Here is a 57546-nt window from a genome sequence, read left to right as displayed (position 1 = left end):
TCCAATTTCGATAAAACTTGGCTAACGGCACTTTTGGATACATTAAAGGTAGTCGCAATGTGATTTGCTGTCGTGTTTTCATTTAAATTAATATGAAATAGCATGCTCTCTTGCTGTCCTGTAAGACCGAACTCATCTTTTAACTCCTGAAATAGTAAAATGTAGAATTCATTATAAGCTCGGTTCATTTCATTAATTACTTCTTTATAAGTTCTAGTCATAGCGTTATTCCTCCATGCTTTCATTTCGTTTCGCTTAATAGTTAAGTTTACTTAACTATAGTATACCGTTATCTTCGTGTAAAGGGAAATATAACTCTACACTTTACTCACAATGATACAAAAAAGAAGACACTCTTCTAAAACAAGTTTAGTCGCTTCTGTCTCACTGCTTTCCTCATCCAAATACTTGGTAAGTCATTCTGAATAATCAAAAAGAAAATCAATAAAATTCCATATAGACCCATTACTGGTTAAAATGTTATAATAGAATTACCCTACATAGTTACTCATAGCCAGACTGAGGAACTAGCGTCTTATTAAGTAATGCGCATAACTAAAATAAAAAAGACACTTTACGGTGTCTTTTTTATTTATATTCATTGCAATTATCTCTTTTATAAACAGACTCTATCAAACAGTAAAGGAAACTAACAGATGGAACATCCTGTTGCAAGAGAACTACGTTTCATACGTGTATACCTCATCATTTTGATTATTGTCATCGCGTTTTGGGATCGTGAGAAAACTGTGGAAATTACTGATCACGGTAGCGATCCTATCTTAAATACCAGCAATATGACCCAAGTTGGTGAGTATACATTTGCATACAAAGACGAATCTAATCAAATTAAAATATTTAAGTTTAATCCAGATACGAATGAAATAAAACTAATAAAAGAGTTTTATGCTAACGAATATGAACTACATACAATAAATAATTCAAATCGATAAAAGGCACTTTAGGGTGTCTTTTCTTTATGGAGTAGGATTATGAAAAGACAGATTTACAATTCTAAGCGACTCGTTGGTACTACCCCATCATCATCAAGCTAATATTTTCATATCCCCCTAAATTAAAATTTTCTTTCTCTACAGATAGTTATTCTGAGAAGCTGCTCATTTTTTCGTTTTGGGGGCATTTCTTTTTCTTAAGTTGATGGGCGTATATGGTGACCCCTATTAGACGATAGTAAATTAACAATTTCGGGGTTCAGTTCAACTTTATTCAAAATAAGATTTTTTTTGCAGTAAAATCAATGTTAGTGGAAATTTTTTAAAAATTAACATAAATACTTGCAATATTTAAATTAGTACTATATAGTTCTAGTTATGACAAAGGTAAAATTAATGAATCAAAAACGCGTGATTGAAGTAGCTGCAACATTATTTTTAGAAAAAGGGTTTGCTTATACAAGTATGGATGAATTAGTACGTGTAAGCAAAGTTTCAAAGTCTAATGTGTATTATCACTTTTCTAATAAGGAACAATTATTAGAAGGGGTCGTTGATTATTGGATTGAAATGTATCAATCTGCAATTGATAACGTACTTTCTCAGAACCAATTTTTAGTTGAAGATCGTATCCAACTGTTTTTAAAGCAATTATCACAAGGAGTTCAGTCGAGAGAGTATAAGGGGAGCTGTCCATTTATTACTCTTTATATTCAAAGTCCTACACAGGCCACGCAAATAAAAGAAAAAATAGGTCTTTTTTTTACAGGATTACAAGAGAAAGTTTCTCTATTACTTAAACAAGGGGTAGAGAATGGAGAATTCAGAAATACGATTCATATTGATGAGGTTGCATCACTTTTTATTACAAATCTTGAGGGAGCGTTATTTATTTCAGAAACATTGAAAGATGCAACTGTAATCACGAAAACAGCAGATCATTTTTTTAAATTGCTTCGATAAAAGAAGCTTTTTTTTTACATCAAATTAGTACTAATTAGTACTACAAAGGGGATTTTATATGAGAACAGTATTTTTAACTGGTGGAACAGGCTTTATTGGAAAGCAATTAGTGAAAGAATTAGCCAAAGAGGATGTTAAAATTCTTCTTTTAGTAAGGTCGAAAAGTAAAGCAATACGCCTTTTTCAAGAAAGAGGCAGCTTAAAAAAGAAAGTTATGCACTTTATTGAAGGTGATTTGACGAAAATAGATTTAGGTCTAAGTGCTGAAGATAAGGAGAGGGTATTGAAAACGGATGTGATTATTCACGCAGGAGGCCCCATGGATATTCAAGCGACAAGTAAAGAGGCAGCTTCCGTATTTTTAAATGGCGCCAAACATATTAGTGAATTAGCTAAAAGTATTCATCAATTGAAGGGCTTGCAACAATTTATTCATGTTGTAGGTTATATGAGTCCCTTTGATGATAAAAATAGCAAGATTGCAATTGATGTGTTTACAGAAGGAAACAATTATTTAAAAATAAAAAATCCATATGAGAGAACAAAATTTTTAGCAGATCTCTATATCCGTCAGCAGGCATCCGCAGTAGGTTATCCGCTTTCTGTAATTAATCCGCCAACTGTAGTCGGTAGTAGTAAAACAGGGAGTACAGAGCAGATAGCAGGATTAGGTTTGCTTGTGATGAGTATGCGAAGAGGGCTCATGCCAATGATTCCTGGAGGTAAGGGATATAGGTTACCACTTATTTCAAACGATGAGCTTGCGAAGTTTATTATGCAGGTTTTCAGATTGGAGCAACCGACTATTCAAACATATACACTTGTTGAAGACAAACAGTACGATCAGAACATTGCTGAATTATTAAATATTATGTCGGAAAGTATGAATATGAGGGCACCAAAAATCTCTGTTCCAATGCCACTTATGAAAGCAATTATGAATAGTGGAGTAAGTAAAATAACAAAAATTCCTTCTGATGGATTGAATTTTATTACAAAACAAAATTTCCCAAATGTTTCAGCGAAAAAAATTATGGGAGGAGATTGGTTTAAGAAGACGAGTGTAATAAAATTTTTGCCTGCCGTAGTAGCTGATCTGGATTATCGAATGATGTATCAAAATGGCCAGCATAATCATTTATTTAAACGAACATTATGCGATAACACTACCCTTTACCAATTACAAGGAGAGGGTAAACCGTTTATTTTATTACATGGTTTATTGAGTGATGGAGAAGATTTATTTCCTTTAGCACAAGAGCTTCATGAAAAAACTGGTCAACCTATATGGATCTTGGATCTTCCAGGTTTGGGACGTTCTCCTTTTAAACGAGAGAAAAATCTTCTAGATATCTATTTGAATGTAGTGAAAAAGTTATTGAAGAAAGCTACGAATGGTGCACATCTAATTGGCCATTCATTCGGTGCGTTTATTCTTCTGGAAGCATTGGTACAAGAGTACATAGATAAGAAGTATGCAATCACTTTACTTCAGCCACCTGTTGCTAAAAAAAATGCTAAATCACTAAATGTTCCTCAATTTATGAACAAATGGACATTAAAATTAGCAACTACTAATTTGATAGAGCGTTATTTATTAAGTAATGGTTTGTTTGAAAGTATGGAGAGCATCCCTGAACATTATATTGAAAAGATAAGTAACAGTTTTACTTCTCCTAGAATTTTAAATACTACGGTTCAGCTTAACAGTTTACTACTGAAAAACGATCAAGGTGATTTCAATGAAGTAACAAAGTATAATCTTCACATTATTTGGGGGGATTATGACAGAGCCTATTCTGCTCCATCGCATCTTGGTAAGGTTGATTTTGTTCCATATGGCCATCATTTTCCTCTTAGCCATCCGAGTGAAACGGCAACATTAGTAATAAAAAATAGTAATACTAGCAGATGAGAGTGTGGGATAAATAAAAAGTGTGTAGTAAAATCGTTGTGTCTTTGAAATAAAATCGTACTGTTTTGGGTCCCACCCTATGCCCATCAACTTCAAGATTTTATAACACCCCAAAACGAAAAAATGAGATTTTTATTGCAAGTAAGCACAATTTTTCGTTCTGAGGGGTAAAATAATATTCGGATGGGAGTCCAATACATATTATTAAAATTAAGATGGTTCAAGTCGGAGGAAGGCGCATTAAGGTGTCTTTTCTCTTTAAATTAAAAAGTTTGAGACATGGAGTCTTTAGTCATAATTACGACTAAAGGCTTTTTTCTATAAAAAAATTAAAACATAGTAAAAACGACATACTTACTTAAATTGTTTTTCGCTTTATAAACTAAATCCAAAAAGTTGGATAGCTTCTTTTACTACTCATATTATTAATGAATAAAGCAATAACTACAATAACAACGGAGCCAATTAAAACTGGTGTTACTAAATAACTCCAACTATTCGCCCCTAAAATAACGATAATCGGATCGGCCCCTGCCGGAGGGTGCGTCGTTCTCGTTAACATCATAACGGCTATTGCCATCCCCACTGCTAAAGCAATTGTCCAATATTCATTCCCAAACAAATGATATATTGATAGACCAATGAAAGTTGAAATCAAATGTCCTCCAATAATATTACGCGGCTGAGATAATGGCGCATTCCAAACTCCAAACGCTAATACACAACTCGCCCCAAATGGAGCCATTAATAATTCTGTAGAGGTTATGCTCGTTAAATATGTTAAGGTAATAATTGTTAAAAATCCCCCTAGTAGTCCTGTTAAAGAGTCCTTTATATTTACTTGTAATGGACTTCTTCCTTTCCCTTTCATTTTTGTAAAATATCGTACACTTATTGGTTGAGGATCTTCCTGCTTAGTTGCTGTTATATTATCCATCATTCTCCTCCTTTATTTACCAACAATTATAACTCGACATAACTAACCTGTAAATATTAATTTTATAGGTTAGTTAAAGAAGAAAAAAAAAAGAATCAACTGTTATAAGTTGATTCTCTAGACTTCTTCAAATTTTCGATCCTGAAATTTTGCTACCTTTTTCCGGTTCCCACATATTTTCATAGAACACCATTTTCGTTTCCCACTCTTATCTATAAATAATAAAACACAGTCAGGATTTGAACACCTTTTAAGGAAAATAAGCTTATTTTCTGCTATTAACGTTAAAGCATCAAATGCAATTAACGATGCGAGTACATCCTCGATTTCTCCAACCGGGATAGATACTAGCTGCTGTTCAATGATTTTATATGTAAATGGTGCTTTCTCAATTTGTGTTTCTAAATACGTAACAAAATCATTGGAAATTTCGTGCTGATCAGCAATTACCTCAAACTGTTTTCTCAGTACCTCTCTTACTTCCAATATAATAGATGTCACTTGATTCGTGCGCTCTTGAATCCTTATAAATGTTTTTTCATTCCAAAAAGGAAGACTAACCTTTATTACATGTAGCCATTCTAATACATCTTCATTTGTTATTAATAAATCATAACGTTGTCCACGCCTAACTAGCTCTGTATTTACTAAATCTAATGAGAGATTTCCAGATATAAGCGGGAATTGTTTTTTGTCCTGCATGTACTCATCACCTTCTCTTTAAATAATCATATTCCAAATTAATACAGAAGTGCAACTTTTTTATAAACTACAAAGTATGAAGATCCAAGCCTTTAGCCATAATTACGACTAAAGGCTTTTTGTAGATAAGTAAATGAAAAGGAGCTAATTTTATGGAACATAATAAAAATGGAGTGCTTGCTTTAATCGTTTTGTTTGTAGGACTAGCATTTTTTGTTATCGGTATGGTTTATCATTTATGGGGAACGGTTTAAAAATAAATAATAATTCATTTAAGAAAAAGTACTCGTATGAGTACTTTTTTTAATGTCATATAAAAACATTCTAAACTTACTTACATGCATACAATCATCAATTATAGTTATATAATTGGGAAGGTTGTAAATTATCAATCTATATCTATATTGATTAGGAAAGGAGCTAAAAATGTTAGAAATCATTTTTGTTGCTGTATTACTTTTATCTAGTATCATTCCCATCTTTATCAAACGGGGTTTGACGAAAAAAAATGGAGTCCTTTTACTAATAAATTATGCATTATTATTTGTCACCATCATTGTAATTGGTGCAAACTGGCGTATGATTCCCGCCTATTTCTTATTGTTCGTTTTAACATTACAAGTTTTTTTGAAACCAAAAACTACAGCCGTTTCTAAAAAGTTAGTGATGAAAGTTTTAAAAGGTTTAGGAATTATCGTAACTGCTATCGCAATGTTTACATTACATTACCTTTACTTTTTCCGATCATAACACTCCCAGAGCCTACTGGAAAATATACAGTAGGAACGAAAGCTTTTCATTTAATTGATACAAATCGAAAAGAAACCACTGTACCAAATAATCATGGAAATCGTGAGTTAATGATACAAGTATACTATCCTGCCGCAAAAGGATCAGGGAAGCCTTCTGCCTATTTTGAGAACATAAACGAGCTGGCTGAACAATTGGCAGTAACAAACGGTGCTCCATATATCGTAACGACACATTTAGGGCTGACAAAAACACATTCTTATCAGAATGCTAAGCCACTTCAAGATAAAGAAAAATTCCCCCTCCTTTTATTCGGCCATGGGATGGGATTATATGGTCAACAAAATACATTCCAGTTAGAGGAATTAGCTAGTCAAGGCTATGTAGTAATCGCTCTTAATTTTACAGGATATGCAGCAACAACGATTTTCCCTAATGGAAACCGTGTAGACTCTATACCAATTGAATATACACCTACCGCCTTAAATACCATAGTTCAAAAATGGGAACAGGATACTACTTTTGTTTTAAATGAAGTAATAGAAGGCAATTTCGATAAAAGTTTTAAAACTATTGCAGACTTAATTGACTATGACAAAATTGGAATGTTCGGTCACTCTTTTGGTGGAGCAACTGCCGCACAAATGTTAGTGAAGGATACGCGTATTAAAGCTGCAATTAATATGGATGGTGGATTGTATGGCGATCCAATGCCTAAAGACGGTCCTCAAAAACCATTCATGTTGATGAATGCTGAAGCTACGATTCATTTTATGAAAGAGGCTGAGAATCCAAAGACAACCGGAATCCAAAATGAATTATTGGAAATAGTCTATTTAAGAAATAAAACCATTGAAAAACCGGGCGTGTACACAGTGGTAATTCCAAAAACAAACCATACTAGTTTTACAGATTTAGCAGCATTTTCACCTATTATTAATGAACCTGGCGAAGATGTAGCCACAAACTACAAACTAATTAATAAACTAGTAACTAGCTTTTTCGATCAAACTTTAAAAGGCAAAAGCGAAAATCATTTAGAAGAAATTCAGAAACAACACCCTGAACTTCCTCTCATTAAACACAAATAACTATTTTCCTAGTTATGTAACCCCTCCTTATGCTTGAGGGGTTTCTACTTTAACACAATTATAAAAAGGCCCCATTACTGGGGCTCTTAAAAAATAATAAGAATAAATGAATTAAAACAAATAACAGACAACTAAAATATATATGCTTAACATTATATAATCTATATATTTATGTAAAATTACATATATATATAGATTATTATACGCTATACTAAAATAGGAGTCGATAATCGTTATTTTCTTCTTATTTTTAAAGCAATATGGATATACCTTCTTAACTCATTTGGATTGGATAAGAAAAGAAGACAGCTTAATTGATGTCTTCTTTTTTTATAATTTTATGAATTTTTTTGAGCAGCTGCTCTCCAATCACGAAAAGATGTTGGGCGTCCAGAAAAAGCTCTTTGCTTTGTAACAGATGGTTTTTCTTCAGGAGTCATTGTTTTTTCTTTAAGAGTCGCTGGTTTTTCTTTAAGCGTCACTGATTTTTCTTCAAGAATAGTCACAGCTGTTTGCATTTTCTCTAACTGTTCTTTCAACAATTGTTGTTCAATCTTTAAATCCGTAAGTAAACGTAAAATCATCTCAGAATTAGCCATAAGATCCTCCTTCCCCCAATACACAGAATAAAATACAATATGTAGCAGACGAAATACCGGTGACAAAAATAAGGTCGTCAACTCTTTTTAACTTCCAAAATCCTTTTATTTTTTTAAGGACCTGCTCCATTCATCCTTAAAAACATAAAGTAAATTAAATCCATTAATAAATGGTCTTTATGGAAGGAGGAGTTAATATGGGCTATGGCGGTAGTTGTGGTGGAGGCTGTGGTTTCGGCGGCGGATTTGCCTTACTTGTTGTGCTCTTCATCTTATTAATCATCGTTGGCGCTAGCTGTTGGGGCGGCGGATTCGGCTGCTAAGGAGAGGCACTCTTGAGAGTGTCTTTTTTTAATATGTGGCTCGTATACATATTGCTCAAAATTTCCGTTCTAGAAGTATTATAATATTAGCTTAACATGTCAGTTTCCCCTAATTAATAGCTGGTTCTAGCCTATAGAATTCTTTTAAATATAAAATGAAACTATATTTCTCAATGAATAAAACAATTTAACATGGTAAAATAATATTTGGATGGGAGTCCAATATATTATTAAAATTAAGATGGTTCAAGTCGAAGGAAGGCACCTTAGGGTGTCTTTTCTTTTTTATAAATAATTATAAATTAAAATTATAAAGGATGCTTACTACTTACAAGGAACATTTTCTTCCGTACAACTATTTATTTGAAACTAATTACTATTATAAATATAAAGAAATTATGGATAAAGTAGTGAGGTAAATAAAACAAAATATAGATTTAATTCATGTTTCTCAACGAGGTACTACCAGCATTTTCAAAAAAATACGCTAAGCAAAAAAATAATCAGCTGTCCATATGGACAGCTGATTTACATCATTACATTTCTATTATTTATCTTACCACTTGTACAGATACTGGTTTCCACCCCTGATTTTCTACCCAATCAATATTAACCTTATATTTTTTATTATTTTGCTTATCTCGTACATTACCGTAGGCTTTATTATTACCATTATTCCCAATAAAATCGAAAATCAATTGGCTCTCTGGAACATCAACAGCATAAGAAATTGCTTTTTTCATCTCACTCCAATCTACTGTTCCTTCTTTAAATTTCATTTCAGGTTTTGCTCCTTGCTCGGTACCAATTGGCTTCCAAGAAGGATTAGTTTGAGAACCCTTTTCTTGAGATGTCGTTTTTTCTTCCTCATTATTTTCAGTTCCGTTCGTTTTTACCGATTTTTCTGTTTTTGATTTCTCTTCTAGCTGTGCTGCCTCTTTATCTTCAGTTTTCTTCTCTTCTATCTTTGCTGTTTCTTTATCTTCAGTTTTCTTCTCTTCTATCTTTGCTGTTTCTTTATCTTCAGTTTTCTTCTCTTCTATCTTTACTGTTTCTTTATCTTCAGTTTTCTTCTCTTCTATCTTTGTTACTTTCTTTTCTTGAGCAATTGCTTTCTTTGATGTATTAGAAGCAGTAAATAACTGGTATGTCACTATACCAACTGTCACTAATACCAAAGTAAATGCAATATTAAAAATTGCCTTTTGACGACGATTCTGTTGTTTTTCTTGAAATCTGCTTACTTGTCCCATTCTTCAAACCTCCGTGTTTACTTTCTCCTCTACTCTTTATGTATTATCCCTAAAATTCTTAATATTTTTATTAAACAATAGAAATAAACTACACTTTCCATACAGGATTTCATATCATAATAAAATTTGTGTTTTTTCAAGTATCTGACATATGTTATTCAAAATAGTTTAATACATTAAAAATTGATAAGCTTCTGCACTTAAGAAACCTTCAATTTTATTCAAAGGTGATTCCAATTATGTCCATATTAGATCTCCTGTAGAAAGCTTTTTAACAATTAAACCTCTTCTTCCCTTATTTATAATTTTTAAATTAAATTTCCCTCTATAGTATAATAAAGATGTTTCGTTTTCTAATGGGGTATGTCGTAAAATTAAAAGGGATTTTATCTCTTTTACCTTCTTTTCAGAGTAAATTTCACCACTAGGAAATTCTATTATTCCTAATGTAATCTTTAATTCGCTCTCATCGAAAGGCCACTCCTTATTAAGTTCCCTTATCTTTTGTATAAAGCTTCTTTTGGTTTGTCCTATATATAGCAATGTTACACTCTTAGCACATACTCTAGAAATTGCAAATATCCCCTTCTTAGAAGCTTCTTCCCTATTATAAAAATCATTTATACTATACATTCCATACCATTTAATATGTACTGTTTCTATGAATCTCACCTCATTTTTAGACAATATTATAATTTCTGAATGTTCAAATTATAATGGGCGCATAGTCCTGATTACTTGAATTATAAATTGTGCTTTTCAATAATACATTTTATTATTACTAATTTCAATAATACAAAAAAAAATACAATATTATAGTTTAATTACAAAACTTTATAAAAAAACAAAGTGATGTCGTACCAAATATTATATTTTTTCAATATCAGACTACCATGAACAAAAGTTAGAGAGTTATGGAATAAAATATAATTTGTATGTACATACATTTCTTTAAAAAGAAGTTTTGTAGTTTGCAACTGAATTAAAAAAACATAGATTTTTATGACTCTTTTTGGGATATAGCAAAGTGGGATCTTTTATATGCACGTTACTATACCGAACTTTCGGTATAGTATTTTTTGGCAGCTCCTTGATTTTTCACCAAATACGTATAAAAATTAATAGTATGAAAATAAACTGCTGGCTAAAAGTTTACTTTCGATAAAATAAAAAAGGACCTACTCCATTCATTCTTAAAAACATAAAGTAAAGTGAACCCGTTAAAATACATGAATGGCCCTTAGTTTTAATCCTCTTATCTAAAGGAGGAACTATTATGGGCTATGGTGGTAGTTGCGGAGAAGGCTGTGGTTTTGCTGGAGGATTTGCTTTGCTTGTTGTACTCTTTATACTATTAATCATTATCGGATGCAGTTGCTTCTGCTAAAAAACTATTAGAAAGGACACTCTTATATGGGTGTCTTTTCTTTATGAAAAATATCTATAACCTTTTTCTTATGACTTTTAACATCAACAAAGGGTGATACAAACTATTACATATGTTTGTACCACCCTTTATTGATGCGTTTAAACTTCACAAGTGTTGAAGTTTTAGACTTCTCCCTTAGTGCACCCATATTATTAGAACATCCTGTAATCTGTAGACAAAATGTAGCTAATAAAAACAATATTAATAATTTCTTCAATAAATCCTCCTACATACATAAAACACCATATATCACAAATCAAACATAACATCAACTCTTTATAAAAACAATAAAATCCTCGTTCCTTAAGCTATCTCTTAACATAGGAGTACCGCTACAAATCCATTTTTAAAATATCCTCTACTTAAGGAATTTGTAAGTATCAAGTAAGAAAAACGAGAACTTTGCTTCGTATAATCAAAATATAAAGTGAAGGAAGAAAGATCATTTCTGAAGTTTATATGCATGTGGAAAAGGAGAAATCTACGTTTGTTTAGAGTAATAATATAAATGTGTCCAAGTTTTGGAGATTAATTGTAAATATTTTGAGGTTTTTGTACCAGAATTCTAATTACCGTACTTGTTTTTTACCAGCACATATTGGAGGTTAAAACATGAATAAAAAAAAGAAAATACAAAAATCAGTACTTACTAAAATGTACCCTATAGAATAGACTTTTTTCAAGTGTCTATTCTATAGGGTACATTTTAAAGACTACTCTTGTTTCTTTTCCTTCTCTTCTTTTTCAATTTCAGATACCGACTTTTCAGGGTCTTTTATAAGTTTTCCAAGTTCTCCAGAACGTGTGAAATCATCTTCGAAATTTTCTGTAGTACTAATATAAGCTATAAAATCCAATTCTTCATTATTATTTATATAACCTTTTAATCTGGGAACACCCATTGGACTTACACTGTGTTCTTTAAATGTAATCGATTTTACATCTTGAATATTGTAATGAATATACTTTTCTACTCGTGCCTCTTGTGCCTTCCAAAACTTTTCTTCTTTTTCTTTTTGTTTTAAGTATTCCATAGTAAAATACCCTCCTACTATGAGTATCACAGCAGATACAACCCAAATGATTACTTTCTTCATTAGAAAATCTCCTTATAAAAAACCTACCAATGGATTCTTCTTAAAATGAGACAGAGAAGAAAAGAGTAGTACAAAGACTACTCTTGTTGTTTTTCTTTCTCCTCCTTTTCAATTTCAGATACTGATTTTTTAGGGTTTTTTATTAGTTTTCCAAGTTCTCCAGAACGTGTGAAATCATCTTCGAAATTTTCTGTAGTACTAATATAAGCTATAAAATACAATTCTTCATTATTGTTTATATAACCTTTTAATCTGGGCACACCCATTGGACTTACACTGTGTTCTTTAAATGTAATCGATTTTACATCTTGAATATTGTAATGAATATACTTTTCTACTCGTGCCTCTTGTGCCTTCCAAAACTTTTCTTCTTTTTCTTTTTGTTTTAAGTATTCCATAGTAAAATATCCTCCTGCTATAATACAAATAATGGATAAAATAATTACCAATTTCTTTTTCATTTAAAATCCCCTTGTATTTGAATATAGTTAAAATATACCATGAAATGAGTTGGAACATATGAGTGAGTTTAAAAAGAACACAATTGCGACAGATGAAGATTATTTCAAATTAGCAGATCATGTTTATGATGACGAAGTTTTAAAAAAAGGTACAGAAATAGAAGGTGTTGATGGAAAAACTTGGATAGTTATAGAATCAATAGATGCAGATTATCAAAAAGTAAAAAATGGATTAGAAGCTATCGCAGTAGTACCAGCAGACAAATATGATGAAAATGCAACACATTATGATGAGATAATCCTAGCATTTCGTGGGACAGAGCCTAACCAATTAGCAGATTTCGAAACAGATATCGATCAGATTACGTTTGGAATTAAAACACATTCTAAAGTAATTACTCCAAGTAACAGTCAAACTATAAAACCTGATTCTGAAACATCATTTGATACTGGATTAAAATGGGCAAAAAATGACATCGTAGCAAAATATACCCCTTATTCTCTTCATACTACTGGACATAGTAAAGGTGGTGCAGAAGCGGACCTTATCGCTGCAGAATTAGATTGTTATGCAACTACATGGGCTGCACCAAATCCTTATCGTTTGCTAAGTCCTGAAGCAAAAAAACGAGTAGATAGAGGGGAAATGGAAAACAAAGCTACGGATTATACACATGAGAATGATCCAATTGGTAACCATACTCAATTCGGTGCGCCTCTAATTGGTAAGCAATTTACAGTGAGACAGAACGATACAAAAGAAGATTTTTTTACACGTTTAACTATGGAAGGACACGGCAGAGATACATTTAGAGGAACATTTCATTCAAATGGAAGTCCCCTATTAAAATTAGAGCCTGAAGATATTATAAGACAAGCACAAAAAATTCAATTGCTCAGTAATCGATTATCAGATATCGCAAAAAATATAGAAGAGTTTCAAAGAAGAGAAGCTGAAGCGGTTCAAAAGTTGAAAAGTCAATTAAAATATGAAACAGGACCAGGTGGGAAATATCATCTATTAGAAGCATACGAAATAGATGAAGCCATCTCACGAATTGCCAAAACGAAAGAAGGTGGAAATGACTATTTTCACGATGTACACATAGCAGAAGAATTAATTCATCTTTTAAGAAAAGAACAAAAAAGTTTAAGTAGATTTGGGGATGAAATTAGTGATGCAGCAAATTCACTTAGGGATAAAGATAATCAATTAGCGGGGAATTTTCAGTTTAGATAAGGAGATAATTATATGATGGATTTTATGGGGGAAATTAAAAAGATAGAAAAGCAAATCGAAAGTGTTACAGGAGATTTAGCGAATCAGGTTGTTGAGGAGTTACAAGCTGCTAAAAAACAGATTGAAAGAGAAATGCAGCGTATGATGTTAAAAACAGAAGTAGGGTTTAAATCAATAGATATTATAAAAGAAGATACATATGCTCTTCAAAAAAACATAGGGGCATTTCATGAATTACAAACAAGTCTAAGAGATATAGCAGCAGAATTAGAGAAAAGTTTTGAAAGTAAAACTGGCAGTAAAATCAATGAAGAATTAAAGAAATATGAAAAACAAATTAACAACAACATTTTTAATGAGCATGTTCACTTGGCAAACAGTTGCGGAAAAAAATAAGGGAAATAGAAAAAAAGTCCTCTTAATATAGGACTCTTTTTTTGTTATTCCTGAAAGTAAACTTTTAAATATTAGTTTACTTTCAAATTACCTTAAACATTGAGTTCACACCAAATCTTCTGATACTCTCAAAATATAAAATAAAAGTATACATTCGAAGTATTATAAACAAAGAAGTTGAATCCCTCATAAGAAAAGATGAGTATCTCCTCACTATCGAGATACTCATCCAAAGAAAACATAAATTAACTATTAGTATTTAGCTCTTTACTGTATTTCTTTATAAAAAACGCCATTATTAACGTAATAATTCCTATACCTAAACCAAGTAATTGATCTAACGAAATTACATCACGAAAAATCCAACGTATAATAAATCCCACACTAAATACTAATACAAGTAAAAAACCAAAATATTTTAGTCCCCCATATACGTCTCCCATACCCAAACCCCTCTTAATTTTATAATTAATTCATCCATAAATATAAAATATTATTATTGATTTTGTTTTTCTCTTTCACCTACAACCCAAGCTACTAATAAAATTGAGCTAGTTGCTAACAATGCTGTAAAAACTCCCATTAAACATTTCTCCTTTTTACAAACATAATTAACCATATTATACCATAGTGATAATACTTACAAAGACTTAGTTACCATAACATCACTTATCGGGATTCAATGTATCTAGAAAAAACCCCTTCAGTTTACTTGCTGAAGGGGTTTCATATTTACATAATTATCGTTATTGGAAGTCGTTTTAAAATTCTACATGTTTACTTTTTTCTTGTTCTTACGAATAAACCACAACACCACAGTTAAAAATAATAAAAAAATCAGTAAAAAGAGCGGTATTTTTTGAATAAAGAAAAATCCTTTCCAAAAATCTAACCTAGTACTATCAGGAGAATCTGTTGCCATCCCACCTATAAAATAAGATAACGGAATGGTAAGTATATTTATCCCTAAACCGATCATTACGAATGATAGATTTTTACTCCAGATTTTTGGTAATGCAGCCATAATAAATAAAACTAATGCAGTACCAATTATAAGAAACAGTACTCCAAAATAAAATGCAAAATATAAAATAATCCCCATAATATCCCTCCAAGGCTTTAATTGTACCATCAATAAGGGTAATTTTGGTTGAATATGATATTTATAGAAAGTTAACATAACTTCTCATTATCGGTAGCGAAGAAAAAAGTGCCCCCTTAATCTCAGAAGGGATTCGCCTTTTTCTTTTTCTATGACTCTATGCATCTTTTTATACATCCCTATGGTTCCCGGTGTCCCCCTATTTTTTGCATAAAACTTTGTATACTCTTAGCGTGTTCTTTTCAAAAATGCTGGCCGTACCCCTCTTCAGGTGAAGCGCCTTAAATCATCTTTCCCTTATTTTCAAAAGGACCTGCTCATTTAATCCTTAAAAACATAAAGTAATTTGAATCCATTAAAATACATGAGTGACTCCTTATTTTTCTCCTACTCTTTAAAGGAGGAATTATTATGGGCTTTGGTGGTAGCTGCGGTGGCGGTTGTGGCTTTGCAGGAGGATTTGCTTTATTAGTTGTATTGTTTATTTTATTGATTATTGTTGGAGCTTCTTGCTTCTGCTAAAAACTATGGGAAAAGACACTCTTATTTGGGTGTATTTTCTTTTGTACATTAAAAAACTCACCATCCTACAGAAATGGCGAGATCCTTATATATTATTTAATATCTTGTTTTCTTTAATACTTTTCTTCTTGATTGAACATCTATAGATTCATAAAAAAATAACCAAAAATTATCACAGAAATTACAAGTCCCATAGCAGCACCTAATAATATTTGCCCATCAGTATCAGTCCAAAATTCTTTTAAATCTGCTTTTGCCTTTTTCCTATTTTCGCCTGTTGAAAATAGATATCGAATAGAATATATAACTAGTAAAAAGAATGACGTGATTATATCTATCATGACTTATGTACCTCCTAATATATATGTACCTTTAATTATCCAGTAATTTTCTTGCACTTTGTATCAGCCTGAGTAACTGAAATGCTTAGTTCAATAAAAGCCAAATGACAAAAATTACTCCTGTAACTGCTGCAGATCCAAAAAAACCTACCAACATTTTCCCCTCAGGACCATTAATAAGCTCTTTTAAAACTTCTTTTGCTATTCGCTGACCTTTACCACTTAAAGATATCGAAAGAATAAAGAATATTACCACTAATACATATGAAGAAATTATTAGCTCCATGACTTGTGTACCTCCCTAATATATGTTCGCTATTAATTAACCAATAATTTCCTTAGACATTATATCGGCTAGAGTGCATGGAAGTATAACAAATTATTTTTATATTTAAATGTATTAATCATTACCATATTAATACATGGTAGTTCAAGTCGGAGGAAGGCGCCTTATGGCGTCTTTTTTCTATTTTCAAAAGGACCTGCTCAATTAATTCTTAAAAACATAAGGTAAAGTGAACCCATTAAAATCCATGGAATGAACCCTAGTTTTACCCTCTAATCTAAAGGAGGCACTATTGTTATGGGATATAGTGGTAGTTGTGGCGAAGGCTGCGGTTTCGCTGGAGGATTCGCTTTATTAGTTGTATTGTTTATTTTATTAATCATTATCGGATGCAGTTGCTTCTGCTAAAAAACTATTGGAAAAGGCACCCTTATATGGGCGCCTTTTTGTATATTAAAAACCTCCCTATTTCCGTAGGCAGGCTAAATGTGATTTTGCACAATTGAGTTATAGCAAAATCATTTATATTGAAAGTAATGAAAATTAACTTAGTAATCCTAATACCTTAATAATCTCAATTGTTTTATTATCTTTTATTTTAAAATAAAGCCTTTTCCCTATACGTTCACTAATTACAATATTTCCAAAGGCTAATTTACGCAAATGTTGTACAATCAAATCCTCTGTAATTCTTGTTTGCTTACTTAAATCAGAAACTGACAACGATCCATATGTAATCAATTTACAAACAATTGATAAGCGAGTAGAATTCCCTAATAACCCTAAAACTTTTATACTTTCGGTATAGAAACTAAAATCCATATGAAAAGCATGTAACAGATTTTCCAACCTCCTAAAATAAGATGAATATCAACCAAAATATCTTAACATAAAAATAGTAAAAAACACCCTAAAATATACCAAATAATCATTGAGAAAAATGTTACTTGAATGGGAGTCCAATACATATTATTAAAATTAATGTGTATTGGACTTTCCATCCTCAATGAATGGAAAGTAGAGATGCTTCAATTATGTACCGATCTGGAGCGTCTCCTATATAGTCAAAAGGATAACAAGTTGTTAATGTTAATGTTGGCTCACTTTTTTCTACAATAACTGTTCGATCTTCTGAATCTGTTATCCAATGCTTGTTAATTTCATATGTATATGTTTTATTTTCATATTCCACGATAAGTTGGTCATTTTCCTTTAATTGACCAAGCTCGGTAAAAACAGTATCTCTATGTCCACTTAAAACTGTATGACCATTTCCAGATGGTGTAGTGGTTAAGTCACTAACAAACATACCTACACCCTTTTTTAGTACTTTATCATCAGCTCCCCAATATATAGAGTATTTCTTTTGTATTTTAGGGATAATTAAATATGCTACTTTATCTCCTAACTGATGGTTTACCTTTGAAGCAGGAATTTGTACAGGTTTTTCTTGTAAGGAAGTGTCAGTCTTTATCTCTGTCTCTGTTTGATTGATGTTTTGCGTTTCATTTTCTTTAGAAGGGGTGGAGGTCTCATATTGTTTAGCCTCGTTAGTTGTTAACGACTCTGCTGATTGTCTAGCACTATACCATTCTAGAAAATAATAGGAAAAGATAGTAAGTCCAATAACAGTTAAACATAAGCCTATCCATTGTTTTTTATTCACTTTTATCACTCCATTTGAAAACGACAGGATTTCTCCTGCCGTTTTAAGGAACTATTTTATGCGTTTGTCTTTTTACGACGGAACATTAATACAGAACCAGCTAATGCTAATCCTAAGCTTGCTAACATCATTGTAACACCGTTTGATGCTGTATTAGGTAATTTTTCACCTTGTTTTTTCGTTTCTTTTTTCACAACTGTATTAGTATTTTTCTTTGTTTCTTTTGCAGTTGTTTGAGGCTTAGTTTGTTCTTGTTTATGATTTGTTGTTTGGTTATTTTGTTTTGAATTCTCTTGCTTAGTGTTTTCTTGTTTAACAGGTTCTTGTTTAGTGTTTTCCTGTTTAGTATTTTCTTGTTTAGGTTGTTCTTGAGGTTTAGTAGTTTCTTTATTTTCTGTTGTAGTATTTGTGCTCTTTGGATATTTATAATCTTCACATGGAATGCCGTCTTTATCATTATCTAAACGGTGTGGATCATTTCCAACACCATATCCATTTTGATCCCAGAATGCTTGAGCATCTTGTTGACTTTTAAAATGGCCACAGTTTTTTGTATCATTAGGACTCTTAGCTGCAAATGCAGAAGAACTGTACCCCACTGTTAATAGTGTTACCGCTGTTGCTGAAGCTAATAATTTTTTCATAAATTTCTTTATCCCCCTAAATGGTATGTATTTACATTGAAATATTTTACATTTAAAAATCTAAAAATACAATAATAATTTGTAGATAAATGTAAGATTTCTAGATAATAATACCAAACTGTTAATTCATATATTGTCATATTATGTCGAAAGAAAATAAAAAAAGAGCCAAAGCTCTCTTTAATAACTAATACTAACCATAGTCACTATTCTCACAGTAATATGAATTTGATTTATCACAACAAATATATGTTGTTTGTTGGATAAATAATGGAATCAGTAAAGCGTTAGCTGTAGTAGCATTTGAGACAGTAATACTTGAACATCCTCAAATAAGAAAGCTCTTGTATCTCCCGGTGTTAATGTAATTATTACAATTCTACATGCCTAATAAAGAAAAGGTATACCGTATACTTTATACAGTTGGCTATTGTCAGGAATCATTTTGCACGAAAGAAAAGACACTCTATATGAGTGTCTTTTCCAATAGTTTTTAGCAGAAGCAAGAAGCTCCAACGATGATTAATAAAATGAATAACACAACTAATAAAGCAAAGCCTCCAGAAAAGCCACAACCGCCACAACTACCACCGTAACCCATAATAGTTCCTCCTTTAGATAAGAGGGGAAAACTAAGGTTCACTCATGTATTTTAATGGATTCGTTTCATCTTATGTTTTTCCGTATTGATTGAGCAGGTCCTTTCGAAAACTATTTACATATTAACTATATTTTTAAAAATGAATAATTTAACTATAACAATAAATAGATAAATTAATATAATGTATTAATTCTAAAAGAAGGGAGGAATAGCCATGCAATTAGTTTGTTTTAAAATAGTAAGTGGTCAATATTTCTTATTTGTAGAAGGTATTCAAATTCCTGTACCAATTCCAGCAGTTGCTGCAGCTTTATTAATTGGTTTAGGAGTAATTCCACTTTGTTCTTAATGTAAGGAATTCGGATCATTCCTATCTTTCCATTGGAAAAGCCTCAAGTATATGAATACTTGAGGCTTTCTTTATATCAGAGAAAAAACACCTTACAGCGCTTGAAGATCTCCTGATTTAATTAATGCGGCCGTTACATCATCACCGAAAGTATTGAGACAAAATACTTGCTCGTCTACCTTATCCATCACTGTAGCTTCACCTATCACGCCACCTTGAAGTTTAATAAAATAGTTATGTTCTTCTACAATTTTACTAAAATCTCTATTTGCCCATCTTTCAGTAATTGCTAATAGCTCTTCTTTGTTCTTGAAATTGTTTCCGTTTAGAATATTTCTTACTTTCTCTGCATTCTTTTTGGACATAGGGGTTGCTCCCTTTCCTTCACACGCTTTTACTTTTTGATGAGTCATGCTATGCATAGCTGAAATAACTTCTTCTTCAGTAGAAGTTACTGTAATGTGAAGTTGTGCATTTGAACCTTTCACTTCTGCTTCATTCGATAGTATGTCTTCTTTATTAACCTCTGCAAAAACATGGTCCTCACTCTTAAGCGGGACTTCAGCAAACTGTAATATTCCATAAGTCATACCAGTTGCAAGTACTACTCCCCCTATAATAGATGCTAGCCAATACTTTAGCTTCTTATCCATCTTCACTTCCCCCGTCTTCGTTTACATACATTAACTAAAGAATACCATATTTAATTCCTTTTTATTGAAGAGTCTCTAATTTCTACTATTTAAAAATATTCTCATCGTCTAATGTAATACGATATAATCATTTTATAATACAAAAAAAACCATATTCTCATTCCCTATTTTTTTGGAGGTGATTGTCTTGAATAAAAACATCAATCTACTTCTTCAAATAATAATTGGAATTATAATTATGATCGCACCTATTCTCATAACAGGATCTATATACGATGTCACTAAATCATTTGGTGAACTATTAGTGGCAGAACTTATTATAAGAACACTTTCTCTCATTATTGGACTTTTAGTTATTAGTACGGCTTTGCATCGTTATTCTCAATAATTATTCATGTTCAAAAAATACAAATATTTTACATACCAATTCTTATGTATTAAGACATCAAAAACAAGTGTTACGAAAAAAATATAAAAAAGACATCTTTTTTAGGGAAAGATGTCTTCTTTATATAAACCTTAATGTTCGTTCTGTAAAACCCTCGCTGCCTTTACTCCCTTTTTCTCTTCTTTTAAAAATAACGATATGATAAACGCAACAATTATAAAGACTAGCCCAAGTGTAAATGCACCTTGGAATCCTGACGTTAAACCGTTTAACTTCTCTACTGGATCCAGTGGATTTGCGGAGCTTTCCATATAGCTAGTTGTTCCTGAAGACATTTTCGATATGAATATAGCTGTACCAATTGCGCCAGCTACTTGTTGCAGTGTACTAAACAATGCTGTTCCGTGCGGATATAAATCTGGTGTTAATTGATTTAAACCGTATGTTTGTGCTGTCATGACAAACATAAGTCCAACCATTAATACGCTATGCATAATAATAATTTGTAACATTGATGTATCAGGAGTAATGCCTTTAAATAAGAACATTGCAATCCCTACTAACACAATGCCGGGAACGATAATAACTTTCGGACTAAATTTATCAAATAGTTTACCTGCAATCGGTCCCATTATAGCGCTAATAATACTTCCCGGAAGCATGATAATTCCTGATTTAAAAGCTGTAACGAGTAAAACAGTTTGCAGAAACATCGGTAATAAAGTCATCGTTGAAAATAATGACATCATCACAATGACGATTAATCCAACTGATAATGTAAACATCGGGACTTTAAATGCGCGTAATTCTAAAATTGGATTCTCAATTTTTAATTGTCGGACGACAAAAATACATAATGAGATAAATCCAACAAGTAAAGCGCCATACACTTTCGTATCAGACCATCCTAAATCACCTGATGCACTAAAGCTATACACAAGTCCGCCAAATCCGAGTGTCGATAAAAGGATTGATAGGTAATCTACTTTTGGTCTTGTTAACTCTGAAACATTTTGAATGTACTTCATCCCAATCATAATGGAAATGATCACGATCGGAATAACAATGTAGAATAACCAGCGCCAATTTAGTGAGTCTACGATTACTCCGGATAATGTAGGACCAATTGCTGGAGCTGCCATCATTACAAGTGCGATTAATCCCATTGTTGCACCACGTTTTTCAGGCGGACAAATAATTAAAATCGTATTCATTAATAACGGTGTAATTAATCCCGTCGCTACAGCTTGGACGATACGGCCGACTAATAAAACGGAAAATGTCGGCGCAAATCCCGCAATTAATGTACCAGCTAAAAACGTTACCATAGCGATTAAAAACATTTGCCTCGTTGTGAGCCATTGTTGAAGTAACGCTGTAATTGGGACTAAAACACCAACTACTAACATGTAAGCTGTAGAAAGCCATTGAATCGTTGAAGCTGTTACGTCAAATTCTTTCATTAATACCGTTAACGCATTACCAAGTAATGTTTCATTTAATAATGCAACCATTGCCCCTAAAAGTAACGCAATTAAAATGGGGGTATGTTTCAAATTAGAAGTATCAACTTTGCCACTTGCAGGGCTCTTAGTTGTCATATTCATTTACAGATTCTCCTCCTGTTTCTTACTTAAAAAACTTTAAATATACCTAAACACATGTAATATAATATACATATGTAGATTAAAAAGGGAGAATCAATTTTCAGCCACTGTATATTTAATCTACAAAAAAGGAGAAGTGTAGATGAACGATAATGAAAAACAAATTGATTTACGTATTAGACGTACACATAAATTACTATGGGATTCCTTATTTGAATTAATGACGCAATCAAAACAGAAATATAGTACGATCACGATTAACCAAATATGTGACCGCGCAATGGTACACCGAACAACCTTTTATAAACACTTCGAAGATAAAGATGCTTTATTAGCATTTGGATTTAAACGATACAGCAAGATGATTGTTGAAATACCAGTTTCAGATCGATTAAGTAAACCATTTCAAGTAATGGAACAATTCCTACACCATGAAGAAATCGGTAAAATATTAGAAACGCAAATGTCTGATGAACAATTCATTAACCGGACACAGTATTTAAGTCACGAAACGAGAAAACAAGAAATAGAAGCGTTACATCAACTGCGCAAAAATCATACGATGCCAAATGATTTAATCATTGAATTTTATTCAGGGGCAATCACCTCATTAAGCGCATGGTGGTTTAAAAATGAAAGAAAAGTTTCTGCTGCTGAAATGGATAGGTATCTTCACCAACTCATTAACCGGGATATTTTTCAGTTTGAAGAGGAATAAAACTACACCTTTTCAATCATGCAATCAAATTGACCACAAAATAGGAATATGATATATTTTCCGTAGAATACTATATAAGTGTGACAGCGAATAAATTGGCATATAATAAAAAGAAGAGATGCGCTAACATCTCTTCCTTAACTGCTACCGTATAGGGTGGTGGTTATTATACGTTACTATTTTTTACGAAACCCACCCTTTTGCTTCCTACGGCGCGGAGTGGGTTTTTTGTTGTCCTTCCCCAGAAGTTGCTTCCGCAAAAAATACGCTGAAACTTCACGTACGGTCGCTTTTACAAATTCTTTTACAAGGTCAAACAAAAACTCCATATTATCACCCCCTTTCCTTCCAAATGGAAAGAAGGGATAACCACCCACCCTCACAATATGCAGTTGACTTTATTTTATCAAATGATTGTAAAGATATTATGTAAACAAAACAAATGAAATGAAATTTTATATAGAAAATATGAGTTTATATTATTTTCATTCTCTTCACTTAAATTTTCTTTTTTAATGAGAATTTTTCAGATGCTATCTTTGAATAAATAGCATCTAAAAAATGTTAAAAGGAATTTCCCCTATTGTCTTCTTATATTTTATGTAATCTACATATTTGACCTTTTCTACATCCTTTGATTACTTACTGAATATAGTCATACAGATTTTTCGCTAACAATAAACAAGTTACTGTAATGAAAAGAGCACGAACATACCCACTTCCTTTTTTTATAGCGAATTTGGAGCCGACAATTCCTCCAGCAATTTGAGCAATCCCCATTATGAAGCCATACACATAGTTTACTTGCCCTACATACATAAACATCAACAATGCACCAACATTACTTCCTAAATTAAGAAATTTCGCCGTACCTGCTGCTTTTAAAAAATCATACCCAATAAATAAAAGAGCGAACATTAAAAACGAACCTGTGCCAGGCCCTAGAAATCCATCATAAAAACCAATAGCAAAAATAAAAAAGGTAAAAATAATGACGTGTCGACCAGACAATTTTTTATGAGTGGAAATACTTCCCCAATCCTTCTTGAATATCGTATAAATAGCGACCACACCAAGCATGATCAGCATTAATGGCTTCAGTACTTCTGGGTTCATTAAATGAACGGTCCATGCCCCTATTATGGAACCTATGAAAGTGATTGGAAATAATTTAAACGCCGATTTCAAATCAAGATTACCAGAACGATAAAACACAATATTACTAGTTGCACTCCCCATTGTTGATGCTAATTTATTCGTGGCTACTGCACTTGCTGGATTCAGTCCTGTAAATAATAAAGCTGGTAAGGCAATCAATCCACCACCACCTACAACTGAATCAATAAATGCAGCTACAAATCCAAAAACAATCAAAATCATTAATACAGATGGGTCTAAATAAAAATCCATACTAGTAGCCTCCCCTTTAGTCACTATTGTAATAGTAACTATCAATTTGCTAAATGTAAAGAGTTATTGTAACGTTGAAATATAAAGTGAAACTTTAATCAGTGGGGGATTTTGTTCATCCTCCACTGATTATCAGCCCTCACCCATCGGGCTGCCCGTTAAAGCGGGATAAAAGCAAACATCGGAGGACGAAAAAGTGGACTACATAGTGCAACAGCTTAAAAAAATTGGTTTCAATGAATATGAAGCTAAATCTTATGTATCTCTTGTTAAACAGGGACCTGCTACAGCCTACCAAGTAAGTAAGGATTCAGGGGTCCCAAGAGCGCGAATTTATGAGATTTTGGGTAACCTTGTAGAAAAAGGAATTGTCATGAAGGAAGAAATAAATGACACCACTCGCTATTCACCTCTACCTGTTGAAATCTTTTTACAGAAAGCTCAATCAGAATGGCATTCTACTTATGAAGGAATCAGTGATTCATTAAAAAAACTCGAAACTTCCGAGGAAAAAACGGATAATCGAGTGATTACTTTAAAAGACAACAAAACAATCATTAGCTATTGTCAGGCATTAATAAAAAAAGCAGAACAACGTATTGTCATTTCAATGTGGGATGAGATGTATGAAGCGTTAAAAGAGGAACTATGTGAGGTAGCTGATAAAGTTTCAGTACAAGGTATTACCTTACATGTTGAAAATCCAATTAAAAATCTAGAAGCTCATCGTATCACACCTTATACAGAAACCCTCTCTACAGAACATTGGTTTATTGTATCGATAGATTCTAAAGAGATGATTTATGGACCATCAATTGAAGAGCGTAATATTGCTTTTTATACAGATGACCCCGTTCATATATACTTACTTGAGGATTATGTATGGCATGACGTTTTAGTAAATCGAATTGTCCGACGTAGCCAAGACGACTTGGAGCAATGGATTACTGCAGAGAGAAAATCCTTCTTTATGGGGAAATAAGGAGGATATTCAAGAGCAAATCAAAAAATTTGCGTATTAAACCTAACAACTTCTCCTTATAAAAATAGCCGACTATTATATAGTAAATAGTCGGCTATTTTTGTATAAATTTATACAGACACTGCCATTTTCCCTTTGCGAAATATTCCCATTAATCCAGCGATTAATGAGATAAACGCTTCTCCCACTCTTTCACCTTTTCAATTGTTACATCTAATTTCTTAGCCACTTCCTCTATACTCATTCCTTTAAAGAGCATTCCAGCTGCCGAAAGTGCTTTATCAATTTCTTCTTGCTTCTCTTGCTCATATAAACGACCTACTTTTGTCATCCGTAACCACTCCTTTACCTTTTTATATGCCTTCTTCTATTTTATCATCCAATCTCCACAAACCGCCCAAACTCCTTCAAAAACCTCAATTTAAAACTCCCCACAGGCCCATTCCGGTGCTTCGCCACATGAATCTCTGTCATCTCTTTCTGCATCGTTTCCTTATCATAATAATCCTCTCGATACATAAGCATAATGACATCCGCATCTTGCTCAATTTGTCCTGTCTCTCTTAAATCAGATAAAAGAGGTCGCTTATCTTGACGTGCTTCTACCGAACGAGACAATTGCGACAACGCCACTACACAAACATTTAATTCACGCGCCAATACCTTAAGCTTACGAGAAATCTCACTAATCTCTTGAAATCGATTACCCTTATGTTTCGGATCGCCCGTAATAAGCTGCAAGTAATCTACAATGACTAAAAGTTTTTTCTCCCCATGCTTCCTCTTTAACTTACGAGTTTGCATCCAAATATCTTGCACCGTAACACCTGCGTTATCGTAAATCTCAAATGGCAGTTCACCAATCTCTGCAAACGCCTTACTCACCTTTTCCCAGTCCTCTATCGCAAAACGATGCTTCGGATTTTTCAGCCTACCTCCTGACACTTCACCTACGCAAGACGCCATCCTTTTTAACAGTTGCTTACTACTCATCTCTAACGAAAACAATCCAACCGCCGCTCCAGACTTCGCCGCATGCAGTCCCACATTAAGCGCAAACGCAGTCTTCCCCATAGAAGGACGCGCACCAAGAACGACAAAATCACCTTCCTGCAATCCGCACGTCATTTTATTTAGCGATGTATAACCAGTCTCAATACCAGTAATCTCTTTCGCATCTTGATGAAGCTCTTCATATAAATCAACTAGCGCATCCTTCAAATCAAACTCACATACACAGTCCTTTTCCTCTAACTCACAAAGTGCCGTAATCGTCTCACCAATAATTTTTTCATTCTTCTCCGCAATAAGGCGCTCTCCCATCTTGTGCCCGAGAACACCTGCCTGATACATTTTCCAGGCACCTCGAACAAGCCCCTCATAATAAGAGAAGTTGGCAGTTGTAGGCACCCCATCCATTAAGCCTATAAAATACTCCATTCCCCCGATCCCCTCTAAAAACTTCGGATCTACCCTAGAAATGAACGTCACAAGATCAATCGGTTGCCCCTCTTCTTCCATTTTTCGCATTAACTGAAATATAGACTTGTGCACCGACAGAGAAAAATACCGCTCCGTCAAACGGCACTCCTTAATAAGCTCTCCATCAAGTAATAGAGAACCTAACACCGTCTTTTCCGCCTCCACATTTTGAATACTCATGGACGCCACCCGCGCTCCGCTAAAAAGCGCTGCAACTCTTCCTCAGACGGCGCATTCTTCTCCCACTCCTCACACCTCGCCAAAAACTCCTCCGTCTCCCCCGTACTAACAGACGACTCCTTCTTCCGGAAACTAACCGTATCCGCCTCAACCTCACATACTTTCGTAAATCCTTTCCCGTGCCAACCACGCAAAATCCCCTTCACATAAGCAACCGTCCGCTTATTATTCTCAAACGCAATTTGAAGAGCCTTCAGCACAAGCTCCTCTGACAGATCTTCCATCCACGCACTCAGTTCCTCCACAGTATGCGGAGACAAACTACCGAAATGTTGCTCATAAAAAGAAAACACGCGACTTCCCGTCTCTTCCTCTATAACCTCTTCTTCCTCTGTCTCCTCACAAACTGGATCTGGATCAACATCATCCACAGCCAATTCACTCGGCATACCGAAATATGCTAAAAGCATCGGAACATTCAGCTCCTCCTCTACGCACTTCTGAAGAAACATATGTACAAACTCCTTATTCTTCACACCCTTCAGCTCACGAAGCACACACTTCTCCACATTCGTATTCGTCACCGGATTATAACGAAGCCAATTCAAAACGAATAACTCACGAGTATCCGCATCATAAAGAATCTTCCCATAATCAATGAAGCGCTGCACAAGCTTATCAACAGTCTCCCGATTATAACCCGTCTCCATCTCAGCTAACCGCTTCGGAAAAGGAAAAATCCCACACTGCGTCGTCTTCGAACAAGTTAACAAATAAACATAAAAATACCGCTCCCCCGGCGTCAAATCCAAAACAAAATCATCCTACCAAAAATTCACCTGCACAGTACGATACACCGCCATCCCAATTCCTCCCGTCCTAATTCAAAAATGAAAATTTCCTCTTTGTACTATATATAGGAAGGAGGGCCGGGTTTTTGGCGTGTTATTTCAAAATTTTTTTCGACTCCTACTACGGTGTTTGTTGGTGTTTTTGTTTTGTTATGTTTTTTCTTAGTGATTTATTACTTGGTAGGGACTTGTAAGGGGCTTAGGAGGGGATCGGATAGTTCTATTTTGGAGGATGCTTCGTTCTTCTTTTTAGTAGCTTAAACTCATTTGCTCTCTTTGTAATACCTATAACATTAAATTTATAAGTTAAGTAATCGTACAAATTACTTATTGAATATTCATTAATAAACCCTAAAACAAGTAGGTGGTTTATATTGAACTTTAAACGCATCGCTTTAGAACATATTAAACTAGAAGAGGAATTCCGAAAGAATTTAGAGGATTTTAGCCTTGCTACAAACATTAAAGAACATGGATTAATAGAACCACTTATTGTAGAAGAAAAAAATTTAAATTGTTTTATATTAGTCGAAGGTTATCGTCGTTTTTGGGCTTTAAAACATTTAAATATTCCAGTCGTAACATGCAAAGTGGAAAAAATCACCTCAAAAGACTCTAGGATTCTAAAACGTCTCCGTGTTGAATTAAAATCCAAGAAAAAAACAGGTTATGAGGTAGAACGAATGATTAGTTTTTTACTTGATAATGGTTATACAGAAGATGATATCGCTAAGCAATGTAACATACAAAAAAAGACCGTAAAAAAATACATTAATGGAAAAGATGTTAACACTCACTGGAAAATTAGGGCGGAACAATCTGGAGCTGGAAGACATGGATTAACTGAGATTCACCATTTAACTAATATACACCCCGACAATAAAGAATACGTAGCTGATATTTATATTAAACGCAAAATAAATGCTAACAATGTAGAAAGTATAAAAACATTTACCAAGTTAGATGAATTTAATAAATCCTCAAAGGATTTTCAAAAAGACTGCATTAACGATATGATCGGCGATGATAGTTTAAATAACGAAAGACTAAAAGATATTGTTTTTACAAGATCATTAAAACAAAAATACACTCTCTCAGTACATCAATATATATTTGATAAAGTTCTCCGTCTATTAGATAAAGTAATAGATAGTTGCTGTCATAACTTTGTTAATCACCTTACTCCCGTACAAAAGAAAGATCTACAAAGAAAAATAAAAATAATTTCTAATAAAATTGGATTCCCTCCTCCTTCACCCATCCCTCCCCAAAAAACATTTTCCACTTCGATTAAAAAGCATCAAGAACATACTATATTAATTAAGATCGATAAAAAATCCTAAAACTCTAATCGATACTGTAATCCATTCTGTTTTTCTGAAGAGTATTGACATGTTATTTAAAGTTTACGAATTAATAGAACAGCAACGCTTATTTAAGCGTTGCTGTTCTTCCTTTAAAATATGTATGCAGACGATATTCGCATATCAAAAATAGAAAGGTCCTTCGTAATATATAGGAAGGAGGAACAAGTTTTCAGCCTATTATTTCAAATCTTTTTGACGAAAACTACAGTAGTTGTTTTTTCTTTTTTCTTAGTGATTTATTACTTGGTAGGAACTAGTTATCGGTTATTTCAATTAGGAAAACTCGATCTGAGAAGCCACCTCTTTCTTCTGCTTTCTTTTTACAGATGTTGTTGATTTCTTTTAGTGTTGTACCTTCGTATTCGGCTAGGGCGTTTATTAATTCTAGGAGGTCGGATAATTCTTCTAGTTTATGTTCTTTTGTGTCTGCTTCTAGGTATTCGGTTAGTTCTTCTTGTGTTTTTTTGCAGATTTCTTTTATGTATTCATCTTCGGGTAGGATTCTTGTTGTGGGTGTTTTTCCGTTGAATTTTATTATTTGTGGGATTTTGTTTCTGATTAGTTTGTTGTAGGTTGGCATGGGATTTCCCTCCATTTGGCTTTTCTTCTATTATAATGGAAAAGCAGTTTAACTAGTTGTTAAACTGCTTCATTGCTTCTTTTATATAGTTTTCTTCTTCGGTGGTGAAGAGGGTTGGGAATTCGGATAGTGGGAGGTTTGATTTTTGGATTATATCCTCTATATCACTTTGAGGTGTATCAAGGGAATTCATTACCTCTTCTATTACATTGAAAAATTCCTTCAAGGTAACTTGAACATCTTGATGACTCGGATCCTTCTCTTCTACCTTATACTTTTTCAACTTCCCTATCACATCCATAAATCGCCGATCAAACTTTTCTTTTAATTCCTTATTATTATAAAACGTTTGAACACTCTCCTTTGAAAAGTGTTCCTCTAGCCATTCTTTATTTTCTTTCTCCCATATAAAAGTTTGTAGAAAAGAAGAAAACAAAGCAACATCCACTCGTTCTTCCTTTTGAAACTTCTTCGTCATCTCATCCATATGCGAAAGCACCTTCGCAATTCTTTCTTGCTCTGCCAAAAGCAATTCCCTTTGAAATTGCATTTGTCTTAAAAATTCTTCCGTCTCTATATCACGCTGCAATATAATATTTTTAATCTCCCCAAGCGAAAAACCGAGATGCTTAAACGATTGAATTTGCTGCAGCACATACAAATCATCTTTCCTATATAACCGATGTCCGCCCTCAGTATAATCGCTCGGCTTTAATAAATTAATCTTGTCATAATAACGAAGCGTCCGCACCGTAACATCCCCAACACTTGCAAACTCACTAATCATCCACGCCATATCATCACCTACTCCGATAACTTCTCTTTCACATACTGAAGCATATGAGAAAAACTCATCTCATTCTGCCTACAATATTGAAATAAACCTACAACAAGCAATACAAAAGGAACATCCCCTCTATAACGATGTTCATACTCACTAATACCGTCATAAAGGTACTCACACTCTCTTTTTCGTAAAACGATATAAATCGCAATAAACAATACTGCAATCATAACGGAAAATCGATTTACCTTTACCTCCACTTCTTGTTTCATCACCTATTCTCCTTCCACTACATACTTATCTTCTTTAAATACAGGAATTCGAATGAAATAACGATATGGCTCATCGCGTGTTACTTTCCACGCAACAATGATCACTTGAATGACCTCAAAGGCAAATACAATCCAAAGCAAAACATCACTAATACGCGAACTAATATTAAATAGAAGAAAAATTAATAAATGAAAATTGAACGCCTTTCGGCAATGGTATTTGTACACTTCATTTTTACGCGCCAGTGTGATGTACATGAGTAGTGGTGAAAAGATTCCTATTACCGCTGAGAGTAGTAGCATGATGATGGTGTTTCTTTTTTCTTTTTTGGTGGTTTTCATGAGTGGTTTGATCCCCCTTTTGATTTGTCTTCTTTAGGTTAGGGGATGACGTTGGGTGAGGTGCAAGGGGAATATATAAAGGTAATTTAGTATGAGTAATATAGATAATTTTTAAATTTATCCTCTCGAACAAGTTAACAAATACATATAAAAATACCGCTCCTCCGGCATCAAATTCAAAACAAAATCATCCTGTCAAAAATTCACCTGAACATTACGATACACCGCCATCCCGATTCCTCCCGTCCTCACTCAAAATGTAAAGCCCCTATCTGTCATATATCTAGGAAGAAGGGGCATGGAAGGTAATTTAAAAGTGACATTTGGACTAACTGATAACCAAAGACATCGAGTGTTAATTCAAAAATATTATATCGTTACCTTTATGATTCTTTTTTTATCCAAAATTCATTAGCATTTGTTGACCTTCCAGTTACAATTGTAGCTGCATGATTTGCACTTCTACATTTTATATTATCTACTAAAATTAAAATCGCCTCATTTTCACTTTTCGCTACCTTTTTATTACCAATAATGTTCTTTCTTGTTTTGCTAGCGCTCTGAGTGATAGAGCCTTTTTCCTCACTTGAAATTTCAGATCCCTTCATTAAATAAATTTCTCGGTCATCTTTTTTCATAATAGAATTGTACTTTTCATTACTATAAAACATTTCAGTTACACTAGAAATCTCCTCAGAAACTTCTTCTTTTTTGACACGTAATATATTTTTTATATTTAAGATTCGTTCTATTTCTATTACTAATGGATTAATATAAGAAAAATCCCTATCTCTCCTTATATAAAAATCAGAATATACACTTGCTAATTCTGTTTTATGATTTTCTATAAAGGTCGTTATTAGCTGCTCTCGGTCATGAAACTTCCCTTTTGATTTTAAAAGTTTTCGGGGTAAATAATCTTCATCTATTGAATGTAATTTAATATTAGATAATTCCCAATTTGTTCTTTCAAAATCCTAAAACCCTTCTAAACTTATGTATAAATTAATTTATGATGTGAAACATTCAAATCACATACATTATCGTTTTTCTATCTATCACCTGACTAAACGAAGAACTGTAATTTCATAACTTACTGTTAGATTTAAAAGCCATTTTATTATATTTTGATCGAATAACATCAATATGCCATATAAATGTATTTTCTCCCTCATGTCCTATCGATATAACATAAAATAAAGATCACTTATTTAAAGAAAATAAATAGATAAACTAACATTATTAAAATAATAATGTTTATAATTAGTGTTTTTGTAGAAAGTCCTTCTTTTAATTTTTGAGTATATTCTTTAATCGGATAGGGGAATGGCAATAACATTATACGGAATTTCCAATAATCATCCAACATTTCTTTATTACAATTATCACATTCGGACGAATTATTAACAAAATACTCCCTAACCGCTTCAAAAACTCCTTCTCCTGTCAATGCTGGTTGTTTTTTTATCATCTTTGAATTACCGCATGAGCACCCTAAAAAAAGAGTTACATATGGTTGATATCCACAATCTGGGCAAGCTATACCACCTAACCCACCAAAATTCGCCATCATTGGATGCCCGCAAGATGCACACTTCTTCCAATTCCCTGCTAAAAATCCACCAATGGTTCCTGCGAACCAATATTCTTTTTTCCATTGTCTTGTAATATTTTTCTTCGACTTATTAATCTGTTTCTGTAATTCTCTGTTAATACTTTTATCTATCTTTTCATATCCGATACTTGTCTTAGAGTACCCCGTTTGTATCATTAAATCATCCATCACCCAAAATTCATTTTCCTTAATAATAGAATGGATTTTAACTAAAAATTCTTTACGCCTTATTGGCTTCCGTGTTCGTCTACCTTCTGCAAACTTCTCAAGAAGCTCCTTAAATATCTTATCCAGTAATTTATCGCCAAAATCTCTAATGTTATAACTTTTTCTTAATTTATAATTAAAAATAGAGGTCACTTCTTCACTATCTTTAAATAACCCTTGTGTCCGCACTTCTAAATGCTCAAGAATCTCACTGTAATCCAAGCTTATATTGTATTGATTTAATAAATTGGTTTTTCTCGATTTAATTTCTGATTCTTCATAAACCCCAATCCCGTTTAATAATTCCGTTAATTTAGTATCAAATCCCTCTAATTTACCTCCTAGCCCACTAAGCGCATATAATATAAAATGCGCTTGAATATCTAAATCTTTATCTGTTAACATTTGTAAGTTTTGTTTGAAACTCGCAAAAATTTTTTCTAAATCATTTTTCTTGCTTATCCGTGTAGATTTAACTTGAATAAAAATTCTATCCTCTTTAAAAAGTACTTCTAAGTCATCGTTTCCTTCTGGAACTATAATCCAAGGTTTATCATCCCTATCAAAATTCCCATACTTCGAATTCTTATCGAGAAGTTCTGTAGCAAAGATTACCCCCACCGTATCCTGATGTTCAATTTTTGAGGCAATTACCCCTCCCCTTTTCTGTGGTGAATAAAAATCATCCATTTATTTTCCCCTCTTCACATTTATTTTCCTTATTTTTTTGTTACAATACCGCTTCTTTTCCATCATTAAAGATACTTTTTAGGTTTCTCTCACCGTTAAGAGCCTTTCTTCGAATTTCTAATTTCGCCTTGCTACATGCTCTTCTCAAGTTAAAACTAAGAACATTTGATACATTATCAAATGCTCTAATACAGCCAACACTACGTTCATATATTTTTTTATGAGCCTAAACAAATTTATTTCACAACACCTCACCTATAAAAATGTGTAATCCTTCATTAGCTTATCAAAGAGTCTTTCCAATTAACACGGTGCAAGGTATCCAGTATGTAAAAATTCATTTACTGCAAATTTGATACTAGATTTAGTCATTTTCAATTCTTTGTTAGCTGTAAGTCTTACAATACGAGGAAACCCCTCTTCGGACTCAAGGTACGTAATAATACTTGAGTATTCTCCTTTTCCCGCAACTGAGTGTGGTATAGGACCAAATAATACTATCCTATATTTTGGATTGTACTGTAACTTACTATATTGATATTTTTTAGCTTTATCATACCCTAAACAGAGTTCAACTTGCTCTTTTGGTATTCCTAAACTTTTCAATGCGCCTAATATATCTTGAGGCTTCACTTCATTCCCACCTATAATCAATATCTTTCCGTCTCGATAGGATTCAAATCTGTGATCATCTTTCTCTTCTGGAAAAAGATCTCCCATACCAATTGAATGCAAATAACTTTTTAACCTGTTTCCCTTGTCTGCCGCTCTTAATTCAGAATGTAATCGATAAGATGCTTCAGCTATAACATCTAGGAGTTGATCATTTGTTATCTCCATATTCATCAAAATCCTCCACTCGATTTAATAAATTTGCCTTCTTATCTTTAATCTTCTCCAGTTGCTTTCGAAGAATTAAAATATCATCACAAAGCTCCAGATACTGTTCTGCAAGTTTTTCCTGCTCTTCACGCGAAATATTCGGTATTAGTAGTTGATTTAAATCACGTATACTGATGCTCATCATAGATGAACCTTTTGCAAGCTTAGAGAGTTGCGCCTGACCGATTTCGCTTTCTAAGAAAGCTTTAACAAACACAGGGTTTATTTTGCTATCATCCAACTCAATGAAGTAAAGGTTACCATTTGCGAGAATTTTTTCACCTGGTTCTACTTGAGCCAATCCAACCTTAAATGGGGAGCCTATCTTTGATAAAATTAAGTCATTGTCATGGATACAATACTTTTCATATCGAGTTTCAATATTCTTTAAATTCGGTAACTTCTCATCAATTAACCCCTCGTGAATATTCTGAAGCATTAAATAATGTAATCCCGTGGAATCAGCGGTCGAAATTTCATCTAATTCAGACGACTTAATTTGGGCCCCTCTAGAAATACGAATACAAAACTCTCTAAAAGGAATACCATTTGTTGTATCATACTGTGATAGAATAAATCTCTGCGGATTTAAGAAGTACTCTTCATTTGCAATTTCTTCTATTGAAACAATTCTGCTAAATTCCGAAGTTGTATTATAGCATTCTAAAATACGGGCAATGTCTTTTTCTTCGAGAGTATTCTGACGTCTGCCCTTCGTATATATAGCCGAAGCATCAACCATTTTAACTGTATTATTTTTTCTCTTTCCAAGTACTAACATTGTCGCCGATATACTTGTTCCTGTAAAAAGTCGTTCCGGCAGCAAAATGACTCCCTCAATATTTCCTGATTCAACAAAATACTTACGAATCAATTCGTCTGAACTATTCCAGGTTCCTGAATTTGTCATAAGAACAACGGCTCTTCCTGAATCAGAAAGATTATCTAAAACTGCAAAGTTATAAATCCAGTCTGAAGAAATATTTCTTTTCATAGTTCCAAAGAACTTTCTCAATGTAGGATTCATATCAACTTTCTGTTTTAATTGAGCTAGTTTCATCCCCATTGGATAGTTGGAAAAGATTTTATTAGCGCCTATCTCATTGAAAGGTTTTAAAAGCATATCTCCTTGAACTACTGTAATACTATTATCAACAACAAAACTTCTAATATTAGCGACCACTACGCTCTGGGTATTAATCTCAATACCAAAATACTTAGCCATATTTTCAGCTGCACTAGCAGCAATTAAGAAAGTATTTAATCCCGATCCCATGTCCATAACTATATCTTCTTGCTTAATATCAAGGATACCAATAGCTAAATTAGTAATTCCTTGCGGTGTCACATATTCACTAACAGAAGAATACCGATTTGGTCCAGCAAATAAAATATATGCAACAAGAACCTCTTCTTCATATCGATTATTCAAATCAAAAATCAAATTTCCAAATTCAAAAGCTATATTATTTAAATAGTGTGCCGTTGTTTCATTTTTAATTTTCTTAGTTATTACTGATGTTAACGTAGAACTTTCTTGATCTTCCGTTTTCTGCCACAGTAAAGTTAAAAAAGCAATTGATATCCCATTTACTAAATATTGATCTGGAACACAAAAAGCTCTCAAAGAATTTGTGAGTGTCCACTCAAAACCAGAAAAGTCAGTCGTTTGTAATTTGATATATTCTCTTTTATCCAAGATTTCGCCTCCAATTGGTTGTTACAAAACTTTATATGGTTTATGATAACCAAAAAAATAATACCATCAATTACCACCCATTAAAATTTTATAGACACAATATCTTGATAAAATTATTACTCTTTCCTAAAAGATATAGTTTAAACATCTTGAATAATATCCAAAACAACTCTTTTTACCGTTCAATTCCCATGGAAACCTTCCACACTCTATTCTGTAGTTTTTAAATATAATCACTATTTTCATACTAAAAAATAGCAATCCCATTCAAAGATCAGTGAATCAGATTGCTATTTCTATAATCAAATTTATCCTTATTTCATATAAAACATTTCATTCTCTTCTCCATATCATAGGCTCAATCACTCTAATAAAAGCATCTTGCGACAACTCACTTGTTCCTTATAAAAATAAATTCAGTCTCTTATCCATTACTCAATCCCATTTGTATCTAAGCGCTATTCCCTAACATTCAGCACTTCTAAAACTTCCCTAAACAACACCGAACCTCTCCCAACAACCAACTCCAAAGGAACTTCCTTAACTCGCCCATCTCCCCCAACCATAACAACCCCACTCTCATAATCAACCCAAATCTGAACATCCTGCACATAATAACTCTTAATAGCAGAAGCCTCATCTAAATTGCGATGATCCAGCTCAACCTTAACTTGCTTCGTAAAACGACGCAGCGTTTTCCAAAGAGTTCGTTCTTCTTTTGATTTCATAAATAGTTCTGGGAGTTCTTGTACTTCTTTTAATAACGACATAGTTGTTATTGTGTATGTTTGAATGCCATATCCTACTGGGCGGATGAGGTGGTCTAGTTTTTTCCATGGTTCTAGTTCGAACTGTATATATTCATCGTTTTGTTGCATTTGAATGTGTTTGATTTTGGCTACGTATTGAATTCCCCCTTTTTCTCCGTGCCATTTTTTCGGTACATATAATGCTATGTACTTTGCTTCTTGCCATCCTGGTTTTAGCTGTTTGATTGGTAATTGATATACGCCATTCTTTCTATACGTTTCATAGTCACTTTCAGTTTTCACGCTGCCTACTAATATTTTTTCTTCTAGTGAAGAGTGCCATTCTTCTTTTGTTCCTCTTGGGAGGATGCCTTCTCTTATAATTTCTTCTGGGCTTTTTTCAATGAGATGATCTAGAAATTGTTCGACTAGTCTTGTTGCGTTTGGTAAGAATGGAAAGCCACCGATATTTACTTTTCCGATACTTTTATAAAATGGATGGTTCTCGTACGCTTCCTCTTGGTTCCATGGGAATAATACGTACGCTCCGTAAGCTGTTCGCTCAAAAGGCCCTTCTTGTTCTACTACTAGTGCGTCTCTGTAACGATGCATTGTGTTAATATCTTCTTCCATTGGACCAGGGGTGCCATACTTCCTTTTATAATGAGATCTTTCAGCAAAATCAATTCGGTATTTCGCATCAAAAATGTATTGATATTGATAGTTCTTTCCCTTTTTCTCAATAGCGAGCATCGTATCTGGCTTTTGTGTAACTGTCGGCAGTCTACCATTTCTTTTCTGGAAATAAAGTTCTATTACTTCATCAGTGACTGGATGTTTGAACGTTCTTTTCGCAGCTTTACTTTCATCAAGCGTTACATATAAACCATCTTGTTTAACTTGAATAACATCTTGATGGAGCGGTATATATTTTTCAGATAGAATTTGTCCAAGTTTTAAATACGTCCAGTATTCGTATAACCTTGCGACATCTTTTACCGACATTTTAAAAATTTGTCCTCGTAATGTTAAACCTCGCGATAGCATTAAGAAAATTTGATACGCATCTCTATAGCCTGCTGCCATTTGGATAACGAGCGAAAAAACTGAACGATCTAATTTTCCGATTGCTCTCCAAAATGGATCGTTCAATTCATTTTTCATTCGATACTTCATATTTTTTACACGCTCTAGCAAATCTTCATCAGTTTCACCACGTGTATATCTAGACTTTTTCTCTAGCGCCTTAAGTAAATCGTCTATTTTATGTACAACTCTTTGAATCATCCATTTAACAAATCGATTTTCCAGCGTATCATAAGAAACTTCCTTATAAGCTGTAATACCTTTAGTCGGTATACTGTTTTCTCCTTGCAGCAAGTGTGGTCGCTTTCGCAAATAATTCATTCCGACAGAATCCAATTTACGAATTTTTTCTCCTCGTACTAGTTGATGTCTAGTCATAAGCGTATGATGTGGTTGTCTTTTTATGTGAGAGATCGACTTCATAAACCGCTCAAAGGAATCATTTAAAATACGATAAAACTCACCCTTCGATGGATTTGTAGCGTAAATTGCAGATGCTCCTAAGTAAGTTCTCTTTAGTAAATGAAACGCTAAATTATAAATTTCATCATTTACTTCATCTAATAAGGCTCTGTAATCATCCTTATAATCAAGTTTTGCCGGAAAAACTTCAAATGTAATAGTTAATAAAGTATCTTGCTCATCTTTAATTTCAAACGTTGTATTTCCTACTTCATTTGGAAATGAAAGATTTCCCATTAACACATGAAGTGACCCCATTTGAATGGAACTAACTTGCTTTCGAAACCCCGGATGTTCATGATAAAAAGAGAGCTGCTTGTTATTTTTCGGAACAACAACAAGCTGATAACTTCTATTTTCAAAAAAGATTGGTGGGTGTTCATTCCATTCGTCTAGCCTCTGCAATCTCGCATCAAATACAGAAACGGATTCCGTCTTCCCATCTACATGAAAATACATCATTTCATCTGCGTTCATAGCTTGATATTCTTTTAAACTCTCGTATTTTTCATGATAAGGATTTCCTTTAATCGTCAATGATAGATCCTCTGTTTCAATCTTAACTAGCTCTATTTCATTATTAGATCCAGAAAGAGGTGAAACCATCATACTCGAACCTCCTTAACATATGAGACAGCTTGTTAGCTGAACGAGGATACTTAGCATAGGAAGCGTCATTATTACCACTATCATATTCTTCATTTGCGCATAATACATACAACTGCTTTAATACCTCTTCTGTTCTGCCGTCACTCCCTGCAAGACGCGGTAAAATCTTTTGATATATTTGATAATCAAGCGCTTCATCAAACGATAATAACTTTCCTTGCTCGTTGTATGCCATATAGAAACAAATTTCATCTCGTATACGATATCCAACTTGAGCTCCAACTGATTCAAGTGTTTTATTTATTTCTATTAAAACGCTCGATATATTTCTCACAAGATCTTCGTTTTCTTTAAAACATTCTTTTAAATGAAGATATTCGGTTTCTAAAGAGCGATTTGAAGCAATTTCAGCTTCCTTCTGTTCTACATCCATTAAGAAATTAAAATAATCTAAGTTAACGGTATTAAACTCAATTGTATTCGCACGATCTAATACTTTCTTACTTAACGGATGGGTCGTTTCGTCCATGTTTACCGTTCCGATAATATATACATTTGATGGGATAGTAATGTGCTTATTCGTAATTGATTCTGGAAGTACTGGTGACGTAACAATTTTTCCATCTTTCCATTTACGACTCTCAATTACACTTAAGAAATCACTAAAATAGTATTCCACTCGAGCTAAGTTCATCTCGTCCAATACTACAAAATAAGGTCTATTTGGATTTGCATCTGCGGCTTCAAGCACCTTAATTAACGGTCTTTCTTGAAACTCCCCTTGAAGATTCACATAACCAAGTAAATCAGAGCTATCACTCCAATCAGGTCGAACTGGAATAAGCGTAAATTGTCCATTCTCTTCCGTAGCCCCTAAACTCTCTGCAAACCACTGCACAATTTTCGTTTTTCCTGTACCTGAAATACCTGATAAAATTACAAATGGCTTTGTTTTTAATGAAAGGAAGAAATTAATAAGATCCTTTTTCTCATAAAAGAAACCTTTACTTTGAATATAAGAAGACACATGCTCGATAATTGATTGTTGATCTAAATATACTTCTTTCCTCTCATAAATCATTTCATATTTCGTTCCTTCCTCTTTATAAGCTATGAATCCCTCATAATAGCGAAGCATTTCTTCTAGGTCCTCTATTAGCTCTTTTTCACTTGGCATTTTATTAACATCATATGCAATATAAGCCGCTGTTGAATTTGCATATCCTTTTGCTTTTGAGCTTGTTCCTAGGAAAATCTCATCATCTTTTTTCACCTTTTGGGACATATGTATTTGTTCACGAATCTCTTCTTTAATTTTTTGCATCTCTTCTTTAGTCGTTTCTGTTACACCTTGTCCAATGGTCAAATACAATCGTTGCATATCTTCACTAAATAAATAGACGATATAATACCCTCTCTGTGTCGATGTTGTAATACTTCTATGCATTAGTGCAATCCATGGAACTGTCGCCCAATTCCCTTTTCCGACTGACCCTATCACACTGTACTGCTTCTCATTTATAAATGGTAAACGAATGATCTCTGTTGCTATATCATTTCGGACTGTTAATCCTAATTTATGTCCTGCAAATTTTTCTGTTTTTGCATCCAAATATTCTTTCAGTATCTTTAAAAAGCCTTCACGTAAACTACTACTCATATTACCGCCCTTTTCTTCACTCTTTTTTATGTATTGTTCGGCTGGAATCCATTCAGCATTAATTATTTCCAATTTCTCAGACCACATTAAGAGGTTATGCGTACGCTCTTTCGCTAATGATTCTAGCATTAAATTATCCCCTCTAGAGTTCCGAACAATCGTCATCGCTAAATGTACTAAAGCTGCTTTCTTGTCCCTTCTCTGATATGCTCTTAAAAGATTAAGCACAAACATAACAATGTGAACGTATTCCTGCTTTAAAACTAACTTTCGAATAACATCATTCTTATTTTCCGCCTCAATATATTCATTTAATAAAGATGTATTAATATTATGATTATCCTTTAAAAATCCCAGTAATCTTAAATCTTGTCTTCCTTTAGATTTAACTCTATACAAATTACCATTGGTTTGATCACTTAAATTTTTCGGATCGTATGTATTGTTTATTACCTCTTCCAAAAATCCAACAACTTTATGATACTGCTCACATGGCAAATTATCAGTTTGGAACTCTTTAAATGTAATAGCCCCTGATTCCGTTAAATTCACAAATGGAAGCTGTGAAAAGAAAGCTACTAAGAAAGCATTACATTCACTCACTTGTCCGAAATCCTCACTCTTTACCGTACGCATATCGATAAATTTTTCCCAAGCGTTCTTAAGAAGTTCAGAACTCACTTTAAAATAAGATGATGTTTCCTTTTCATATTGCTCACGTAAAAATTTGATTTCAATGTCTAAATCTCCATCATCTTTGTTTATAACCAAATAAGTTTTATCACCTTTTATATCTTCAACCTGCTTCATTGTTTTAGCCAATTCAATTATAAGTTGATCTAACATTTTCATCCCACCGTTACAATTAATTACAATTACTACTATTTTACCAAACTATGTATAAAAGAAAAATCATACAATATGATGTATGATTTTCTACTCTATTATTTAAAATACTTCTGATAATCCTCTTCATTTTTAAATTCAATCGGCCCTACATCCATTCGAAACTTCCCGTTCTCGTACAACAGTGGTGAAGCCTCTGAATGGTCTTTTGAGTAACTTTCCACATATGAGATTTTCATCTCATTTGAATTCGTGAAATCAATATGAGCAATACACACCCAATAAGCATGGTCATTTATTTCTAATAACGGTGCTGTTACAACGCTTCCCATATGATTATCGACAACAGCCTTAGCCCTCATAGAATAGAAACTACCTACCCCATTTCCGACAGCACTATACGCAGCAAATAAAACATATTTTAAAGCTTCTGGTCGATAAATACGAATCGTTTCTTTTCCTGTTTCTTGCGAATCACCGTCCAACACAATATACGGCGACACTTTAGACGACCCTAGATTTTTATAATAAACCTTTCCTATTTCTCCATTAGTTGTTACGTAAAAACAATATAAGTCTAAATCTTTATTTGTTTCCCATTCTAAAATAGCTGTTACCATTTTAGATTTTTGTATATTTATAGATTGTTTTTTCTTCAATTCAACCTTCACTGCATTAATAGTTTTTTGTACTGGAGGCGGAGTAGGAACTATTTTCTTCTCTACAGGAGGCGCCAATTGTTTTTCATCTTCTGCAATTTCTATTCCAAAATTTGTACACAATGCAGCTAACCCACCAAAATAACCAGCTCCTATAGGATTGAACTTCCATCCTCCTCCATGTCGATATAGCTCTCCAACAATAATGGCACTTTCATCTGTAAATGGATACGTGATAGGAAAATGAATAATTTCTAATCCTGATTGTGCGTTGTTTATTTTCAATTGAATATGGGAAACATCTCGTAGCGCCTGTTTCTTCTCTTCAGCATTATGAATTGTAATCGAAAATACAACCTTTTGTACCTCATCTTTTATATGAGTAAAATCTATCGAAAATCTTTGTTTACTTCCATTTGCGATATTTTGATTTAATTGAACAGATCGACAACTAGAATAAGGTTGTCCATAAAAAACGAAATCCTCTTCTTTAGTAATTTTCCCATTAAAACCTACTAAAAAAGCTGATGCATCTACATCCATATTCATCGGGGCATTCCAAGTTAAATCTACCAGTAACCCTTTCATCTCTGGATGATTCTTTGTAACATCTATCTTTTGTCCCCTTACTAAAGTATGTATCATCATAATTCCCCCGTCCTACACCTTTAATGTTTTAACATTCAGTTCAATTATACTCCTCTTTAGATTTTCAAGGATATCCTCAAGATATTTCGTTCCTTAATACTTGTCCAAAGGAAGGTTTATCATAACTTCCAGCATGAATGTATAAATGCTCAGATGATCTTGTCATGCCTACATATAACAGCTTACGTAGTTTAATATCATTTTGTTCAAGCTCCATTCTTTCAAACTTGTCCACATCAACTAAAAAGACAATTGGTGCCTCAAGACCTTTTGATGAATGATATGTTGTTATAATTAAATGTCCTTCAGTAATATTTTTTGTAACTTTTACTTTTTGACGTATCTCACGATTTAATTTCTTTTGTATATTCTCACAATCTTTTCCTTCTCTACACAAAATTAATATATCTTCTGGCTTATAACCCTTGCGCTTAATAAGCTCGTAGACTTTATTACTAATATCTTCATACGATCCTTCAATAAAACTAACTCCATCTTTCATTTCATTCTCAAAAGATAGTTCGCTCATTGGACAATAAAATTTATTTACTTCCTCTTCCAATTTTTTTTCTTGTTTCAAGAAATTAAGGGCTAAATCTATATGTTGACTACCGGCACGATAAGATTTCTTTAATAAAGAACTTCTCCCGCGCATATCAATACCTAAGCTCTTCCAACTATGATCTGAGTTGTTATAGATGCTCTGTAGTCTATCTCCTGCTAAAAATAAATTTATCCCCGTAACAGTTTCCTTTTGATTATTAACATACGTATGTTCTTTACACGACTTCACACATAATCGAATCCAATCATCTAGAAAGTCTTGGTATTCGTCCACTAAAACAGCATCATATGATGATTGAGCTCGCCGTATAGCTACTTCCGGTAATTCTTCATTCCACCACTTCACTGTATTTTTTTGGGGTACACATATACTTGCTGTATCTAGCGCAAATTTATGAAAAGTGCTAACATCTATATTCTCCAAGCGCACATTCATAAAGGCAAGATCAGCTGCTAAAGAATTCAATTTGTTTTCAATTTTTGTTTTTAACGACCTATTATACGTTAATATTTTTATTTTCCATTCTGGATGTTCACGTACTAGATGAATTGCACGAGCTAGCAATAAAACCGTTTTCCCACTACCCGGAACTCCAGTTACCATATAGTGACCGTATGGTACACGCTTCGCGAAACGCTCTTGCTCTGCATCTAGTGCTGTAATTAATTCTTTTGTACTAATTTGATTATCGCTACAACTAACCTTAATTTCTGGAAATAATAGTGTTCGTATTGCAATAATTTCATCTTCTTCTACGAAACTAAATTCATTTTTAAATAATTGATTTATATTTATTGTACTTAACATATCAGATGAAATACACTGCGCTGGTGGCTGATTAAATACTTGATCTAATCCACTCTCTTCAATCTTATTAGAATGAAGATACGGAAATATAACATTAGTATGTAATTTAAACTTTAATTCGTTCCGTTCATTTTTTAAAATATCGTGCAACCTAAATAATCTCTGTGCTGCAGTATGGTATAAGTTAGCTTTACAAAATGGATTATCTACCTGTTTTCCATCTGCTAAATCTATTTTTCTTCTATCTGCTCTATTAATATAAGAAAGTTCCCAATCTTTCACTTCAAAGATTGTTACACCTCTTTGTGAATCAATTAAAATAAAATCAGGTTCTAAATGTCTAATTCTTGGCTGAATATATAAGTACGCTTCTCGCTCCACGTCTTTATATAAAGAGCGAATCTTTTCAAGCACTCTTCTTTCACCTGGAGTCAAGCTTGGCAAATCATTCGGTATAATGTGTAAACCCACAAGAATCCCCCTCTTTTTTCATATTATGCGTGTATTTCATTTTTATAAATTAAATATAAATATATATAAATAAACGAGTTGCAATAATAAAAAATGATTAAAAGTTCTCTTTTACTATTAAAAATATTATTACACGCCATTCTCATTTTAAATTATATACTAAAATATAAGTTTTCTGGATTATTTTTCTATATCCAAAACAAAAAGACACTTTTCATAGTGCCTTTTCCATAAGTCTATACCTGACCTTTTGTATCACTAATTTCTATTTTCTCGTTTGCCCTGACTAATTAACTTAATAAGTTTCTCTCTATTAATTAATACAACTCGATTCACTTTAGCGAGTTTGTATGCTGCAGCTGTAAATTCACTATTTGTAACAACCCATGTTTCATCAGCTTTATAAAATTCTTTTGCACCTACAATCTCCTGAACAGATTTAATTCCAACGTTATTCTTATAGCGTTTTGCCTGTACAATAATTCTTTTATCATTTTTTCTCAAAATTAAATCTGCACCAAAATCGTTAGATGCTTTAGTAATCTCTGTTTTATAACCCAAAGCTGGAAATAGACTTCCTAAATATTTTTCAAACTGGTGTCCGCTCATTTTATCAATATCATAAATTCCTGATTGCCGAAGTTCTCTTAGCTTTTTTACATTGACATACATATATAATAATATAATTGCTGCCGATACCATTACTATCGGCACTAAAAATTCCGGTTTCCACAACACCCCGAAAAACGTAATAACTAGTAAAGATCCCAATATTGATTCATCTTGCTTTTTCTTTCGCTTAGCCATCTTAACTCCTTTTCACTCATAAACTATAATAATTATTTTAATAACCTAGATAAAATATCCCGCCTAAAATAACTAATGCTATAGCACCTTTAATTATAGGTAGAATATCATCTGGTATATAAGATCTAATAATTACAAGCAGAGTACATATAATAAATATGACACCAAGGAGTATCCACCCGTCCCAAAATACTTCTTTTAGTGATTCTGGTAACTCTATATTATTAACATCCATTTTATTTCCCTTTCTATCTCAACTTATAAAATTATAATAACGCATTATTTTTATAAAGGGAAATATTTATATAAATGCATATACTAAGAATGATATCGATATTTTATAAGTACAAAGCACTAAAATTACTTATCTCCTCTATCTCCACCAACCATCCCTCCATACCAACCACTACTCTCCTCCAAAAACCCCCTCGTCTCCCCACTATCCTTATAAAAACCCTCCCAACCCCGCTCCCTCAAAATCCCCTTCCAACTATCACTCTCCACCATCCTCTTAATCACACCATCCCAATAAGCAACCTCTTCCTCCGTCATATCTTTCGGTCCCATGATTCCTTTCCAGTGCTGGAAGATGACGTCGATTCCTTGTTCTTTCCATGTTGGGATTTCTGGTAGTCGGTCTAGCCGTTTTGGTGCGGATACGGCTAGTATTTTTATTTTGCCGGCTTTGTATTGTTTTTCGGCTTCGGATAGGGTCATGGTTGCGGCGCTGATTTGTTTGTTCGTTAGGGCGTTTATGATTTTTTCTTTGTTTTCGTAGACGAAGAATTGTAGTTCGGCAGGGTTTATGCCGAATGCTTTGCTTACTTGTACGAATGATAGGTGATCGTCGTTTCCTAGGCCTGGGGCAACGCCGATTTTGAAGTTTTTCTTATTTTGTTTTAGTTGTTCCATTAGTTCGTTTGCGTTTTCTATGTTTGATTCTTTTGATACGACAACGACTTCCCAGTCCGATGCAAGTGTTGCGAGCGGCGTGAAGTCTTTATATGTTAGTTTACTGTGACCTAGTAGGTTGTTCGTTATGAGTAAGCTTGAGTTAATCGCCAGTACGTGACCGCCTTTTTGTTTCGTATATTTCCATCCGACATCACCGCTGCCACCTACTTTGTTTGTGACAGTGATTGGTTTTTTGAAGATATTTTCTTCTGTTAGTGTTTTTTGCATCGCCCGTGCTGTTAAGTCCCACCCTGCTCCTTGAACGTTTGGCGCAACGATTTCTACTTTGTCTATGTTTACTTTATTCGTATGGGGTTTTTCGGAAGAACAACCAGTTATTACTCCTGTCATGATCCATATACATAGTAATAATCGTTTTTTCATAGTCCTCGTCCTATGCGATATTTTCGTTCTGGTCGTCCGATAATGCCGTATGTGTACTCTACTGTGCATTCGTTTGTCGCTACTAAGTATTCTAAGTATCTTCTTGCGGTTGTTCTGGAGGCCCCCATTTGTTCGCCCATTTCTTCTATTGTAATGCCCTCTTCGAATCCTTTTATAATCCCTTTCACTTTTTGCAGTGTTAACGGATCCACACCTGTCGGTAAGTTTTTTATGTCTTGTGTTTGCGAAATACCGAAGAAGTTATCGATGAGTGCTTGATTTACTTCATTGTTACTATGTAATAGTTGCTTCTTTCTTTTATAGTCTTCAATTGTGCGAACAAATTTTTCTAACGTGACTGGTTTTATGAGGTAGTTGCTTACTCCGTTTCGAATTGCTTTTTCTAGCATATAGTTTTCATTCGCCGCAGTAACCATAATGACGTCAACGTTTGGAAAGTCAGCATGAATTTGTGGTAATAAGTCAGTTCCAATTCCATCTGGTAAGTAATTATCTAATAGAAGTAAATCGATTTCTTCCTTTTGTAGTAGTTCCATCGTTTCTTTCGCGTTCAATGCTTTCCCGATTACTTTTACTTCCTTTATTTTTGATAAAAACTCTTCCTGAATTTGCGCGACGCGGAAATCATCTTCTGCAATTGCAACCTTCAACATATGCCCATCCCCCTGTTTGTCATGTACTTTCTTTCAATGTTTTCGGAAGGTAAATTGTAAAAATAGCTCCCCCGTTTTTCTCGTTTTGAATTTCAATTGTTCCCTGGAGTAGTTCTACCATTTCTTTTACGTTCGCTAGCCCGTAACCACGATCATTTCCTTTCGTTGAAAATCCTTTTTGAAAAATGGTCGTGATTTTTTCAACTGGTATCCCTGCTCCACTATCTATTACTTCAAACACAATGTCGTGCCCAATATCCGTAACAAAGAAGGAAACATTCTTTTCCTCTCGTTCATTCACCGCATCAAATGCATTGTCGATTATGTTTCCAAGGATCGTAATAAGGTGCGAAACTTTTATATGGTCTGGTAACGGTTGAAGCGCACTATCTCCTTCAATATGAAAATCAATTTTCTTCTCAGACGCTGTTCCGATTTTCCCCAATAAAATAGCTTGTACTTTTGCATCATGAATTTGATGGAATAAAATATGATTTTGGCTTTGATGAATATTAGATTCTTGCTGGATAAATTCAATCGCTTCTCTGTAGTGCCCTAACTGAAGTAATCCTGATAAGACGAAAAGTTTATTTGTAAATTCATGCGTTTGAGCACGTAAGTCCTCTGAATACTTTCTTACCTCAGATATTGTATTCACTAAATTTTGCAGCTCCGTTTTATCTCTAAAGCTACATACAACGCCTACCGTACTATTATTTTCGAGTATCGGCGTCATGTTTAAAATAAACACTTTATCTTGAAACGCGATTTCTTGATCGTTTTCTAGCACTCTTTCCATATTAAATTCTGGTAAAACTTTTGAAATGTGCTGCTGCATATAATCATCATTTACATGTAGCATCTCTTCTGCCGACGTATTCATCATCGTAATAAAACCATTTTGATCAATGGCGATAATTCCTTCTTTTATAGATAGTAGTATCGCACTTCGTTCACGGTATAACGCTGCGATTTCATTCGGCTCTAAACCCAGTGTATCTTTCCGAATGCTACGCGCTAAAAGAATTCCACCAACAATGCCGGCTATTAATACCGCTAAGGAGAAGAGGATAATTTCTTTCGTTCTACTCAATATGTTAGATTCAATGCCTTTTATTAAAAACTCTACTGTCACAACGCCTACTACTTGATCGTAATCTCCGTTATGAACAATAATAGGTGCTTTCGCCATTAAAGCTGGACCGCTTGTACCATTTCCTTCGAGCGTATAATAACCACCAAAAGTGAGTGCTTCATAGTTATACGGGTTGTTACTCTTTGTTCCAATCAACTCAGAATTAGAATGGGAATACATAACCCCATAGCGATCTTCCACAATTACATAATCCACACCAGCTTGCTCACGAACTTGTTCCGCAATGGATTGAATCGTATTTTTATGCTCGTTATTTTGAAAAGCATCTTTTATAGCTGGCATAAAAGAAAGCGACTTGGCTGTTTGTAGTGCTAGCTGCTCCACTTGGCGCTTCGTATCAACGGACTGAATGTAAACAAACATTCCCGCTAATAGGAGAACGACAAATAAAATTAACGCGATAATTAAGCTTACTATTTTCGTTTGTAATGACACTTTTCGTGATTTCTTCATACTTCATATCCTTTGATAAAATATTCAAAACTATCAATCTCCTTTTTCTATTATTATGACAAAACGAATAAGGAAGCAACTATTAAAACTCTCCATGTACATAAAGTACGAAAAGAATAAAATTGTCATAATATTGAGATTTCATTCTATAGATAGTACAATCCAACTATAATGAACACGCTTTCATAATTATCGTTTTATTTATAAGCAAGAGGAGGAACGATTATGGCTCAAGTAAAATCTAATCGAGTCGCCGGCAATATTTTCAAAGGTTCTGTCGGCAATTTAATTGAATGGTACGACTGGTACGTTTACTCTGCTTTCGCTGTTTACTTTTCAGCAGAGTTCTTTCCTAAAGGCGATCCAACGAGTCAGTTACTGAACACAGCGGCTATTTTCGCAGTTGGATTTTTAATGCGCCCTATCGGAAGTTTATTAATGGGACGCTATGCAGATCGGCACGGACGCCGGGCAGCATTAACACTTTCGATTACGGTTATGGCCGGTGGTTCTTTAATTATCGCCTGTACACCTAGTTACGAAAGTATCGGTATTATGGCACCAATTATTTTAGTTCTTGCCCGTTTACTACAAGGATTATCACTTGGCGGAGAGTACGGAACTTCTGCCACATATTTATCTGAAATGGCTAGTAGTGGTCGCCGTGGTTTTTATTCAAGTTTCCAATATGTAACGCTCGTTGCTGGACAGATGGTTGCGTTAGGCGTTCAAATTGTTCTTCAGCAATTACTAAGCGAACCAGATATGAAAGCTTGGGGATGGCGTATTCCATTCATTATTGGAGCGATGGGCGCAGTAGCTGTATTATGGCTTCGCCGCACGATGGATGAGTCGGAGCAGTTTTCAAACATAAAATCACAAAAACGCGAAAGCGCGGGAACCGTTCGCGCTCTTATGAAACATCCGAAAGCAGTATTAACAGTAGTCGGCCTAACATTAGGTGGCACTGTCGCATTCTATACGTACACAACATATTTACAAAAGTTCATGGTAAACACAGTCGGTCTTCCGAAAGAAGTTGTAAGCTGGATTAACTTTGTCGCACTACTTATTTTCGTCGTACTTCAACCAATTGCGGGGCTACTATCCGATAAAATTGGACGCCGCCCACTATTAATGGCATTCGGTATTCTCGGAACATTACTAACAGCACCAATCTTCTTCTTTATGGAAAAAACGACAGAACCAATCGTAGCATTCTTACTCATGATGGTCGGTCTCATTATCGTTACTGGTTACACATCGATTAACGCAATTGTAAAAGCAGAACTCTTCCCAACTGAAATTCGCGCACTAGGCGTAGGTTTACCATATGCACTAACCGTTGCGATATTTGGCGGAACAGCTGAGTTCATCGCATTGTGGCTAAAAAGTATCGGTATGGAATCACTATTCTACTTCTATGTAGCTGGGTGTATCGCGATCAGCTTTATTACGTATTGGCGTATGGATGAGTCATCGAAAACTTCGCAGATTGAGGCGGAGCTTGTTGGTGGGGATACACTAGCTAATAATAAGTCTAGTTAAAATTATGTATTCTGTGTTCTTCGTTTATCTGAACTCGATGAATCTCTTTCTTGGCAGGGTAAAGATGTTGTTGGTGCTTTAGAGGTAAGATTAGGATTTACCATTGATGTAAAGGTAACTGTGAATGGAGCGCCACAATACAAAGTACATAATAGCAAGGATAAAAGATACTATGTATCAGCAGTTGAAGCCTATTTGTATGTAAAGTAAGAGGTATAAAAGGGCATCCACTTAAATGATACTTTTTAATTTAAATCAACAAAAGAGACCGCAAATGTTAGGTCTCTTTTGTTGATCATTCTCCATATGTAACTTTCTCTTCACTTACTCCAAGCTAGATAACATGGTTCATTGAAATATTCAATCTTAAAGAAGGCTTGTTCTTCAAAAAATTCATTTCTTGCCTTCAGAATCTAGCAAAGTAGCTATTCAATAAATTTTTTCTCTGAATCCAAAAATTTATAAAACCTATTTAACAAATCTTCCTTCGTAGTTGGGGTATCTTGGGGCATATAAGTAATAAAACTTGTCATATCTTCAGGATAATCATGTCTATCATAAAACTCTGCAATTCTATTTAATAGTTCATCCTCATCAGTAATCTTTTCTTTTAACTTAGATAAGTAAACGAATCTGAGTTTACTTATCTCATTCTGTAATTCTTTACTGTTTTCTTCTAGATTAGGAAAGTGGAAATCTTTAATTTCAAACAAAATTTTATCTAAATCACTAGAATCTATTCCCCAAGCTAGTTCATTAACAAAAGCTTCATCATCACCGGCTTCCATTAGTTCCACCGCATAATCAGAAATGACATTCGGTTCGAAATATTTTTTATTTACACCGGTATAAATAGTTTTCCAATCATACTTAAGACCTTTGTTCTTAAAATCTATTAAATCCATATAATTCTCCTTTTACTTTTTGGGAACTTGATTTGGTTTCCCTGTAACAGTACCATTTTCAATAAATCTTCTATGACTTACATTTCCATTTGGTTCAACAATCCACTCAAAGACACCTTTTTTACCACCGTTGCTTCCTTCTATTTGGAAGAATATTCTACTAATACGATCTCCTCCTACTAATGGAAATTCATCAGCAAATCTTGAGTAATTATCAACAATATCAGAAAAGCCATGTTCCTTAGGGACATGAAGAAACTCTTTTACTATGATAGGCTTTCCTTTTTCATCTCTTCCCCAAATAAGTTTTACTTTATCAATCTTTTCTCCACTTCCAACTCGCTTTCCATCAATAACAGGTCCCTCTAATTCCTCAATTACTTTTGGATTATCTCCGCTGGTTTTATTACTGGTATTATCCATCCCTTAGTAGCATTTTCCTCTTTATTAAGTTTACCATTCTCTTTAACTTTATTAATACGCTCACCAGAAGATGGAGAAGACTCGAATTTTTGAAGAGTATCCTTAGCATTTTGAATCGATTTATCCCAAACCAATCGACCATGTACAACAGTACTAACACCAGCCGCTGTAGCAACTGCATCTAATGGAAGAACAATTGGTGATGCTAACCCACCACTTCCCACCACTTCCTACTTCTGCGACGAATGTTAAGAAATTAGCTCCACCTACTAAAGATGTAGCCATGTTGCAAGAAATTTTAAACCACAGCACACCACAAATTACACTCAAATATATTGGAATTAATAAAGAAGAAAAAGATAATATTCTTGATACATTGCAAATTTAATTTATTTAGAATTACTATTTTTTTAATTATATTTTCGAAAAAACGTTAGATTATACATTTTTTCTTTGTTATATTTAAAGAATAATTGGAGTAGTAAAATCAACTGATAGAGGTGTTTGCGTGGAATTATTTGAGTATTATAAAAAAAAGGGGAAGTTTAAGTGTTTAATTGGAACTGGGCTTTTTCTTTATGGATTAATTGGTATGTATAATACTTGGGGTAATATTAATTGGGGACCAGTAATCTTAATTATTATAGCTTCTCTTGTATTTTTTAGTATTGGATTTTGGCAATTAAGAAAAGGAAATTTACTAGAAAAAAATATAGTTAAAAATGATTTAACATTTTGGGATATTGATACTTATGTTTTGTTAGAATTACCCGGCAATAATAAACATTTAGGTTTATATACTCCTGATGGGAGATATGTAGCAGGAACAAAGATGATTTCTTCAACATTACCTATTTTAAAAAATAAAGAAGTTTTTGGATTAGAAGCAAGTGATGGAGAAATTCTTGCATACTTTCATAGTGAAATTGAAAATTATGATTGGGCTATTTATGATTCAAATTATAATTGTGTAGGTATGTTTAAAGAAAATATTATACAGGGATTTGGAATGGTACGTGGTTCTTTAATAAATGAAAAAGAGATAAAACTTTCTGAGATAGAAGTTGAATTTGATTTTTTTGAAACATCTTTTCGTACAATAGATGATCGTATATTAATAAACTGTAAAAAAGGATATATGCCTTTAGAATGGAGTGAAAAATTCGGATTAAATGTACCTATTATTAAATTAGGTAATAATATTTCTAATGCTGAAAAGATATTTGGTTTAGGTATTCTTATTTATATTTTAGAAACTATTAAAGTAAGAAAAAGTAGGATTTTTAATGATTAGAATTACATTGTTATAAAATTTATTAAATGTTTTATTAAGAATCACCAAAAGTGAAAGTAGCTCTAAAATCAATTTTTATTGTATATTTTGGAGCTACTTTACGTTTACTTCTTAAAATTAATAAGCATGTATCACCAAAACCAACTAGAAATAGAATTGGCAAACAGGTAAAAATCAATTGCCATTTTTTATAGCTTTGTATGTATTTGAATTCCTTTTGCTTTCTCTTCTTTACCCTTCACACGTACAATTAAATCATATGATCCGGGTTTTGGCGCTTCAAAAGAAAGCAAACCTTCTTTTTGAGAAGTGACTTCTTCTTCATAAATAACCTTATCGTCTTTTGTGACTTGCAATAAAATCGTACCTTCTTCAACTGCTGCCTCATAAGGAATTTCCACATTTCCTTTTTCAGCTTTAAGCGTTTGTAAATCGTAATACCCCTGCAAAGAACCAATTGTTAAAGTCGTTTCGCCATTTTTTTGAACCTTTGTGACTTTTGTTGCTGTATTACATGCGCTTAACAATACAACAAGAGTCAAAATGAGAAATGAACGAAGTAATTTCATAGAGAGTCCCCTTCCTTTAAATATATATGTCTTAACATTCATTCATTAACTATTTCAAAAACACTAACAGCTTAAAAAAATCACCGTGTTTCTTCAACTTCTTTTTTAAATAATTTTTGAAACTCTAATTCTGTTTCATTAATAAAACCAAGATGTAAAACACTAGAAATATCTTCATGATTCAAAAAGAAATTATACTCCGAAGAAATATTACCATGAGGAAAATAACAACATACATAATCCCATGTTCTTTTTGTTTCAGAATCCATCTGTTTTCTTCCATAAACCATTAATGGATGTTCCCAATCTTTAAACATTACAACAGAACCTATTGGAAGTAATTCTAACTCTAAATTTTGTACCATCTTAGTTTTCCCTTCTTAAAATAGCCTTTTTTATAATGAAATAAGTAATAGAAAACAACAAACAAGTACCAATTGTACCAAAAACTGCAACCGAAATGTTACCTGCTAATGTTTCATTTGGATCCAATGCATTAGGTAAAATTGTACCAAAAATTGCAATACAAGCTAATATAATCATAAGATATTTAAAATTTTTCACTTTTTTATTCATACTAATTATCTCCTTTATTCCTTAACACTAACTTCTAAACCAAATCCCCATAAACCTACACCAGGACCAAATGGTGCATGGAATTTGAATCCGCTTTTTCCAGCTTCAAAAGATCCCCCGAGTGTTCCAAGCGATGCTGATCCCCCAATTTGTAACTTTTTATCCATAAATGGAATAGGAATTTTTATAGCACTCTCATATTTTACTAGAATAGCTTCAGCTCCTATATGTAAGTTTCCATTTTCCACATGAGCACCTAACTCTGCAGTAGCAATCGCTACTTTAGCCTCAGCTCCTATTCCAAATCCTTTAATATTCTCTTGTTCTATTCCAGCTTGGGCTACTGTAAAACCAACCATAGGTCCATAGGTTTGTTCTCTCTTTTCTTTATCTTTTACATCAAATCTATCATAAGTACGAGAACTTACAAATGGCTCTGCTTCAAGTGTAAGACCTTTAATAAATATACCACCATATCCCTTTTCCTCAGTAAATGATTTTTCATACTTTTTACCATTTATTATACTACCAATTCCTTTTACAACTACTCCAGTAACTGTTGCTACTCCATTAGCTGTTTCCTCAGCTTTTTCCTTTACCTCTTTTGAATCCATCAAAAACCAATCATTTTTAACAGCTTCTTTTTCAATTTGAACAGCATGAACTTTATCTTCTGATTTTTTTTGAATAGCCACCGTCCATTCCATATTTAATTCTTTCACACTAAATATCCCTGTTAAAGCATTAAAACCTTTTCCACTTTGGACTTCCGCAAGACCTGTAGCAATACTCGCTGCTAATTGAATTGCTGTACTATAATTATTACTAGAGGTCTGATTGAATTGATACAAATGATCCAGCTTTTCTTGCAGTTTTTTCCTCATAACAATAAAAAGATTTACCATAGCATCCATACCCGGAATTGGCATAGCTTGATTGACAGCTTCCATACTTGTTTTCATTCGGTCAATTTCTCGAATTTGTTCTAACACTTCTTGTTCAATAACATCAGTGGAAGCTACCTGTGATTGAAATTGACTTGGAAAGGCATTATTCTGACGGATTAGTTCTTCACATAAGTAAATAATTCCTTGTGCTAGAGGACGAAAAGTTTGTACAAAAAATGATTTTGCACTGCTATACGTTTGCCCTTGTAACACAGTATCAATTGCAAAAGCATCAATCGACTGAATCGCTTGTTCCATACCTTGAATGGTGGCCGTACATACAGCATTCATACTTTGAGTTTGGTTCTGTACTTCTCCCAAATACATATTTAAACTCATGAATTAGCCTCCTTTACTAATTGTTGTTGCTGATATGAAAGGACGTTTTCTAAATTACTAAGATCTCGTTTCTCTTTAAACAATGTTTCTTTTTTGTTTTCCAATTCAAATGTTACTTTTCGTTCAATATGTTGTGCATCTTGATACGTATTCATAAAAAACTGGGACATTTCTCTATCACCATGCCAAGTTCCTAAAATTCGTTCAAACAAACGACGATTTCGACTCCTACATTCATAAAAATCTGCTTCCGCTTGTTCCTGAGCTTGAATCGCGAATTGATTTCGGTCCTGTTCTTCAAATACATTTCGTAACTTTAGATTTAACTCTTTAATTTTATTTTCAATATCTCGACCCATCTTTTTCCTCCTACTATTTTACTTTACGTAGGTTGTCACATCAGCGAAAAGTATTGTGAAGTTCGTTATCCATTCTCTCAAATTCTTTAGCTACCGAATGAATATTATCAACCGCTTGCTGGAAGGCAGCGGAAAATTGTTTCGTCAAGTCTAAAACTTGCTGATTCGCTTCTTGTGATTTGAAATTAACAGACAACGTTGTACGCGCCGCCTTTGTTATAGAACGACTGGTTGCACTTTGAATCCTATCAGAGGCTGATCCCATTTTCGTAGCAATTTGCGTTGCTGTTTGTAAATTACTTTGAAATTGTCCCATTCTTTCAAACCCTTTCTATAAGTTTTCCAAACGCATCAAAGAAATCTCATTAAATATATATCCCTATCAATCGCTCGCTAGGCATGCAATCAAATGAGCCATACAATATAAGCTGTATGGCTCATTTGAAATGCTTGTTATATAGAATAAAGCGTTTTTAATTCAAACCGAAATTACGTGATAATTCTTCATCATGAGAAGCAACAGCCTCTGCAGTTTTATTAAGCTGCATATTAATTTCTTGTAATAGCTGTGCAAAGTTTTGTACCTTTGGCTTTAATTGATTGAACTGTTGGTCAAAACCTTCAAAAGCACGACCTTCCCATTCTCCTCTTAATTCATTTTGCAAGTTTTGTAGTTGACTTAAAATGTCCTCAATTTGATTTGCACCTTGTCCATATCGAGCCGCTTTCGATTTAAGCTCCTCTGGTGACATACGAATTTGTCCAGCCATTTTCATTTCCCCTTTAATACATAATGAGCAAAATATTTATTGGTTAATTTTACCAAACATATTATAATCTATTATTCTGAACTTTTAAACGTTTTATCTTTCTATTGAATATTAGAATATGAATATTCAATTCTAATCATTAAATATCCTACTTTTTCTAGCTTTACAAGATTTTATGCAAAAAAGACCACCAAAAGGCAGTCCCTCAAAGCTCAATCCCATCCCGCGCTCCACTACTTTCTCATACAAATAATTCGCAACGATAATATCTACTACAGCCAAACTAACTGATTTGAAAATAGTAATCTCTTCATCATTTTCGCGTCCGTTTTTCCCCCTCTTAGGATTTGTCCAAGTTCGGCGTGGAGATTGCTAGTTTTATCGGAATTTGAAGATTACCTGTTTCTAGATCATATTCAATTAAGCAATCCTACAAATGCCTCTTCTTCCTCATCTATAAAACCTACAAATATAATTTCTTCGATATCCTCATGATT

General features: G+C 33.6%; 65 protein-coding genes and 5 pseudogenes (2 of these 70 running past the window's edge). 18 read left to right on the top strand and 52 right to left on the bottom strand.

All coding sequences use genetic code 11. The features are described from left to right. Window positions 1–221, bottom strand: partial view of a MarR family winged helix-turn-helix transcriptional regulator gene (locus MR143_RS18580; protein WP_000198943.1) — the beginning only. The gene continues 238 nt to the left of window position 1, outside the view; the window shows 221 of its 459 coding nt (coding positions 1–221); it begins with the start codon at window positions 219–221; its stop codon lies beyond the left edge, outside the window. A 435-nt stretch (window positions 222–656) separates the two neighbouring features. Here MR143_RS18580 and MR143_RS18575 point away from each other — a divergent pair, with 435 nt between their 5' ends. The 3 genes from MR143_RS18575 (at window position 657) to MR143_RS18565 (ending at window position 3831) form a co-directional block, all read left to right on the top strand. After that, complete coding sequence (locus tag MR143_RS18575) at window positions 657–953, top strand: YmzC family protein (protein ID WP_000400974.1); 297 nt, start codon at window positions 657–659, stop codon at window positions 951–953. 396 nt (window positions 954–1349) lie between these two features. After that, complete coding sequence (locus MR143_RS18570) at window positions 1350–1916, top strand: TetR/AcrR family transcriptional regulator (protein ID WP_001072305.1); 567 nt, start codon at window positions 1350–1352, stop codon at window positions 1914–1916. 58 nt (window positions 1917–1974) lie between these two features. Beyond that, complete coding sequence (locus MR143_RS18565) at window positions 1975–3831, top strand: alpha/beta fold hydrolase (protein ID WP_242280888.1); 1857 nt, start codon at window positions 1975–1977, stop codon at window positions 3829–3831. A 382-nt stretch (window positions 3832–4213) separates the two neighbouring features. On the opposite strand, the gene MR143_RS18560 is transcribed toward MR143_RS18565, so the two are convergent. Continuing rightward, window positions 4214–4768, bottom strand: a complete 555-nt coding sequence (locus MR143_RS18560) for an HPP family protein (RefSeq protein WP_000368838.1) — start codon at window positions 4766–4768, stop codon at window positions 4214–4216. Between the two features lie 117 nt (window positions 4769–4885). After that, window positions 4886–5470 (bottom strand): CGNR zinc finger domain-containing protein, encoded by a 585-nt coding sequence (locus MR143_RS18555; RefSeq protein ID WP_001152933.1) that lies wholly within the window; start codon window positions 5468–5470, stop codon window positions 4886–4888. Window positions 5471–5896: 426 nt separating this feature from the next. On the opposite strand from MR143_RS18555, the pseudogene MR143_RS18550 reads away from it, so the two are divergent. Next, window positions 5897–7311, top strand: a pseudogene (locus MR143_RS18550) (alpha/beta hydrolase family protein). A 338-nt stretch (window positions 7312–7649) separates the two neighbouring features. On the opposite strand, the gene MR143_RS18545 reads toward MR143_RS18550, so the two are convergent. Continuing rightward, window positions 7650–7910, bottom strand: a complete 261-nt coding sequence (locus MR143_RS18545; RefSeq protein WP_000013691.1) for a hypothetical protein — start codon at window positions 7908–7910, stop codon at window positions 7650–7652. A gap of 197 nt (window positions 7911–8107) precedes the next feature. Here MR143_RS18545 and MR143_RS18540 point away from each other — a divergent pair, with 197 nt between their 5' ends. Next, window positions 8108–8233, top strand: a complete 126-nt coding sequence (locus MR143_RS18540) for a YjcZ family sporulation protein (protein ID WP_000540377.1) — start codon at window positions 8108–8110, stop codon at window positions 8231–8233. A gap of 551 nt (window positions 8234–8784) precedes the next feature. Here MR143_RS18540 and MR143_RS18535 read toward each other — a convergent pair. Both MR143_RS18535 and MR143_RS18530 read right to left on the bottom strand, forming a co-directional pair. Next, window positions 8785–9486, bottom strand: coding sequence for a YrrS family protein (locus MR143_RS18535; protein WP_046945627.1), 702 nt, complete (start codon window positions 9484–9486; stop codon window positions 8785–8787). A 237-nt stretch (window positions 9487–9723) separates the two neighbouring features. Then, the gene (locus MR143_RS18530; RefSeq protein ID WP_002100802.1) at window positions 9724–10158 is read right to left on the bottom strand and encodes a hypothetical protein; all 435 of its coding nucleotides are present in this window, start codon (window positions 10156–10158) and stop codon (window positions 9724–9726) included. 604 nt (window positions 10159–10762) lie between these two features. On the opposite strand from MR143_RS18530, the gene MR143_RS18525 reads away from it, so the two are divergent. Further along, complete coding sequence (locus tag MR143_RS18525; RefSeq protein WP_000540371.1) at window positions 10763–10873, top strand: YjcZ family sporulation protein; 111 nt, start codon at window positions 10763–10765, stop codon at window positions 10871–10873. Between the two features lie 106 nt (window positions 10874–10979). On the opposite strand, the gene MR143_RS18520 is transcribed toward MR143_RS18525, so the two are convergent. The 3 genes from MR143_RS18520 to MR143_RS18510 form a co-directional block, all read right to left on the bottom strand. Continuing rightward, window positions 10980–11132: a hypothetical protein gene (locus MR143_RS18520; RefSeq protein ID WP_000734746.1), complete on the bottom strand. Its 153-nt coding sequence runs from the start codon at window positions 11130–11132 to the stop codon at window positions 10980–10982. A gap of 496 nt (window positions 11133–11628) precedes the next feature. Next, window positions 11629–12012, bottom strand: a complete 384-nt coding sequence (locus MR143_RS18515; protein ID WP_000755768.1) for a DUF1433 domain-containing protein — start codon at window positions 12010–12012, stop codon at window positions 11629–11631. 77 nt (window positions 12013–12089) lie between these two features. Then, window positions 12090–12473: a DUF1433 domain-containing protein gene (locus tag MR143_RS18510; protein WP_000728336.1), complete on the bottom strand. Its 384-nt coding sequence runs from the start codon at window positions 12471–12473 to the stop codon at window positions 12090–12092. Between the two features lie 58 nt (window positions 12474–12531). Between MR143_RS18510 and MR143_RS18505 the strand changes: the two genes are divergently transcribed. Then, window positions 12532–13713 carry an alpha/beta hydrolase family protein gene (locus MR143_RS18505; RefSeq protein WP_001288657.1) on the top strand — a complete coding sequence of 394 codons (1182 nt, stop codon included), beginning with the start codon at window positions 12532–12534 and terminating at the stop codon, window positions 13711–13713. 12 nt (window positions 13714–13725) lie between these two features. Continuing rightward, window positions 13726–14109 (top strand): hypothetical protein, encoded by a 384-nt coding sequence (locus MR143_RS18500; protein WP_000968641.1) that lies wholly within the window; start codon window positions 13726–13728, stop codon window positions 14107–14109. Between the two features lie 245 nt (window positions 14110–14354). On the opposite strand, the gene MR143_RS18495 is transcribed toward MR143_RS18500, so the two are convergent. Continuing rightward, on the bottom strand, window positions 14355–14552 hold the full coding sequence (locus MR143_RS18495; RefSeq protein ID WP_000503141.1) for a hypothetical protein: 198 nt from the start codon (window positions 14550–14552) through the stop codon (window positions 14355–14357). Between the two features lie 326 nt (window positions 14553–14878). Continuing rightward, on the bottom strand, window positions 14879–15211 hold the full coding sequence (locus tag MR143_RS18490; protein ID WP_000511403.1) for a hypothetical protein: 333 nt from the start codon (window positions 15209–15211) through the stop codon (window positions 14879–14881). A 411-nt stretch (window positions 15212–15622) separates the two neighbouring features. On the opposite strand from MR143_RS18490, the gene MR143_RS18485 reads away from it, so the two are divergent. After that, a complete protein-coding gene (locus MR143_RS18485) occupies window positions 15623–15733 on the top strand; it encodes a YjcZ family sporulation protein (RefSeq protein ID WP_000505681.1) in 111 nt (36 codons plus the stop codon). A gap of 140 nt (window positions 15734–15873) precedes the next feature. On the opposite strand, the gene MR143_RS18480 is transcribed toward MR143_RS18485, so the two are convergent. Both MR143_RS18480 and MR143_RS18475 read right to left on the bottom strand, forming a co-directional pair. Then, window positions 15874–16074, bottom strand: coding sequence for a hypothetical protein (locus tag MR143_RS18480; protein ID WP_000565427.1), 201 nt, complete (start codon window positions 16072–16074; stop codon window positions 15874–15876). An 85-nt stretch (window positions 16075–16159) separates the two neighbouring features. Continuing rightward, window positions 16160–16360, bottom strand: coding sequence for a hypothetical protein (locus MR143_RS18475; RefSeq protein ID WP_000420171.1), 201 nt, complete (start codon window positions 16358–16360; stop codon window positions 16160–16162). Between the two features lie 297 nt (window positions 16361–16657). Here MR143_RS18475 and MR143_RS18470 point away from each other — a divergent pair, with 297 nt between their 5' ends. Beyond that, a complete protein-coding gene (locus tag MR143_RS18470; protein ID WP_000542355.1) occupies window positions 16658–16768 on the top strand; it encodes a YjcZ family sporulation protein in 111 nt (36 codons plus the stop codon). Window positions 16769–16903: 135 nt separating this feature from the next. Here the strand turns inward: MR143_RS18470 and MR143_RS18465 are convergent, their stop codons facing one another. From MR143_RS18465 to MR143_RS18450, 4 genes are all read right to left on the bottom strand, one after another. Then, window positions 16904–17182 (bottom strand): ArsR/SmtB family transcription factor, encoded by a 279-nt coding sequence (locus MR143_RS18465; protein ID WP_000347623.1) that lies wholly within the window; start codon window positions 17180–17182, stop codon window positions 16904–16906. Window positions 17183–17363: 181 nt separating this feature from the next. Continuing rightward, window positions 17364–18026 carry a class D sortase gene (locus tag MR143_RS18460; protein WP_001036101.1) on the bottom strand — a complete coding sequence of 221 codons (663 nt, stop codon included), beginning with the start codon at window positions 18024–18026 and terminating at the stop codon, window positions 17364–17366. 56 nt (window positions 18027–18082) lie between these two features. Then, window positions 18083–18670: an excalibur calcium-binding domain-containing protein gene (locus tag MR143_RS18455; protein WP_000734532.1), complete on the bottom strand. Its 588-nt coding sequence runs from the start codon at window positions 18668–18670 to the stop codon at window positions 18083–18085. Between the two features lie 493 nt (window positions 18671–19163). After that, on the bottom strand, window positions 19164–19271 hold the full coding sequence (locus MR143_RS18450) for a YjcZ family sporulation protein (protein ID WP_000540375.1): 108 nt from the start codon (window positions 19269–19271) through the stop codon (window positions 19164–19166). A gap of 214 nt (window positions 19272–19485) precedes the next feature. Here MR143_RS18450 and MR143_RS32995 point away from each other — a divergent pair, with 214 nt between their 5' ends. Next, a complete protein-coding gene (locus MR143_RS32995; RefSeq protein WP_001177693.1) occupies window positions 19486–19620 on the top strand; it encodes a hypothetical protein in 135 nt (44 codons plus the stop codon). Window positions 19621–19712: 92 nt separating this feature from the next. On the opposite strand, the gene MR143_RS18445 is transcribed toward MR143_RS32995, so the two are convergent. Beyond that, entirely contained in the window at window positions 19713–20273 is a 561-nt protein-coding gene (locus tag MR143_RS18445; RefSeq protein WP_000358641.1) for a PRK06770 family protein, read from the bottom strand. A 187-nt stretch (window positions 20274–20460) separates the two neighbouring features. On the opposite strand from MR143_RS18445, the gene MR143_RS18440 reads away from it, so the two are divergent. After that, the gene (locus tag MR143_RS18440; RefSeq protein ID WP_001038824.1) at window positions 20461–20661 is read left to right on the top strand and encodes a hypothetical protein; all 201 of its coding nucleotides are present in this window, start codon (window positions 20461–20463) and stop codon (window positions 20659–20661) included. 131 nt (window positions 20662–20792) lie between these two features. Here MR143_RS18440 and MR143_RS18435 read toward each other — a convergent pair whose 3' ends face one another. Further along, entirely contained in the window at window positions 20793–22268 is a 1476-nt protein-coding gene (locus tag MR143_RS18435; protein ID WP_199718348.1) for an MDR family MFS transporter, read from the bottom strand. Between the two features lie 142 nt (window positions 22269–22410). Here MR143_RS18435 and MR143_RS18430 point away from each other — a divergent pair, with 142 nt between their 5' ends. After that, window positions 22411–22986, top strand: coding sequence for a TetR/AcrR family transcriptional regulator (locus MR143_RS18430; RefSeq protein ID WP_000999285.1), 576 nt, complete (start codon window positions 22411–22413; stop codon window positions 22984–22986). A gap of 176 nt (window positions 22987–23162) precedes the next feature. Here the strand turns inward: MR143_RS18430 and MR143_RS18425 are convergent, their stop codons facing one another. Together MR143_RS18425 and MR143_RS18420 are read right to left on the bottom strand one after the other, a co-directional pair. Beyond that, window positions 23163–23315: a hypothetical protein gene (locus MR143_RS18425; RefSeq protein ID WP_000394757.1), complete on the bottom strand. Its 153-nt coding sequence runs from the start codon at window positions 23313–23315 to the stop codon at window positions 23163–23165. 313 nt (window positions 23316–23628) lie between these two features. Beyond that, entirely contained in the window at window positions 23629–24396 is a 768-nt protein-coding gene (locus tag MR143_RS18420) for a TSUP family transporter (protein ID WP_000348433.1), read from the bottom strand. A 196-nt stretch (window positions 24397–24592) separates the two neighbouring features. Here MR143_RS18420 and MR143_RS18415 point away from each other — a divergent pair, with 196 nt between their 5' ends. Further along, window positions 24593–25378 (top strand): TrmB family transcriptional regulator, encoded by a 786-nt coding sequence (locus MR143_RS18415; RefSeq protein ID WP_000384574.1) that lies wholly within the window; start codon window positions 24593–24595, stop codon window positions 25376–25378. A 163-nt stretch (window positions 25379–25541) separates the two neighbouring features. Here the strand turns inward: MR143_RS18415 and MR143_RS18410 are convergent, their stop codons facing one another. From MR143_RS18410 to MR143_RS18400, 3 genes are read right to left on the bottom strand one after another with little or no spacing between them, the layout of a single operon-like run. Next, on the bottom strand, window positions 25542–25709 hold the full coding sequence (locus MR143_RS18410) for a hypothetical protein (RefSeq protein WP_000169779.1): 168 nt from the start codon (window positions 25707–25709) through the stop codon (window positions 25542–25544). Between the two features lie 44 nt (window positions 25710–25753). Then, window positions 25754–27040: a replicative DNA helicase gene (gene dnaB, locus MR143_RS18405; RefSeq protein WP_000027361.1), complete on the bottom strand. Its 1287-nt coding sequence runs from the start codon at window positions 27038–27040 to the stop codon at window positions 25754–25756. After that, entirely contained in the window at window positions 27037–27852 is an 816-nt protein-coding gene (locus tag MR143_RS18400) for a DnaD domain-containing protein (RefSeq protein WP_242280887.1), read from the bottom strand. Before MR143_RS18400 ends, dnaB begins: the two co-directional genes overlap by 4 nt. Before the next feature lie 413 nt (window positions 27853–28265). On the opposite strand from MR143_RS18400, the gene MR143_RS18395 reads away from it, so the two are divergent. Beyond that, complete coding sequence (locus MR143_RS18395) at window positions 28266–29234, top strand: ParB/RepB/Spo0J family partition protein (RefSeq protein ID WP_001009786.1); 969 nt, start codon at window positions 28266–28268, stop codon at window positions 29232–29234. A gap of 277 nt (window positions 29235–29511) precedes the next feature. Here MR143_RS18395 and MR143_RS18390 read toward each other — a convergent pair whose 3' ends face one another. The 17 genes and pseudogenes from MR143_RS18390 to MR143_RS18315 form a co-directional block, all read right to left on the bottom strand. Beyond that, a complete protein-coding gene (locus MR143_RS18390) occupies window positions 29512–29838 on the bottom strand; it encodes a nucleoside triphosphate pyrophosphohydrolase (protein WP_001143670.1) in 327 nt (108 codons plus the stop codon). A gap of 52 nt (window positions 29839–29890) precedes the next feature. Then, on the bottom strand, window positions 29891–30634 hold the full coding sequence (locus MR143_RS18385) for a MerR family transcriptional regulator (protein WP_242280886.1): 744 nt from the start codon (window positions 30632–30634) through the stop codon (window positions 29891–29893). 8 nt (window positions 30635–30642) lie between these two features. Continuing rightward, a complete protein-coding gene (locus MR143_RS18380) occupies window positions 30643–30894 on the bottom strand; it encodes a hypothetical protein (RefSeq protein ID WP_000808341.1) in 252 nt (83 codons plus the stop codon). Between the two features lie 3 nt (window positions 30895–30897). Next, the gene (locus MR143_RS18375; protein WP_000858883.1) at window positions 30898–31236 is read right to left on the bottom strand and encodes a DUF4870 domain-containing protein; all 339 of its coding nucleotides are present in this window, start codon (window positions 31234–31236) and stop codon (window positions 30898–30900) included. 123 nt (window positions 31237–31359) lie between these two features. Beyond that, a pseudogene (locus MR143_RS33720) lies at window positions 31360–31467 on the bottom strand (DnaD domain-containing protein); the annotation flags it as partial. Between the two features lie 152 nt (window positions 31468–31619). Further along, entirely contained in the window at window positions 31620–31874 is a 255-nt protein-coding gene (locus MR143_RS18370; RefSeq protein WP_242280885.1) for a hypothetical protein, read from the bottom strand. Between the two features lie 569 nt (window positions 31875–32443). Continuing rightward, a complete protein-coding gene (locus MR143_RS18365; protein ID WP_000340866.1) occupies window positions 32444–33748 on the bottom strand; it encodes a TFIIB-type zinc ribbon-containing protein in 1305 nt (434 codons plus the stop codon). A 303-nt stretch (window positions 33749–34051) separates the two neighbouring features. Beyond that, window positions 34052–34594 carry a hypothetical protein gene (locus MR143_RS18360; RefSeq protein ID WP_001055667.1) on the bottom strand — a complete coding sequence of 181 codons (543 nt, stop codon included), beginning with the start codon at window positions 34592–34594 and terminating at the stop codon, window positions 34052–34054. Continuing rightward, window positions 34572–36329 (bottom strand): N-6 DNA methylase, encoded by a 1758-nt coding sequence (locus tag MR143_RS18355; RefSeq protein ID WP_000361139.1) that lies wholly within the window; start codon window positions 36327–36329, stop codon window positions 34572–34574. Before MR143_RS18355 ends, MR143_RS18360 begins: the two co-directional genes overlap by 23 nt. 458 nt (window positions 36330–36787) lie before the next feature. Next, window positions 36788–39232: a restriction endonuclease-like protein gene (locus tag MR143_RS18350; protein WP_199718350.1), complete on the bottom strand. Its 2445-nt coding sequence runs from the start codon at window positions 39230–39232 to the stop codon at window positions 36788–36790. After that, on the bottom strand, window positions 39207–41741 hold the full coding sequence (locus MR143_RS18345) for an MrcB family domain-containing protein (RefSeq protein ID WP_199718344.1): 2535 nt from the start codon (window positions 41739–41741) through the stop codon (window positions 39207–39209). The genes MR143_RS18350 and MR143_RS18345 overlap by 26 nt, the downstream gene beginning before the upstream one ends. Before the next feature lie 98 nt (window positions 41742–41839). Further along, window positions 41840–43045, bottom strand: coding sequence for a TerD family protein (locus MR143_RS18340; protein ID WP_242280884.1), 1206 nt, complete (start codon window positions 43043–43045; stop codon window positions 41840–41842). A gap of 79 nt (window positions 43046–43124) precedes the next feature. Further along, the gene (locus MR143_RS18335; RefSeq protein WP_000522844.1) at window positions 43125–44891 is read right to left on the bottom strand and encodes a UvrD-helicase domain-containing protein; all 1767 of its coding nucleotides are present in this window, start codon (window positions 44889–44891) and stop codon (window positions 43125–43127) included. 258 nt (window positions 44892–45149) lie between these two features. Further along, window positions 45150–45698, bottom strand: a complete 549-nt coding sequence (locus tag MR143_RS18330; protein ID WP_001129142.1) for a restriction endonuclease — start codon at window positions 45696–45698, stop codon at window positions 45150–45152. A 360-nt stretch (window positions 45699–46058) separates the two neighbouring features. Further along, the gene (locus MR143_RS18325) at window positions 46059–47036 is read right to left on the bottom strand and encodes a tripartite tricarboxylate transporter substrate binding protein (RefSeq protein ID WP_000746662.1); all 978 of its coding nucleotides are present in this window, start codon (window positions 47034–47036) and stop codon (window positions 46059–46061) included. Next, a complete protein-coding gene (locus MR143_RS18320; RefSeq protein ID WP_000921566.1) occupies window positions 47033–47710 on the bottom strand; it encodes a response regulator in 678 nt (225 codons plus the stop codon). The genes MR143_RS18325 and MR143_RS18320 overlap by 4 nt, the downstream gene beginning before the upstream one ends. Window positions 47711–47729: 19 nt before the next feature. Next, the gene (locus MR143_RS18315) at window positions 47730–49319 is read right to left on the bottom strand and encodes an ATP-binding protein (protein ID WP_000749645.1); all 1590 of its coding nucleotides are present in this window, start codon (window positions 49317–49319) and stop codon (window positions 47730–47732) included. Between the two features lie 225 nt (window positions 49320–49544). Here MR143_RS18315 and MR143_RS18310 point away from each other — a divergent pair, with 225 nt between their 5' ends. Next, a complete protein-coding gene (locus tag MR143_RS18310; protein ID WP_242280883.1) occupies window positions 49545–50867 on the top strand; it encodes an MFS transporter in 1323 nt (440 codons plus the stop codon). Between the two features lie 425 nt (window positions 50868–51292). On the opposite strand, the gene MR143_RS18305 is transcribed toward MR143_RS18310, so the two are convergent. Together MR143_RS18305 and MR143_RS18300 are read right to left on the bottom strand one after the other, a co-directional pair. Continuing rightward, on the bottom strand, window positions 51293–51772 hold the full coding sequence (locus tag MR143_RS18305) for a DUF2247 family protein (RefSeq protein ID WP_000364135.1): 480 nt from the start codon (window positions 51770–51772) through the stop codon (window positions 51293–51295). Between the two features lie 12 nt (window positions 51773–51784). Then, window positions 51785–52471: pseudogene (locus MR143_RS18300) on the bottom strand (hypothetical protein); the annotation flags it as partial. On the opposite strand from MR143_RS18300, the pseudogene MR143_RS18295 reads away from it, so the two are divergent. Together MR143_RS18295 and MR143_RS18290 are read left to right on the top strand one after the other, a co-directional pair. Further along, window positions 52464–52583: pseudogene (locus tag MR143_RS18295) on the top strand (tyrosine-type recombinase/integrase); the annotation flags it as partial. The pseudogenes MR143_RS18300 and MR143_RS18295 overlap by 8 nt on opposite strands. Window positions 52584–52703: 120 nt before the next feature. Beyond that, window positions 52704–53489 carry a hypothetical protein gene (locus tag MR143_RS18290; protein WP_000418484.1) on the top strand — a complete coding sequence of 262 codons (786 nt, stop codon included), beginning with the start codon at window positions 52704–52706 and terminating at the stop codon, window positions 53487–53489. 188 nt (window positions 53490–53677) lie between these two features. Here MR143_RS18290 and MR143_RS18285 read toward each other — a convergent pair whose 3' ends face one another. The 9 genes and pseudogenes from MR143_RS18285 to MR143_RS18245 form a co-directional block, all read right to left on the bottom strand. After that, complete coding sequence (locus MR143_RS18285) at window positions 53678–54058, bottom strand: BA_1872 family lipoprotein (RefSeq protein WP_000771855.1); 381 nt, start codon at window positions 54056–54058, stop codon at window positions 53678–53680. Window positions 54059–54138: 80 nt separating this feature from the next. Further along, entirely contained in the window at window positions 54139–54423 is a 285-nt protein-coding gene (locus MR143_RS18280) for a DUF4176 domain-containing protein (RefSeq protein ID WP_000250500.1), read from the bottom strand. Window position 54424: 1 nt separating this feature from the next. After that, window positions 54425–54634, bottom strand: a complete 210-nt coding sequence (locus MR143_RS18275) for a hypothetical protein (RefSeq protein ID WP_202822443.1) — start codon at window positions 54632–54634, stop codon at window positions 54425–54427. Between the two features lie 14 nt (window positions 54635–54648). Beyond that, window positions 54649–55920 carry a T7SS effector LXG polymorphic toxin gene (locus MR143_RS18270; protein ID WP_000056070.1) on the bottom strand — a complete coding sequence of 424 codons (1272 nt, stop codon included), beginning with the start codon at window positions 55918–55920 and terminating at the stop codon, window positions 54649–54651. Continuing rightward, complete coding sequence (locus MR143_RS18265; RefSeq protein ID WP_000532193.1) at window positions 55917–56279, bottom strand: DUF3958 family protein; 363 nt, start codon at window positions 56277–56279, stop codon at window positions 55917–55919. Before MR143_RS18265 ends, MR143_RS18270 begins: the two co-directional genes overlap by 4 nt. A 40-nt stretch (window positions 56280–56319) precedes the next feature. Continuing rightward, a complete protein-coding gene (locus MR143_RS18260) occupies window positions 56320–56595 on the bottom strand; it encodes a TIGR04197 family type VII secretion effector (RefSeq protein ID WP_000529664.1) in 276 nt (91 codons plus the stop codon). 157 nt (window positions 56596–56752) lie between these two features. After that, window positions 56753–57049, bottom strand: coding sequence for a WXG100 family type VII secretion target (locus MR143_RS18255; protein WP_000918592.1), 297 nt, complete (start codon window positions 57047–57049; stop codon window positions 56753–56755). 132 nt (window positions 57050–57181) lie between these two features. Next, window positions 57182–57349: an ornithine cyclodeaminase gene (locus MR143_RS33240; RefSeq protein WP_242280889.1), complete on the bottom strand. Its 168-nt coding sequence runs from the start codon at window positions 57347–57349 to the stop codon at window positions 57182–57184. Window positions 57350–57465: 116 nt separating this feature from the next. Further along, window positions 57466–57546: pseudogene (locus MR143_RS18245) on the bottom strand (DUF4176 domain-containing protein); its annotated part runs 105 nt beyond the window's last position; the annotation flags it as partial.

The sequence above is a fragment of the Bacillus cereus group sp. BfR-BA-01347 genome (genome assembly GCF_022663835.1).
GTDB classification, from domain to species: domain Bacteria; phylum Bacillota; class Bacilli; order Bacillales; family Bacillaceae_G; genus Bacillus_A; species Bacillus_A thuringiensis_K.
Note: the sequence above shows the minus strand (reverse complement) of the source record. Positions and strands in the feature narration are given on the sequence as shown.

Coding starts and splice junctions, on each gene's coding strand:
- MR143_RS18305 (WP_000364135.1), bottom strand. CDS start 51,772: ATGGATTTAATAGATTTTAAGAACAAAGGTCTTAAGTATGATTGGAAA.
- MR143_RS18285 (WP_000771855.1), bottom strand. CDS start 54,058: ATGAAATTACTTCGTTCATTTCTCATTTTGACTCTTGTTGTATTGTTA.
- dnaB (WP_000027361.1), bottom strand. CDS start 27,040: ATGAGTATTCAAAATGTGGAGGCGGAAAAGACGGTGTTAGGTTCTCTA.
- MR143_RS18365 (WP_000340866.1), bottom strand. CDS start 33,748: ATGGATGATTTTTATTCACCACAGAAAAGGGGAGGGGTAATTGCCTCA.
- MR143_RS18260 (WP_000529664.1), bottom strand. CDS start 56,595: ATGGGACAATTTCAAAGTAATTTACAAACAGCAACGCAAATTGCTACG.
- MR143_RS18350 (WP_199718350.1), bottom strand. CDS start 39,232: ATGGTTTCACCTCTTTCTGGATCTAATAATGAAATAGAGCTAGTTAAG.
- MR143_RS18555 (WP_001152933.1), bottom strand. CDS start 5,470: ATGCAGGACAAAAAACAATTCCCGCTTATATCTGGAAATCTCTCATTA.
- MR143_RS18325 (WP_000746662.1), bottom strand. CDS start 47,036: ATGAAAAAACGATTATTACTATGTATATGGATCATGACAGGAGTAATA.
- MR143_RS18270 (WP_000056070.1), bottom strand. CDS start 55,920: ATGAGTTTAAATATGTATTTGGGAGAAGTACAGAACCAAACTCAAAGT.
- MR143_RS18360 (WP_001055667.1), bottom strand. CDS start 34,594: ATGAATATGGAGATAACAAATGATCAACTCCTAGATGTTATAGCTGAA.
- MR143_RS18475 (WP_000420171.1), bottom strand. CDS start 16,360: ATGGAGCTAATAATTTCTTCATATGTATTAGTGGTAATATTCTTTATT.
- MR143_RS18465 (WP_000347623.1), bottom strand. CDS start 17,182: ATGGATTTTAGTTTCTATACCGAAAGTATAAAAGTTTTAGGGTTATTA.
- MR143_RS18320 (WP_000921566.1), bottom strand. CDS start 47,710: ATGTTGAAGGTTGCAATTGCAGAAGATGATTTCCGCGTCGCGCAAATT.
- MR143_RS18310 (WP_242280883.1), top strand. CDS start 49,545: ATGGCTCAAGTAAAATCTAATCGAGTCGCCGGCAATATTTTCAAAGGT.
- MR143_RS18525 (WP_000540371.1), top strand. CDS start 10,763: ATGGGCTATGGTGGTAGTTGCGGAGAAGGCTGTGGTTTTGCTGGAGGA.
- MR143_RS18450 (WP_000540375.1), bottom strand. CDS start 19,271: ATGGGTTACGGTGGTAGTTGTGGCGGTTGTGGCTTTTCTGGAGGCTTT.
- MR143_RS18420 (WP_000348433.1), bottom strand. CDS start 24,396: ATGGATTTTTATTTAGACCCATCTGTATTAATGATTTTGATTGTTTTT.
- MR143_RS18565 (WP_242280888.1), top strand. CDS start 1,975: ATGAGAACAGTATTTTTAACTGGTGGAACAGGCTTTATTGGAAAGCAA.
- MR143_RS18470 (WP_000542355.1), top strand. CDS start 16,658: ATGGGATATAGTGGTAGTTGTGGCGAAGGCTGCGGTTTCGCTGGAGGA.
- MR143_RS18330 (WP_001129142.1), bottom strand. CDS start 45,698: ATGGCTAAGCGAAAGAAAAAGCAAGATGAATCAATATTGGGATCTTTA.
- MR143_RS18445 (WP_000358641.1), bottom strand. CDS start 20,273: ATGGATAAGAAGCTAAAGTATTGGCTAGCATCTATTATAGGGGGAGTA.
- MR143_RS18505 (WP_001288657.1), top strand. CDS start 12,532: ATGAGTGAGTTTAAAAAGAACACAATTGCGACAGATGAAGATTATTTC.
- MR143_RS32995 (WP_001177693.1), top strand. CDS start 19,486: ATGCAATTAGTTTGTTTTAAAATAGTAAGTGGTCAATATTTCTTATTT.
- MR143_RS18570 (WP_001072305.1), top strand. CDS start 1,350: ATGAATCAAAAACGCGTGATTGAAGTAGCTGCAACATTATTTTTAGAA.
- MR143_RS18315 (WP_000749645.1), bottom strand. CDS start 49,319: ATGAAGAAATCACGAAAAGTGTCATTACAAACGAAAATAGTAAGCTTA.
- MR143_RS18515 (WP_000755768.1), bottom strand. CDS start 12,012: ATGAAGAAAGTAATCATTTGGGTTGTATCTGCTGTGATACTCATAGTA.
- MR143_RS18500 (WP_000968641.1), top strand. CDS start 13,726: ATGATGGATTTTATGGGGGAAATTAAAAAGATAGAAAAGCAAATCGAA.
- MR143_RS18535 (WP_046945627.1), bottom strand. CDS start 9,486: ATGGGACAAGTAAGCAGATTTCAAGAAAAACAACAGAATCGTCGTCAA.
- MR143_RS18265 (WP_000532193.1), bottom strand. CDS start 56,279: ATGGGTCGAGATATTGAAAATAAAATTAAAGAGTTAAATCTAAAGTTA.
- MR143_RS18455 (WP_000734532.1), bottom strand. CDS start 18,670: ATGAAAAAATTATTAGCTTCAGCAACAGCGGTAACACTATTAACAGTG.
- MR143_RS18255 (WP_000918592.1), bottom strand. CDS start 57,049: ATGGCTGGACAAATTCGTATGTCACCAGAGGAGCTTAAATCGAAAGCG.
- MR143_RS18280 (WP_000250500.1), bottom strand. CDS start 54,423: ATGGTACAAAATTTAGAGTTAGAATTACTTCCAATAGGTTCTGTTGTA.
- MR143_RS18380 (WP_000808341.1), bottom strand. CDS start 30,894: ATGAAACAAGAAGTGGAGGTAAAGGTAAATCGATTTTCCGTTATGATT.
- MR143_RS18370 (WP_242280885.1), bottom strand. CDS start 31,874: ATGAAAAAAGATGACCGAGAAATTTATTTAATGAAGGGATCTGAAATT.
- MR143_RS18345 (WP_199718344.1), bottom strand. CDS start 41,741: ATGTTAGATCAACTTATAATTGAATTGGCTAAAACAATGAAGCAGGTT.
- MR143_RS18495 (WP_000503141.1), bottom strand. CDS start 14,552: ATGGGAGACGTATATGGGGGACTAAAATATTTTGGTTTTTTACTTGTA.
- MR143_RS18385 (WP_242280886.1), bottom strand. CDS start 30,634: ATGGCGTGGATGATTAGTGAGTTTGCAAGTGTTGGGGATGTTACGGTG.
- MR143_RS18480 (WP_000565427.1), bottom strand. CDS start 16,074: ATGATAGATATAATCACGTCATTCTTTTTACTAGTTATATATTCTATT.
- MR143_RS18485 (WP_000505681.1), top strand. CDS start 15,623: ATGGGCTTTGGTGGTAGCTGCGGTGGCGGTTGTGGCTTTGCAGGAGGA.
- MR143_RS18410 (WP_000169779.1), bottom strand. CDS start 25,709: ATGACAAAAGTAGGTCGTTTATATGAGCAAGAGAAGCAAGAAGAAATT.
- MR143_RS18490 (WP_000511403.1), bottom strand. CDS start 15,211: ATGGGGATTATTTTATATTTTGCATTTTATTTTGGAGTACTGTTTCTT.
- MR143_RS18545 (WP_000013691.1), bottom strand. CDS start 7,910: ATGGCTAATTCTGAGATGATTTTACGTTTACTTACGGATTTAAAGATT.
- MR143_RS18425 (WP_000394757.1), bottom strand. CDS start 23,315: ATGGAGTTTTTGTTTGACCTTGTAAAAGAATTTGTAAAAGCGACCGTA.
- MR143_RS18430 (WP_000999285.1), top strand. CDS start 22,411: ATGAACGATAATGAAAAACAAATTGATTTACGTATTAGACGTACACAT.
- MR143_RS18390 (WP_001143670.1), bottom strand. CDS start 29,838: ATGCCAACCTACAACAAACTAATCAGAAACAAAATCCCACAAATAATA.
- MR143_RS18435 (WP_199718348.1), bottom strand. CDS start 22,268: ATGAATATGACAACTAAGAGCCCTGCAAGTGGCAAAGTTGATACTTCT.
- MR143_RS18540 (WP_000540377.1), top strand. CDS start 8,108: ATGGGCTATGGCGGTAGTTGTGGTGGAGGCTGTGGTTTCGGCGGCGGA.
- MR143_RS18275 (WP_202822443.1), bottom strand. CDS start 54,634: ATGAATAAAAAAGTGAAAAATTTTAAATATCTTATGATTATATTAGCT.
- MR143_RS18575 (WP_000400974.1), top strand. CDS start 657: ATGGAACATCCTGTTGCAAGAGAACTACGTTTCATACGTGTATACCTC.
- MR143_RS18510 (WP_000728336.1), bottom strand. CDS start 12,473: ATGAAAAAGAAATTGGTAATTATTTTATCCATTATTTGTATTATAGCA.
- MR143_RS18560 (WP_000368838.1), bottom strand. CDS start 4,768: ATGGATAATATAACAGCAACTAAGCAGGAAGATCCTCAACCAATAAGT.
- MR143_RS18340 (WP_242280884.1), bottom strand. CDS start 43,045: ATGATACATACTTTAGTAAGGGGACAAAAGATAGATGTTACAAAGAAT.
- MR143_RS18375 (WP_000858883.1), bottom strand. CDS start 31,236: ATGAAAACCACCAAAAAAGAAAAAAGAAACACCATCATCATGCTACTA.